Annotated in this window: 39 protein-coding genes; 9 read left to right on the forward strand and 30 right to left on the reverse strand. The window is 72.5% G+C overall.

The window, feature by feature from the left end; translation table 11 throughout:
- Window positions 1-447: isocitrate/isopropylmalate family dehydrogenase (locus AB0D66_RS28880; protein WP_362309676.1), on the forward strand; the 447-nt coding region annotated here is incomplete at its 5' end.
- Window positions 448-461: 14 nt separating this feature from the next.
- On the forward strand, window positions 462-1,004 hold the full coding sequence (locus AB0D66_RS28885) for a cupin domain-containing protein (protein WP_362309679.1): 543 nt from the start codon (window positions 462-464) through the stop codon (window positions 1,002-1,004).
- A gap of 89 nt (window positions 1,005-1,093) precedes the next feature.
- Here the strand turns inward: AB0D66_RS28885 and AB0D66_RS28890 are convergent, their stop codons facing one another.
- The 11 genes from AB0D66_RS28890 to AB0D66_RS28940 form a co-directional block, all read right to left on the reverse strand.
- Window positions 1,094-1,852 carry an alpha/beta fold hydrolase gene (locus AB0D66_RS28890; RefSeq protein ID WP_362309682.1) on the reverse strand — a complete coding sequence of 253 codons (759 nt, stop codon included), beginning with the start codon at window positions 1,850-1,852 and terminating at the stop codon, window positions 1,094-1,096.
- A 5-nt stretch (window positions 1,853-1,857) separates the two neighbouring features.
- Complete coding sequence (locus AB0D66_RS28895; protein ID WP_362309685.1) at window positions 1,858-3,138, reverse strand: aminotransferase class I/II-fold pyridoxal phosphate-dependent enzyme; 1,281 nt, start codon at window positions 3,136-3,138, stop codon at window positions 1,858-1,860.
- A 110-nt stretch (window positions 3,139-3,248) separates the two neighbouring features.
- Complete coding sequence (locus tag AB0D66_RS28900; protein WP_362309688.1) at window positions 3,249-3,479, reverse strand: phosphopantetheine-binding protein; 231 nt, start codon at window positions 3,477-3,479, stop codon at window positions 3,249-3,251.
- 67 nt (window positions 3,480-3,546) lie between these two features.
- Complete coding sequence (locus AB0D66_RS28905) at window positions 3,547-4,500, reverse strand: chlorinating enzyme (protein WP_362309691.1); 954 nt, start codon at window positions 4,498-4,500, stop codon at window positions 3,547-3,549.
- A gap of 117 nt (window positions 4,501-4,617) precedes the next feature.
- A complete protein-coding gene (locus tag AB0D66_RS28910) occupies window positions 4,618-6,189 on the reverse strand; it encodes an amino acid adenylation domain-containing protein (RefSeq protein ID WP_362309694.1) in 1,572 nt (523 codons plus the stop codon).
- Window positions 6,190-6,237: 48 nt separating this feature from the next.
- A complete protein-coding gene (locus AB0D66_RS28915; RefSeq protein ID WP_362309697.1) occupies window positions 6,238-6,894 on the reverse strand; it encodes a hypothetical protein in 657 nt (218 codons plus the stop codon).
- 54 nt (window positions 6,895-6,948) lie between these two features.
- Window positions 6,949-8,739: a 2-isopropylmalate synthase gene (locus AB0D66_RS28920; RefSeq protein WP_362309699.1), complete on the reverse strand. Its 1,791-nt coding sequence runs from the start codon at window positions 8,737-8,739 to the stop codon at window positions 6,949-6,951.
- A gap of 136 nt (window positions 8,740-8,875) precedes the next feature.
- Window positions 8,876-10,156, reverse strand: coding sequence for a cation:proton antiporter (locus AB0D66_RS28925; protein WP_362309702.1), 1,281 nt, complete (start codon window positions 10,154-10,156; stop codon window positions 8,876-8,878).
- A gap of 56 nt (window positions 10,157-10,212) precedes the next feature.
- A complete protein-coding gene (locus AB0D66_RS28930) occupies window positions 10,213-12,054 on the reverse strand; it encodes a BTAD domain-containing putative transcriptional regulator (protein ID WP_362309705.1) in 1,842 nt (613 codons plus the stop codon).
- Window positions 12,055-12,347: 293 nt separating this feature from the next.
- A complete protein-coding gene (locus AB0D66_RS28935) occupies window positions 12,348-13,391 on the reverse strand; it encodes a DMT family transporter (protein WP_362309708.1) in 1,044 nt (347 codons plus the stop codon).
- A 20-nt stretch (window positions 13,392-13,411) separates the two neighbouring features.
- Complete coding sequence (locus AB0D66_RS28940; protein ID WP_362309711.1) at window positions 13,412-13,843, reverse strand: DUF2000 domain-containing protein; 432 nt, start codon at window positions 13,841-13,843, stop codon at window positions 13,412-13,414.
- 49 nt (window positions 13,844-13,892) lie between these two features.
- On the opposite strand from AB0D66_RS28940, the gene AB0D66_RS28945 reads away from it, so the two are divergent.
- Together AB0D66_RS28945 and AB0D66_RS28950 are read left to right on the forward strand one after the other, a co-directional pair.
- Entirely contained in the window at window positions 13,893-14,717 is an 825-nt protein-coding gene (locus AB0D66_RS28945) for an AraC family transcriptional regulator (protein ID WP_362309714.1), read from the forward strand.
- 96 nt (window positions 14,718-14,813) lie between these two features.
- A complete protein-coding gene (locus AB0D66_RS28950) occupies window positions 14,814-15,059 on the forward strand; it encodes a hypothetical protein (RefSeq protein WP_362309716.1) in 246 nt (81 codons plus the stop codon).
- 27 nt (window positions 15,060-15,086) lie between these two features.
- Here AB0D66_RS28950 and AB0D66_RS28955 read toward each other — a convergent pair whose 3' ends face one another.
- The 7 genes from AB0D66_RS28955 to AB0D66_RS28985 form a co-directional block, all read right to left on the reverse strand.
- A complete protein-coding gene (locus tag AB0D66_RS28955; protein WP_362309719.1) occupies window positions 15,087-15,818 on the reverse strand; it encodes a hypothetical protein in 732 nt (243 codons plus the stop codon).
- Window positions 15,819-15,921: 103 nt separating this feature from the next.
- Window positions 15,922-16,245, reverse strand: a complete 324-nt coding sequence (locus tag AB0D66_RS28960; RefSeq protein WP_362309721.1) for a hypothetical protein — start codon at window positions 16,243-16,245, stop codon at window positions 15,922-15,924.
- Window positions 16,242-16,610, reverse strand: a complete 369-nt coding sequence (locus AB0D66_RS28965) for a DUF6247 family protein (protein WP_362309724.1) — start codon at window positions 16,608-16,610, stop codon at window positions 16,242-16,244. The genes AB0D66_RS28960 and AB0D66_RS28965 overlap by 4 nt, the downstream gene beginning before the upstream one ends.
- Window positions 16,611-16,644: 34 nt before the next feature.
- Window positions 16,645-16,842: a type II toxin-antitoxin system Phd/YefM family antitoxin gene (locus tag AB0D66_RS28970; RefSeq protein ID WP_069924381.1), complete on the reverse strand. Its 198-nt coding sequence runs from the start codon at window positions 16,840-16,842 to the stop codon at window positions 16,645-16,647.
- 65 nt (window positions 16,843-16,907) lie between these two features.
- Complete coding sequence (locus AB0D66_RS28975; protein WP_362309727.1) at window positions 16,908-17,288, reverse strand: hypothetical protein; 381 nt, start codon at window positions 17,286-17,288, stop codon at window positions 16,908-16,910.
- On the reverse strand, window positions 17,285-17,872 hold the full coding sequence (locus AB0D66_RS28980; RefSeq protein WP_362309730.1) for a TetR/AcrR family transcriptional regulator: 588 nt from the start codon (window positions 17,870-17,872) through the stop codon (window positions 17,285-17,287). Before AB0D66_RS28980 ends, AB0D66_RS28975 begins: the two co-directional genes overlap by 4 nt.
- A 91-nt stretch (window positions 17,873-17,963) precedes the next feature.
- Window positions 17,964-18,743 carry an SDR family oxidoreductase gene (locus AB0D66_RS28985; RefSeq protein WP_362309733.1) on the reverse strand — a complete coding sequence of 260 codons (780 nt, stop codon included), beginning with the start codon at window positions 18,741-18,743 and terminating at the stop codon, window positions 17,964-17,966.
- 168 nt (window positions 18,744-18,911) lie between these two features.
- On the opposite strand from AB0D66_RS28985, the gene AB0D66_RS28990 reads away from it, so the two are divergent.
- A complete protein-coding gene (locus AB0D66_RS28990; RefSeq protein WP_362309734.1) occupies window positions 18,912-19,118 on the forward strand; it encodes a hypothetical protein in 207 nt (68 codons plus the stop codon).
- Window positions 19,119-19,334: 216 nt separating this feature from the next.
- Here the strand turns inward: AB0D66_RS28990 and AB0D66_RS28995 are convergent, their stop codons facing one another.
- The 6 genes from AB0D66_RS28995 to AB0D66_RS29020 form a co-directional block, all read right to left on the reverse strand.
- Window positions 19,335-20,624, reverse strand: coding sequence for a hypothetical protein (locus AB0D66_RS28995; protein ID WP_362309737.1), 1,290 nt, complete (start codon window positions 20,622-20,624; stop codon window positions 19,335-19,337).
- Window positions 20,625-20,708: 84 nt separating this feature from the next.
- Entirely contained in the window at window positions 20,709-22,019 is a 1,311-nt protein-coding gene (gene fabV / locus AB0D66_RS29000) for an enoyl-[acyl-carrier-protein] reductase FabV (RefSeq protein ID WP_362309739.1), read from the reverse strand.
- A gap of 179 nt (window positions 22,020-22,198) precedes the next feature.
- Entirely contained in the window at window positions 22,199-23,074 is an 876-nt protein-coding gene (locus tag AB0D66_RS29005) for a M15 family metallopeptidase (protein WP_362309741.1), read from the reverse strand.
- A 55-nt stretch (window positions 23,075-23,129) separates the two neighbouring features.
- Window positions 23,130-23,870 (reverse strand): formyltransferase family protein, encoded by a 741-nt coding sequence (locus AB0D66_RS29010; protein ID WP_362309744.1) that lies wholly within the window; start codon window positions 23,868-23,870, stop codon window positions 23,130-23,132.
- A complete protein-coding gene (locus AB0D66_RS29015; protein WP_362309747.1) occupies window positions 23,867-24,187 on the reverse strand; it encodes a hypothetical protein in 321 nt (106 codons plus the stop codon). Before AB0D66_RS29015 ends, AB0D66_RS29010 begins: the two co-directional genes overlap by 4 nt.
- A 222-nt stretch (window positions 24,188-24,409) precedes the next feature.
- Window positions 24,410-25,294, reverse strand: coding sequence for a DMT family transporter (locus tag AB0D66_RS29020; RefSeq protein WP_362309750.1), 885 nt, complete (start codon window positions 25,292-25,294; stop codon window positions 24,410-24,412).
- 334 nt (window positions 25,295-25,628) lie between these two features.
- Here AB0D66_RS29020 and AB0D66_RS29025 point away from each other — a divergent pair, with 334 nt between their 5' ends.
- Entirely contained in the window at window positions 25,629-27,029 is a 1,401-nt protein-coding gene (locus AB0D66_RS29025; RefSeq protein WP_362309753.1) for an MFS transporter, read from the forward strand.
- An 83-nt stretch (window positions 27,030-27,112) separates the two neighbouring features.
- Here AB0D66_RS29025 and AB0D66_RS29030 read toward each other — a convergent pair whose 3' ends face one another.
- The 4 genes from AB0D66_RS29030 to AB0D66_RS29045 all read right to left on the reverse strand — a co-directional run bounded on the left by AB0D66_RS29030 (window position 27,113) and on the right by AB0D66_RS29045 (window position 31,284).
- Entirely contained in the window at window positions 27,113-29,389 is a 2,277-nt protein-coding gene (locus tag AB0D66_RS29030) for a DPP IV N-terminal domain-containing protein (RefSeq protein ID WP_362309755.1), read from the reverse strand.
- Window positions 29,390-29,422: 33 nt separating this feature from the next.
- The gene (locus AB0D66_RS29035; RefSeq protein WP_362309758.1) at window positions 29,423-30,088 is read right to left on the reverse strand and encodes a DUF4097 family beta strand repeat-containing protein; all 666 of its coding nucleotides are present in this window, start codon (window positions 30,086-30,088) and stop codon (window positions 29,423-29,425) included.
- 207 nt (window positions 30,089-30,295) lie between these two features.
- Complete coding sequence (locus AB0D66_RS29040) at window positions 30,296-30,790, reverse strand: acyl-CoA carboxylase epsilon subunit (protein ID WP_362309760.1); 495 nt, start codon at window positions 30,788-30,790, stop codon at window positions 30,296-30,298.
- Between the two features lie 311 nt (window positions 30,791-31,101).
- Window positions 31,102-31,284, reverse strand: a complete 183-nt coding sequence (locus AB0D66_RS29045) for a DUF5302 domain-containing protein (protein WP_362309762.1) — start codon at window positions 31,282-31,284, stop codon at window positions 31,102-31,104.
- A gap of 347 nt (window positions 31,285-31,631) precedes the next feature.
- Between AB0D66_RS29045 and AB0D66_RS29050 the strand changes: the two genes are divergently transcribed.
- The 3 genes from AB0D66_RS29050 (at window position 31,632) to AB0D66_RS29060 (ending at window position 35,506) form a co-directional block, all read left to right on the forward strand.
- A complete protein-coding gene (locus AB0D66_RS29050) occupies window positions 31,632-32,837 on the forward strand; it encodes a cytochrome P450 (protein ID WP_362309765.1) in 1,206 nt (401 codons plus the stop codon).
- A gap of 37 nt (window positions 32,838-32,874) precedes the next feature.
- The gene (locus AB0D66_RS29055) at window positions 32,875-33,894 is read left to right on the forward strand and encodes a 3-oxoacyl-[acyl-carrier-protein] synthase III C-terminal domain-containing protein (RefSeq protein ID WP_362309768.1); all 1,020 of its coding nucleotides are present in this window, start codon (window positions 32,875-32,877) and stop codon (window positions 33,892-33,894) included.
- Window positions 33,895-33,997: 103 nt separating this feature from the next.
- Window positions 33,998-35,506, forward strand: a complete 1,509-nt coding sequence (locus AB0D66_RS29060) for an MFS transporter (RefSeq protein WP_362309772.1) — start codon at window positions 33,998-34,000, stop codon at window positions 35,504-35,506.
- 302 nt (window positions 35,507-35,808) lie between these two features.
- Here the strand turns inward: AB0D66_RS29060 and AB0D66_RS29065 are convergent, their stop codons facing one another.
- Together AB0D66_RS29065 and AB0D66_RS29070 are read right to left on the reverse strand one after the other, a co-directional pair.
- Window positions 35,809-35,991, reverse strand: a complete 183-nt coding sequence (locus tag AB0D66_RS29065; RefSeq protein WP_107489046.1) for a DUF5302 domain-containing protein — start codon at window positions 35,989-35,991, stop codon at window positions 35,809-35,811.
- Between the two features lie 81 nt (window positions 35,992-36,072).
- The gene (locus AB0D66_RS29070; RefSeq protein ID WP_362309775.1) at window positions 36,073-43,776 is read right to left on the reverse strand and encodes an SDR family NAD(P)-dependent oxidoreductase; all 7,704 of its coding nucleotides are present in this window, start codon (window positions 43,774-43,776) and stop codon (window positions 36,073-36,075) included.

Consider the following 43,776-nt stretch of genomic DNA (forward strand, 5'->3'; position numbering starts at 1 on the left):
AACATCTTCGACCAGGTCGGCCGGGAATACCCCGAGGTCACCACCGACTACCTGCACGTCGACGCCGCGACGATCTTCTTCGTCACCCAGCCCGAACGCTTCGACGTCATCGTCACCGACAACCTCTTCGGCGACATCCTCACCGACCTGGCCGCCGCCGTCACCGGCGGAATCGGCCTGGCCGCCTCCGGCAACATCAACCCCACCGGCGCCTTCCCGTCCATGTTCGAGCCCGTCCACGGCTCCGCCCCGGACATCGCCGGCACCGGCAAGGCCGACCCGACCGCGACGATCCTCTCCGTCGCCCTCCTCCTGCGCCACCTCGGCCACCAGGCCCAGGCCCTGCGCATCGAAGACGCCGTCACCGCCGACCTCGCCGAACGCGACGGCACCTTCCGCTCCACCGACACGATCGGCGACACCCTCGCCGCACGGGTGGTCGGATAGTCGCGGGCCGCGCCGTGCGCGAGCGCGGCCGTGACACTCGTCGCCGCCCCGGCCGGTCTCCATCGGCCGGGGCGGCGCACGCCTGCCCAGAACCGCAGGCCGATTTTCCGATGAAGAAAGAACGGCCACTTGAGGAATCCCGCGAATTCGAGCACCATGAATGCATGATGCCCGAACCGGTAAACATCCAGAAGACTTTGGATTCCTTCAGCGAGCTGTGGAGTCCGCGCATTGTCGCCCAGTTCAACGACTATGACGTGCGGGTGGCGAAATTCCACGGCGAGTATCTCTGGCACTCCCACGAGAACACCGACGAACTGTTTCTCGTCGCGGCCGGACGGCTCGTCATCCACCTGCGGGAGGAGGGCGTGGAGCGCTTCGTGACCCTGCACCCGGGGGATGTGTACGTCGTCCCGCGCGGCACCGAGCACAAGCCGGTCTCCGAAGGGGAATCGCACATCATCATGATCGAGCCCACGGGCACGTTGACGGTCGGGGACACGCACGAGGAAATTCCCGACTACGTCGACGCGACCACCGGACATCGTGTGAACTGAGCGCGAGCGCACCGCCGGCCGGAGCCGCGCGGAAATGACAGCGGGCCCTCGGGGAATTCCCGAGGGCCCGCTGTCGCGTGGTATTCAGGTCATACGTCGAGAGGCTGTCGCCCCTGGTACGACAGGATTTCCGCGCTGACCTCCGCCAGCACCTCGTCCTCGCAGGCGCGCAGGTAGTGGTGGCCGCCGGGAAACGTCCGCACCCGCACGCCCGCGGTCGTGGCCGCGCTCCAGGCGGGCAGCTCGGAGACCGGGCAGGTGTCGTCGCTCTCGCCGCCGAACACGGTCAGCGGGGCCCGCAGCGGGGTCAGCCGCTCGGGCCGGTACCGGTCCAGCAGGGCCAGGTCCGCCCGCAGCGGCGGAAGGATCAGCGGCAGCAGCTCGGGATGGTTGTACACCTCGGCGTCCGGCCCGCCCAGCCGGCGCATCGCCGCGACCAGGTCCTCGTCGCTCAGCCGGTGCCGGTGCTCCCCGTCGATCCGGTGGGGCGCGGGCCGGGCGGAGACGAAGACGTGCTGCGCGACGAATCCCTCCTCGCGCTCGAGGAGGCCTGCGACCTCGTAGGCCAGGCCCGTGCCCATGCTGTGCCCGAAGAGGAACAGCGGCAGGTCCAGGAGCGGGCGCAGCGCGTCGGCGACCTGCTCGGCCATCGTGGCCATGTCCCCGATCGGCTCCTCGCCCAGCCGGTCCTGCCGGCCGGGGTACTGCACGGCGATCAGCTCCACACCGGCCGGCAGCCGGCCGCTCCAGCCGGCGAAGGAGGCGGCGGTGCCGCCCGCGTGCGGCAGGCAGACGAGCCGGCTGGCCGCTGGACTCTGCGCCTCACGGCGGCGCAGCCATGTGCCCATGGTCCTCACGCTCCGGTTCCCGCGCTCGCGCGCAGCTCTTCGAGTGCCTCGCCCAGCCGCACGATGCCGTCGGCGACGGCCCATTCGTCGGGGCTCAGGCTCAGCCGGATGCAGCGCTTGCCGTGCGTGCCGAGGAACGGGGTGTCCAGCGGCTCGACGAAGAAGTGCCGTCCGGGGACGATGAACATCCGCTTGCGCTTGAGGAACTCGTACAGCGTCAGGTCGTCGAACCAGTCGTGGTCGATCCACAGCCAGCAGAACATCCCGCCGTCGCTGGAGTGCAGCCGCCAGTTCAGGTCGTCCGGGAGGGATTCGGCGAGCAGGGCCTCGGCCATGGCGCGCTTGGCCCGGTAGTACGGCTTGATGTGCCGCTCGGAGATCACGTCGATCTCCCGGGTCCTCAGGGAGCGTTCGACGACGGCCTGGAGCAGCTGCGGTGCGTGCAGGGTCGTGTTGGCGATGAAGGACACCATGGGGTCGATCAGGTCGGCCGGGCCGATGGCGAAGGCGATCCGCTCGCCGGGCAGCCCGGCCTTCGACAGCGTGAAGAGGTTGATGACGTGCGAGTGCAGCACGGGGGCGAGCCTCGTCTGGACCACTTGGGGGAAGGGCTCTCCGTAGGCGTGGTCGAGCACCAGCGGGACGTCGCGTTCCTCTGCGGTGGTGATCAGCGTCTTCAGTTCGGACGCCTCGATGCTGCTGCCGGACGGGTTCGCCGGGTTGGACAGGAGCATCATGCCCATGCGGCCTTGGCGGGCCAGGGCCTCGGTGTTCAGGCTGTAGTGGAACGCGTGGGGCCCTTCGGGTATGACGAGCGGCTCGATGCCGACGATGCCGCCGGGGTCCGGGCTGAGTCCTTGGTATCCGGTGTAGTCGGGCAGGCGCGGCAGCACCAGCGGCTGGAGGTCGCCGTTGGCGTCCGGGCCCGTGTACAGGCTGGTCGCGATGAACGACAGCATCTGGCTGCCGGGCCCCACGACGACGTTCTGCGGTCCGATCGACCAGCCGTAGGTGAGGTTGAAGTAGTCGACGATGGCTTGGACCAGGGTGGCGGTGCCGCGGGAGGGCCCGTACCGGGTGCTGGCCTCGACGAACCGCTCGTTGAGGGCTTCCTTGCCGAGGCGGCGCCAAGCCGAGACGACCTCGGGGATGTGCGAGGGGTTGCCCGGGCTGAGGTTGAGCCATTCGTCGTCGGCCACGTCCTGATCGGCCGCGGCGATGTCCTCCATGATGCTGCGGATGCCCGACAGGCGGGACATCTGCCGGCCCCGACTCGATAGCTGCACTGGGGGGATCTTCCTGTAGTGGCGGGAGGTGAACCGGCTGCGACGCCGGGGACAGGGTGGAGCCCTGTTCCCGGCGTCGCGGCAAGGTCTGGCGGCAGCGGATCCGGCTGTCAGGCGGCGGCCGCGATGGCCGACTCGATGTGCTCGGAGATGGCCGCGACCGTGGACTTGCGGAAGAGCTGGTCCATCGGGATCTCGATGCCGAGCTCGGTGAGGATCTCGCGCTGGATCCGGGTCATGATGAGGGAGTGCCCGCCGAGGTCGAAGAAGTCGTCGGTGTCGGCGAACTCCTTGAGCTTGAGCTCGCGGCTCCAAATGGCGTGGATCTTCGTTGCGATCACGTTCAGCAGGTCCTTTTCGGTGAAGGGACGGGCAGGGGGGAGAGGGCGGAGGCCGAAGGCGCAGGGGTCAGCTCGCGGTCCAGCCGAACGGGGTGCCGTGGTTGTTCGCGGTGCGGATCCGGTTGTGGTCGTAGCGGTTCTCGCCGGCCACGACGACGCTGCCGTACTCGGACAGGTCGAACGTCGCGCCGTGGGCGCTGAAGGAGTCCTGCTCCGGGTAGACCCGCACGTGGGTGGGGACGTAGCGGCTGGCGATCGCGAAACGGGTCTCGCGCTCGGTGTTGTTCGGCGTGGAGCCGTGCACGCACGACGCGGTGAAGATGACGGCCTCGCCCGGCTGCATCTCCAGCTCGACGACGTCCTCGGAGCGCGGCTCCCAGTTCGGGTCGATCTTGAAGTCGGCGAAGTCGTAGCCGAAGAAACCGGTGTTCGAGTGGGCCACGTCGTAGTCCGCGCTGCGGCCGGCCTGCGTGGCCTTGTGCTCGTCGAAGATCCAGTCGCGCTGCGAGCCGCGGACGAACTTCATGCAGGCCCGGTCCTTGGTGGCCGGGGTGAAGGTCGTCCAGACGGTGATGTCGATGTACGCGTTCCAGTCCGACTCGGTCGGCAGGAGCTGCGGGTTGCCGTTGGCGTAGCTGTAGTCGCGCACCTGGTGCCACTCGGTCGCCTTGGCGCCGGGGAACTTCGGGAACCACTCGGTGCGCCAGTTCAGGACGTCCGGGCCGAGGATGGCCGTCAGGTACTTGACGATCGTCGGGTGGGTGATGTGCCGGCTGAGCTCCGGGATGTCGAAGTGCCGGTCGTAGTTGACGCTGTTCTTGTACAGGGCGCGGGAGGCGTCCTGGTTGTTGATCCGGATCTCGCGGATCAGCGCCGCGGCCTCCTCGGGCTCGTACAGCTTGATCGGGCCGGTGAAGCCGTCGAGGCTGAACTGCTCGATGTCCGCCTTGATGTCCTCGGGGACGATCGCGTTGTTCGAGATCTGAGCGGCCGGGGTCGGGCGCTGCTGGTCGATGGTCATGCGGATGCTGTTCCTTTGCTCGGAGGCGCGTGTGCGGAAAGGAAGGTTCTCGGGCGCGCCCGCCGGGGACCTGGCGGGCGGGCGGGTGGGGCCGGCGTCAGCCGGCGGCGGCCCGCGTCAGCCGGCGGCGGCCCGGGCGGCCAGGGCCCGCCGGTCGGTCTTGCCGTTCGGGTTCAGCGGGAAGGCGTCGAGGACGGTGAAGGCCTGCGGCACCATGTTCCGGGGCAGGGTGGCGAGCAGGTCGCGGTAGAGCGCCCGGACGTCCAGGCCGCCGGGGGCGTCGGCCGCGGGCAGTACGTAGCCGACCAGGCGCGGTTCGCCGGAGTCGTCCGGTACCGCGAGGACCACGGCGTCGTCGACGAGCGGGTGGGACCGGACGCCGTGCTCGACGTCGCCCAGGTCCATCCGCATGCCGCGGATCTTGACCTGGGCGTCCACGCGGCCGACCACCACCAGTTCCCCGTCGGGGGTGAGGTAGCCGCGGTCGCCGGTCCGGTAGGTCCGGGTGGGGCCGTCGGCCGTGCGCCGCTCGGTGAACCGCCGGGTGTCGGCCGGCGAGGCGTTGAGGTAGCCGGCGCTGACGCTCAGGCCCGAGATGCAGATCTCGCCGGTCTCGCCGTCCGGTACCTCGTTCGACTCCTCGTCGAGGAGGTGGATCTCGGTGTTGTACACCGGCTCCCCCACCGGCGTGGCGGCGCCCCGGTAGCGGGCGTAGTCCGCGAGGACGTGGGAGGTGGCCACGTCCGTGCACTCGGCGACCCCGTACTGGTGCAGGAGGACGCAGGAGTTGCCCTCCTGCGCGGCCCATTCCTCGACCCGTGCGACCGTGAGCGGCTCCCCGCCGATGAAGACGTGGCCCACCCGGGTCAGCGCGTCGGTTCCCAGCGCCCGTTCGTGTTCGATGAGCACGTAGAGGGTGCTGGGCGCGCAGTGCAGCTGCCGCACGCCGTGGGTCTCGATCAGGCGGTAGGCCATGCCCGGGTCGAAGACGCGGCTGGGCAGCAGGTGCAGGGCGGCGCCGCAGAACAGCGGTGCCATCAGTCCGCGCTGGCTGATGTCGAAGCCGAAGGAGCTGACGGTGAGTCCGCTGGAGCCGCCGTCCAGGCCGTACTCGACGCGCAGCCACTCGAGGAGGTTGTACCACCCCTCGTGGCGCACGGCGGTGGCCTTGGGGGTGCCGGTGGACCCGGAGGTGAACACGACGTAGCACAGGTCGTCGTTGGTGAGGTCGACGACCGGATCCGTGGCCGGCAGGGAGTCGAGCAGCCCGCCGAGCTCGTCGATGGCGACGAGGTCTCCCGGCGCCCCGGCGACCAGGCCCCTGGTGTCGGAGGAGACCACGTTGAGCTTGATCTCGGCGAGCTGGGAGACCATCAGCCGCAGGCGCTCGGCGGGGTAGGTCGGGTCCAGCGGCACGTAGGCGGCGCCGGCCTTCATGGTTCCCAGGATCGCGACCACCAGCTCGGGAGTACGGTCCAGGCACACGCCGATCACCGAGCCGCGTCCCGCGCCGAGGGCGATGAGGTGGTGGGCGAACCGGTTGGCCCTCGCATTCAGCTCGGCGAAGGTCAGCTCGTCGGCGCCGCACGTCAGGGCGGTCCGGTCTGGGTGCTGCCGGGCGTGGGCTTCGAAGACCCGGTGCACGAGAAGGTCGGGCGGAAGCGCCAGGCGCCTGCCTATGAGGGACATGCGGTCCGTTCCTCTCCAGTGTCCTGGAATACGTGGGTGGGTGGCGGCTCAGGCGGCGGCGAGGGCGGGCCTGCTGACCAGGACGCTCTCGTCGTACTCGAGCAGGTACCGGTAGAAGGGGTGGCTGGCGCGGAAGCCGCGGGCCACGAGCCTGCTGACGTTCAGCCGGTACACGTCCGGTTCGCGGCCGCCGGCCCCCGACCCCTCCGCCGGCACGAAGCCGAGCTGGGTGAGCTTGTCGGCCGCCCGCCGGTCGGCGACCTCCACGACGACATCGCTCACGTCGTGGGACACCGCCCACTGCAGGCAGCCCTTGACCAGGCCTCCGAGGGCGCCGAAGGGAAGCTCCGGCAGGACCGTGCCGGCGAACTCGGGGCGTACCACCGGAAGGCGGAACTGCACCAGCCGTCCGCTGTGCCGCAGGACGCCCGACAGCTGTGGCCATTGGCTCAGCGGCAGCCCCAGCGGCGAGTAGGCGACGAGCTCCGCGCCGGCGACCAGGGCGCCTTCGACCATCACCAGCATGTGGGTGGTGTGCGGGGCGAAGGGGTCTTTGGCCAGTGCGGGGGCCGGGAAGCCGAACAGGTCCCGGTCGCCGTGCCCGCGCAGTCTGCCGATGCCCAGCAGGTCGAGGTCGTGGTGCGCCGTGTACACGAAGCAGTCGCGGCCGGGGTCCTTCTTGCTCTCGACGAAGGCGAGGTCCATCTCTCAGCTCAGCTCACAGGGTGCGGGGCGGGCGGGGGTGGGGGCGCGGACCGGTCAGGCGTGGGCGCGGTTGACGGCCGAGGTGACGGCCCCGAGCTGGGCGCTCTCCTCCTCGCCCGCGATCGCGGCCCCGTACCGGGTCGTGCCGTCGAGGACGATCTCCGCGTACGCGGCGTACCTCGTGCCGAGGCTGTCGGTGAGGGCGTGGCCCGTGGTTTCGGCGATCTCGACGGCGAGTCCGGTGCCGGCGAGCGCGGCGGCGTAGGCGGCGGCCGCGCTTGCGCCCGAGCCGGTCAGCCGCCTTTCCTCGCCGTCGGTGCCGACGACGAGGGCCTCCACGGTGGAGGTGTCCGCGTCACCGGTCGACTGGAACTCCTTGAGCAGCAGGGCCGGGTTCTCGAACTCGAGGTACATGCCGGAGAAGATGGCCCGCAGTTCCCGGGAGGTGAGCTCGGTCCCGTCCCCGTCGGCCACCCTCTGCACCTGGCGGGCCAGCTCCACGCGCATGCCGCGCGGGAGGTCGAGCCCGTAGACGCTCTTGAGTACGTGGGCCACGCCGCCCTTGCCCGACTGGCTGTTGACGCGGACCACCGACTCGTAGGTGCGGCCCACGTCCTTCGGGTCGATGGGGAGGTAGGGGACGTCCCACGGCACCTCGGTGGTGGTCGTGCCCGCCTCGGCCGCCTGCCGTTCGATCGCGGCCAGGCCCTTGGCGATGGCGTCCTGGTGGGTTCCGGAGAAGGCCGTGTAGACGAGGTCGCCGCCGTACGGGTACCGGGGAGGTACCGGCAGCTGGTTGGCGAACTCGACGGTGCCGCGGATCTCGTCGATGTCGGAGAAGTCCAGCTGCGGGTCCACGCCCTGGCTGAAGAGGTTCAGCGCGAGCGTGGCGAGGCAGACGTTGCCGGTGCGCTCGCCGTTGCCGAACAGGGTGCCCTCGATGCGGTCGGCGCCGGCCATGACGGCCAGTTCGGCGGAGGCGACGGCCGTTCCGCGGTCGTTGTGCGGGTGTACCGAGAGGATGACGGCGTCGCGGCGGTCGAGGTTGCGGTGCATCCACTCGACCTGGTCGGCGAACACGTTCGGCGAGTCGGTCTCCACCGTGGTCGGCAGGTTCAGGGTCACCGGGCGGTCCGGGCCGGCGTCCCACAGCGAGGTGATGGCGTTGGACACCTGGAGCACGTAGTCGGGTTCCGTGACGTTGAACGTCTCCGGCGAATACTCGAACCGCAGCTGCGTCGACGTGACGGCGTCCGCCCGGCGGGCGATGTGCTCCGCCGACCGCAGGGCCATCTGCTGCACTTCGTCGGCGCTCATTCCGAATACGACCTCGCGCCACAGGCAGGCGGTCGCATTGCACAGGTGGACCATGGCCCGGTCCGCGCCCTCGATGGCCTCGAAGGTCCGGTCGATCAATTCCGGCCGGGCCGGAGTGAAGACCGATATCGTCACGTCATCCGGAATCCGGTCCTTCTCGATCAGGGTGCGCAGGAACAGGAAGTCCGCGTCACTGGCCGACGGGTATCCGACCTCGATGTCCTTGAACCCCATGCGGACGAGCAGGTCGAACATGCGGCTCTTGCGCTCGGTGTCCATCGGGCTGCTGAGCGCCTGGTTTCCGTCCCGCAGGTCCACCGAGGCCCACAGCGGCGCCTTGACCAGGGACTTCGAGGGCCAGGTGCGGTCCGCCAGGTCGTACGGGAGACGGGATCCGAGCCGCTCGTACCGCTGGAAAGGCATCGCCGATCCGCGCTGGGCGTTCCACCACAGCTGGTCGTCGCGACGCGGGCCGACGGGTGTCCTCAGCCGCGATGCGGCGAGGAGGTCCGGTGCCACCTCGGTCATAACATGCCTCCCTTGGAAACTGCAGAGCGGTGCAGTCTGCGGCGTGTTCGGATTTCTCAACCTGATGTCGGCAAACCTATGAGGCGGCGTCCTCGGTACATCCCCGAGCGATCCTCAAGCGCGCCTCGACTGCGCCTCAGCCCGCTTTCACGGTCTTCTCCGAAGGCGCGGCGGGACGGTCGGGAGCGGAATCGTCCGGCGGGAGAACAGGAGAAGGACTTCCGGGAAATACGCGGGTCAGTTTCAGCAGCGGCCCGGTCATGGCGGTCGTCACGACGGCCATCACCACCATCATGGAATAGAAGTCCTGGTTGATGAGGCCCATCTCCAAGGCCACTGCCACGATGACGATCTCCGTCAGTCCCCGGGTGTTCATGAGGACGGCGGCCGGCACGGCCGTCTCGTGCGGGAGCCCGGAGAGGCGGGCGCCGGCGTAGGCGCCGCCGGCCTTCGAGACGACGGCGACGGCGATGACGGCGGCCAGCGTGAGCAGGGCGGCCACGGTGAAGGCGGAGAGGTCGACCTTGGTCCCGGCCACGACGAAGTAGAGCGGGAGCAGGACGTGCCCCACCTGCTCCATGTGCCGCATGATCTCGGCCCGCATGTCGCCGAGGGTGGCGCGGGGCATGGCCGCGCCGAAGGCGAACGCGCCGAAGATGAAGTGGATCCCGAGCCATTCGGTGACCGCGCAGGACAGCATCAGGCCCACGACCAGCGTGGGCACGAGCCGTCCGGCGCCCAGGCCCCGTGCGCCGGCCCGCTCGACGAACCTGGCGAGCAGGGGCCGGACCACCGCGAACATCAGGCCCAGGTACACGGGCAGCAGCATCATCCGCCACTGCCCGGCGGCCCCGGCGTACGCGACGACTCCCGCCAGGCAGGCCCAGGCGATCAGGTCGCCCACGGCGGCGGCCGCCAGGGTGAGGCCGCCGAGGGGGTGTGTGTTGAGGCCCCGGTCCGCGAGGATCCTGGCCAGCACGGGGAACGCGGTGACCGACATGGCCACGCCGACGAACAGGACGAAGGCGGTGTGGCTGCCGGGTGCGTACGAACGGGCCAGGGGTACGGCCAGTGCGGCGCCCGCGACGAGGGGGACGGCCACGGATCCGGCGACCAGGCCCATCGTGGCCTTCCTCCGCCTGCGCAGGAAGGCGGCGTCGATCTCGTAGCCGATGATGAACATGAAGGTGGCCAGCCCGACGTTGGCCAGGGCCCCCAGCAGGGGTTTCACCTCGGCGGGAAAGACGGCGTCCGTACCCGCCTGGGTGATGATCATCGGACTGGCCAGCAGTCCGGCGCATATCTCGCCGACCACGGCGGGTTGCCCCAGGCGCCGGGCCAGCGCCGCGAAGACCTTGGCGGCTCCCAGGACGAGGGCGAACGTGAGGAAGAAGTCCGCGAGGATGTTTCCGGTCATGGCAGAGCTCCGGGTGAGGATGCGGTGAGCGGGAAGGGGTGGAGGGGCGCCGGGCTTCAGGCGGCCAGGCGCTCGGGGGTCGGGGTGCTGCCGTGTTCCGGCCGCGGCTCGCCCGTGTCGTCGCCGTCCTGGCCGGGCAGCTGGGCGCAGTAGGTCTTCAGCAGCGGGTGTACGCGGTACTGTCCCGGCTCCGGCTGGAACAGGAGGTGCTCGTCGACGAGGCTCTCGAGCATCTGCTCGGCGGCGAAGGGCGGCAGCCCTGCCCGTACGGACGTGGCCGCGACATCCGTGCGCTCTCCTTCCGCCGTGCCGAGGAGCCTCAGCAACCGCTGTTGTCCCAGGGTCAGGTGGCGGTACGAGGCGTCGAAGCAGGCGATGAGGCCGCCGTACTCGGTCTGCAGGTCGGCGAGGCGCAACGCGGGGTCCGCGAGCCGTTCGGCCAGGTACCACAACGGCCAGGAAGGCCGTCGGCGCAGGCGGGCCGCGGCCGCGGCGACGGCCAGCGGCAGATGGCCGCAGAGGTCCAGGATGCCGGTGACCTCGTCGGGCTCGGGCTCGGGGTGCCGCTTGCCGAGCAGCCGGCAGAACAGGGCGTACCCCTCCTCGCGGGGCATGGGGTCCAGGGAGACCACCCGGGTGGGGGACACCGCGGTCATGGTGAGGCGGCGCCGGCTGGTGATCAGGGTCAGGCAGTCGTCACCGGCCGGGAGCAGCGGCCCGATCTGCTCGGCGCCGGAGGCGTTGTCCAGGACGACCAGCATGCGCCGGTCGGCGGTGCGGCCGCGCCACATCTGGACCAGGGCCTCGACGGAGTCGGGCAGTTCGCCCTCCGGCAGGCCGGAGAGCAGCAGCAGCTGGGTGAGCGCCGCCCGGTGGCCGAGCGGGTCCTCGTCGCGGCTGTGTCCGTACAGGTCGAGGAAGATCCGGCCGTCCGGGTAGCGGTCCGCCACTCTGTGGGCGACGTACACCGCGAGGGTGGTCTTGCCCACGCCTCCCATGCCGTCAACGGACAGTACGCGGCGTGTGCCTGGGGCGGTGCCGCCCGCCAGGAGGGAGTCGAGCTCCGCGGTCCGGCCGACGAAGTGCCCGCTCTCGAAGGGCAGGCTGTCGGGCACGGGCAGGGGCATGCCGGTGTCGGCGTGGCGGCCCGCGGGTTCCGGGGCGGGGGCGGAGGCGGCGGGGCCGGGGGGCGTGAACCGGAGGGAGGGGGCGGGTGCGGGGGCCGCCGCGTCGGTGTCCTCGCGGAGCATCAGCTGGTGGACTTCGAGCAGTTCGGGGCCGGGGCTGAGGCCGAGGGAGTCCGCCAGGTTGCGCCTGGCCTGCTCGTACACGGTGAAGGCCCGCGCGCGGGCGCCGGAGCGGTGCAGGGCGAGTATGTACTGGGCGACCATCCGCTCGCGCAGCGGGTACTCGGCGACCCAGGCGGCGAGCTCGCTGACGAGGCTCTTGTGCCGGTCCTGGGCGAGTTCCAGGTCGATGCACTCCTCGGCGACCGAGAGCCGGCCCTCGTTCACCCCGGCGATCTGTGCCTGGAGGGTGGTGCTCTCGATGCCCGAGAGCATGGGTCCGGTCCATAAGGACAGTGCGGCACGGAACTCGACGATGGCGTCGGGCTTGCGCCCGTGGCCGAGATGGGTGCGCGCCCGCGCGAGGTGCCGGCGGAACTCGTGGAGGTCGAGCCTGGCCTCGCCGATGTCGAGGCGGTAGCCGTCGGCGACGGGCGTGATGACGGCTCCGCTGGGCGCCAGGATATTGCGCAGGTCAGAGACGGCGTTGCGGATCTGTTTGCCGGCGGTGTTCGGAGGCGCGATTCCCCAGACGGAGTCGACGAGACGTCCGATGGACGTGCGCTGGCTCTCTGCGGTCAGGAGCGAGCCGAGCACGATCTGATGTTTCATACCTCTCAGAGGAACCGGGCGCCCGCTCACGGTGAGCTGAAGCGGACCCAGTACCCGAAACTCGACTTCAGACATGAAGTTGAGACCCCGATCTTGCATTCCGAACGGATGAGCATGGTTTCCGTGCACGCGACGCTGGGCGCACGTGGGGGTGGGGAAAACGGACACCCACCCAGGGCCGGGGGTGAGGGCCCTGAGCGGGTGGTGGAGCGTGTACATCGCCTTCCCCCCGGAGGCGATGTGGTGGTTCTCCAGTAGTTCTCGAGTGTCCGAGTGTCCGAGTGTTCGGCGGGTCAGCCTCTGCCGACGGATTCGCGGCCGTCGGCTCGCAATGGGGAATCGGGTACGGCCGGTTCGGTTTCCCGTTCCGGTTCCCGTTCCCGTTCCGGTTCGGGTTCCCGTGCCGCACGCTGGCGGAAGCGGCCCTGCGTCACGGCCAGCAGGGCGCCGGCGAGCATGATGACGGCGCCTGCCAGCTGGAGTCCGCCGAACGACTCGCCGAGGAAGACGACGGCGCAGGTCACGCCGAACACCGGGACGGAGAACATGATGACGGTCGCGGTCGACGGGCTGACGACCCTCAGGCCCCGGTAGTAGAAGAGGTAGGCCATGGCGGTGGGCCCCACGGCGAGGTACACGACGTTGAGCCAGGTCGTCGAGGACAGTGCGCTCCACTCCACGTCCGGCAGCGTGGGAACGGCGAAGAGGAGCAGTGCGAAGGCGCCGGCGAGGGTGCCGAACGTCGTGGCCCGCAGCGGGTCCATGCCGACCAGGACCTTCTTCGAGGCGATGCTGTACACCGCCCAGGAAAGCGCGCCGAGAAGGTAGACGAGGTCTCCGGTCAGCCGGGATCCGCCCGCGTCCACACCGGTACCCCCCGCACCGATGAAGAACACGACGGCGCCCGAGACACCCAGCGCGAGTCCGCCGATCCGTGCTCCCGAAGCCTTTTCCCGGCCCATGGCCAGAAGAATTCCCGTCGTGATGACGGGGCTCAGAACGGGAACGATGATGCTTCCGTCGATCGACGGGGCCAGGGAAAGGCCCCAGAAGAAGAACAGGTTGTACGCGAAGACCCCGATGAGGCCCACGGCAGCCGCGCGGAGGATTTGCGAACGCGTAAGCGACGGGCCCCCCGCTTTCCGCCCGATGAAAACGAGCAGAATTACGAGAATGACCGCGCCGCCGCCGAATCTCAGAACGGCGGCGACTTGGTGGGGCATATGGCCGACCACCGATTTGGAGCTGGCGAAAGCACTGCCGAAGAGCGCCATGGTCGCGAGCAGGTACATATACGCCTGTGCGGATTCGTTCCGCAGTGACGTTTCCTTTTCCATGCCACGCCCCTAAGGAGACGTCACGGGTGCATGCGAGCGCCCTTGATGATCTTGTCCACCGCGTTGCGCGGCCCGTACACGGCCATGCCGACGAGGTCCAGCTGGTCCCGGTGGACGGCCGCGACGGCGGCCCGGTTGTCCCGGTCGTTGTTGGTGGTGAAGAGGTCGGTGGTGAAGACCGACAGGGGGAGGCCCCGGGTCACGGCGCGCTGGTGGGACGCGGTCAGGGCCTCCTTGCTCGCCTCGAAGACCAGGACCGGCTGGCGGAACATCGGCAGGTACTCGGTCTCGTCGGCGTCCGAATACGGTTCACCGATTACTTCCGGAACCTTCCGTCCGATTCCACTCACGAGAAAGGCGGTCATGTTGAGGCGCTGCCACACCTGAAGATCGTCACGCAAGACCACGGCGATCTTTGTCTCAAAACGAACGGGTTCGTTCACGTTGTCCATGGATGAATCAAACCGCGGCCACCCAGGCCAAGTCTTGTACGATCTTTGCATGCTTGATCATCCGCAGGTCCGTGCGTGGCGTCCCGCCCTGGCGGGAATCGAAGAGGTCTACCACGCCCGCATCACTGACCACGTCTATCCCATGCACACGCATGACTCCTGGACGCTGCTGATCGTCGACGACGGCATGGTCAGATACGATCTCGACCGGCACGAACACGGTGCCCTGGACCAAATGGTCACGCTGCTGCCCCCGCACGTCCCACATAATGGACGCTCGGTCACGCCCACCGGTTTCCGAAAGCGCGTTTTATATCTCGACTCCTCGCAGCTCGGCGACAGCCTCATCGGCCTGGCCGTGGACAGTCCCGTCATGGACGACCTGCTCCTGCGCCGGCGCATCCACCAGCTGCACCAGACGCTGGAGCACACGGGCGACGAACTCGAGGCGGAGAGCAGGCTGGCGCTGGTCTCCGAACGTCTGCGCGACCACCTGGAGCGGCGCTTCGAGGACCGCGCGCCGACCCGCGACGCCGGCATCGCACACCAGCTGCGCGACCTCCTCGACGGGAAGTTCGTCGAGGGCGTCAGCCTCCAGGACGCCTCGGCGGCGCTCCACGTCCACCCCGCGCACCTCGTCCGGGTGTTCAGCAGGGAGTTCGGCATGGGCCCGCACCAGTACCTGACCGCACGCCGCGTGGACCTGGCCCGCAAACTGCTCCTCGCGGGCATGGCCCCGCGCCTGGTGGCGGCTTCGGCCGGCTTCTACGACCAGTCCCATTTCAACCGGCACTTCAAGCGCATACTCGGCACCAGCCCGGGCCGCTACGCCCGCAGCGGCCCGGCCCGCCACCTGGCGGGGTCCCCGGCCTGAGACCCGGTGCGGCGGCGGCCCGCCGGCAGCCGGCAGGGCACGGCCAGGTGGGGCCCCGCGCGGGTGACCGGTGGTGCGGTGTCGCGTTGTTGCTGCATGGACTTGGACGAAGAAGACTTCCTCGGCGTACTCCTGGACGCCGCCACCGACACCCGCCTCAAGCTCCTCACCGGGGACGAGGCGAGAGCGGTCGTGATGCTTCTCGGGGCCCTCGAGGACGAGACCCGGTCCGCGGAGGTGCGCCAGGCCGCCGGGGAGATGCGCTGCCGTCTCGGAGCCCGCCTCGGAGCCCGCCCCGCGCTGCCCGCGCTGCCCGCGCTGCCCCGAGCGGCCCGCCGCTGATGCGGGACCCTGCCCGCGGAAGGATCCTCAGGCCGCTGCGTCCCAGGCGGCCATCAGGCCGTCCAGCCAGGCGGGCGGTAGTTCGGCGGCGTCCCATTCCTCGCGGAGCGCGGTGCCCGTCGTGGCGAGGCGTTCCAGGACGGCGACGCTGGTCGGGGAGTGCAGGAGGGAGTAGCGGCCGTGGATGGCGGTGGCGCTGCCGGGGCCGTACCGCGTGTAGAGCCGTTCCAGGCGGGGCTGGTGCGCTGCCGTGAACTGCGTGAGGCGCCCTGCGTAGCCGGCTCGCTGACGGGGGGTCATCGTGGAGAGGACGGCGACCAGTACCTGTTCGGTGACCTCGGGGTCGAGCTCGGAGTCGGCGGTGAAGGTGAGGTGGAGGGGGGTGACGGCCACCTTCGCCCGTTCCACCTCCATGCGCCCGACCGGCGACCGGGCGTCCGGGGCACCGGCCGGGCCTTCCGGGTCGACGGCCTGGCGCAGGGCCCGTTCGGCGCTCTCGCCGAGCTGATCGGTGACGGCGCGGGCGCCGTCCAGCCAGCCGGACTCGTACGGCTCGCCCTTGTCCCCCGGTACGCAGTCGGCGAGCGCGCCGGCCTCCTCGTACGCGCCGGCGAGGGCGCCCGCCTGGACCAGGGCGATCAGGCCCTCCGCGTCGTCGGCGGGGACCCCGGCCCGGGCGAGCAGCTGGAGCAGCGTCCTCTTCGCGTTCAGGATGCTGACCGCGTCCAGCTCCTGGCGGTGCTCCTCGGCGGCGTTCATCGGATCCTCCTCGTTCCATGGGCGGCGGTGTGCTTGCGCGGAGCGCACCGTTGTGGTGTTCAACGTGGGACGGGCACGCTGTGATCCCCGAGAGCCCGGCCCCTCAGGCCCAGAAGGTGTCGGTGACGGTGATCTGAGGTTCCGCGTGGCGGCGGACGAAGGTGAAGACGAGCCAGCCGCGGCCGCCGGCGAGGTCCGCGATGTGCGCCCCGCCCGGGCTGGTGGAGGCGAGGGGCCGGACGGTGATCCAGTGGGGCAGGGCGGCGTCCGCGTCTATGCCCCGGTAGTACGGGTCGGGGGCCGTGACCAGCTCGGCGCGCGCCGCCAGGACCAGCTGCCTTCCGTCCGGGGGCATGCGCTCGAACTCCTGGCGGGCTTCGCCCGTCCAGTCCATCTGCCAGGGCGGCCGGGGGAGCTCATCGCTCACCGGCCGGGCTCCGCGGAGGCCGCCTGGTGGCGCAGCCGGCTGTACTCGGCCAGGAGCGTCGCGGACTCCTGCGGGTCCTCGCACTTCGCCGCGCGCTGTTCGAGGTCGAGCAGGTGGGCTTCCAGGCCGGGGTCGCGGGCGATGGCGTACTGCGTCCACCACAGCCGCATGAAGGCCGGGACCGGGGTGAGGTTGAAGGTGTCGCCGATGGCGCGCCGCCAGTGGGCCTCGAAGTCGGGCAGGAGGTGCGGGGCGTGCTCCTGGATGGCCAGCCGCAGGGCCTGGGGGGTGCGTTCGGGCATCGGCGGTACCCGGCGGGGCCGGTCGCCGCCGGGGCCGTCGTAGTGGATGGGCTGCGCTGTCATGGCGAAGGGGCTCCTGGTGTGGGGGCGGGCCCGTTCAGGCCGCGTCCCGGCCGGCTGCGGAGGCGTCGGGGTGCTGGGCCATGTACTGCTCGAACCATTCGGCCGGTACGAGGTAGGCGAGGGTCTTGCCCTTGCGGGTGATCGCCGCCGGCTCGCCGGCGATCCTCGTGCGGTCGAGGATCTCCCCCATCTGCTTGCGCAGATCGATCGTCGTGTACGTCTTCGGCTCCATCCCGCCAACCTACCCCGACTATGATAGTTGCGATAGTTGGGGCGGTTGGGCGGGGTGGAGCTCGGCTAGGCGGCGCCGGCCGCCGTCAGGGCCGCGACCGGTAGCAGCAGGATCCACTGCGGCAGGCGGAGCAGTGGTTTCGGCCAGCCTGCCGAGAGGGTGACGGTCAGGAAGGCGGCCGTGTAGGCGAGGAAGTGCGCGGCGACGAACCAGGCCATCGGGGCGGTGGCCGGCGTGTCCTGCGCCAGGGCGAGGTAGACCAGGGCGGCCGCGGAGAGCACCAGGTCGGCGCTCACCATGTGCCAGACGGCGTGCAGGACGCGCCTGGGTTCGTCCGCGAGGCCGCAGGACAGCAGCGGGCGCACCACGTCGCGGTGGCCTGCGGCGATGTGCGTGGCGGCCACACCGGCCGCGGTGATGCCTGCGGCGAGGAGCCAGCCGTTCATCGGATCTCGATTCCTTGGGCGATGACAGCGGCCAGCCGGTCGGCCAGCCGGCGGTCGGGCTGTTCCCCGACCAGGCCCACGTGGAAGAACACGGCTCCCGCGAGGGTGTCCAGGACCAGGTCCACGGGTGTGTCGGCCGCGATCTCCCCGCGTGCGGCGGCGCGCTCGAAGACGATCAGCAGCCGCTGCTTGGAGGGGGCCAGGAAGTCGGTGCGGATGCGCGCCTTCAGCTCCGGGTCGGCGGCGAAGTCGGCGAGCAGGCCCGGGAGCGCCGCCGCGGCGGCGGGCGCGTGGAACTCGGCGATCAGGTCCCGCAGCAGGGCGGTCAGGTCCCCGGCCAGGGTTCCGGTGTCCGGGGTCGGGGTGTGGTCGGTGGTGGTGAACACGGCCTCGAAGACCAGCTCCGGCTTGCCGCGCCACCGCCGGTAGACCGTGTCCTTGCCGACACCGGCGCGGGCGGCCACCGCCCCGATGGAGGTCGCGGCGTAGCCGACCTCGGTGACCAGCTCGGTGGCCGCGCTGACGATCGCCTCGTGCGAGCGGGGATCCCTGGGACGCCCTCTGGGGGGCGGGGAGGAACTCATGGCTGTTAGCTTACGGGTCGACCCGTTTGGTTAATACCCCCGGGGCCGCAGAGGGCCGGCGCCGGCCCTGGGGCTCGCGCGTCCGCGCTGGTCAGCCGGGCGGGATCGGGCCGAGGTAGGTGCCGCCGGAGACGTCGATGGTCTGGCCGGTGACCCAGCGGCCCTGTGGGCCCGCCAGGAAGCCCACCACGTCGGCCACGTCCTCCGGTTCGCCGATCCGCCCGAGCGCGGTGATCGACGCGAGGGCGGCCACCGCCTCGGGGACCGCGGCGTAGTCGGCGATCATGTCGGTCAGAACCACTCCGGGTTCGACCGTGTTCACGGTGATCCCGCGCCGGCCCAGCTGGTTGGCGAGGGACGGGCCGAGAGCCGCCAGTGCCGCCTTGGTGACGGTGTAGCCGATCTGGGCGGGTTCCGCGATCCGGGTGGACGCCGAGCCCATGTTGATGATCCGTCCGCCGTCGCGCAGCAGGGGCAGCGCGCGCTGGACGACGAAGACCGGCGTGCTCACGTTGACCGCCAGCAGCCGCTCGAACTCCTCCTCGGTGAGCTGCCCGATCGGACTGACCGAGTGGATGCCCGCGTTGTTGACCAGGATGTCCAGGCCGTCCGCGCCATGGTCCGCCAGTGCGGCGACGAGCTCCTTGAACAGGCGGTCCACCGCGCCGCTCTGGCCGAAACGGGCCTGTACGGCGAACGCCTCGCCGCCGGCCTCGGCGATCGTCGCCACGGTCTGCGCGGCGGCCGCTGCGTTGGCGCCGTAGTGGACCGCGACCAGCGCGCCCTCGGCGGCGAGCCGCAGGGCGACCGCGCGGCCGATCCCGCGCGAGCCGCCCGTCACCAGTGCGGTCCTGCCGTCCAGTTCCCCCATGAGCGCCTCTCCCCTGCTCGTTTACTCGTTCGGCGTGCCGTGTTCCGTCCCGCTGGTCACTTCCTCGACACGCCTCCCACCCTGCCGGAGTGGGGCGCCGGCCGACAGGGCACGATCGGCCGACCCCGCGCACCCTCCGGTGCGAAAGCCCGGTGGTGCCTGGGGTGCGTGGCAGGTCCAGTGGTCGGGGTCGGGGACGCGGGGGGGCGGGCGCATGCGTGGGGGGCCGAGGGCGAGGCGATCCGCGCCGACTGGCTCGGCACCCCCGCCGGCGCCGGTGTCCCGATCGACGACGGGCCCCGGTCCCAGCCGCTGCTGTTCGCCGTCGCCCACGGGCAGGGCCGGCTGCTGCTGAGCTGGGCGTCGCCCCGGTGAGGTCGCCGTGGCGGCCGAGCGGGCCTCGACCTCGCGCTCGACGGCGGGTCGGGGGCGGGGACTTGAGCGTCACCCCGCGCACCGGGCCGTGCGGGGGCGCCGCGGCCCGGCCCGTCTCGGCGTGTCCGCCCGGGCGGCAAGGCGTGCTCGGTGAGGAGGTCTCGTAGTCGTGGTACTGGAAGCCGTGAGGCACGCCTGATCCGGTCGGCCCGGGGTTCAGGACGCCGTGGCGCCGGAGTGGTGGCTCAGGGCTTCGCGGAAGTCGGCGAGGGCGGGGCCGAAGGCCTGGGCGGCGGTGTGGAACGTCGATCGGTCGGTCAGGGCCCGGGCCAGTGCGGGGGCGCCGGCGGCCGGATCGTGCCGGGCCAGCCGGCGGGCCAGGTCCACGGCGGCGTCGAACAGGGGCCGGGCCCGCTCCGCGAACAGGTGGGTGCGTTGCTGCCAGTGGACGGCGGAGCGGACGGTGAGGCCCCGGTGCAGCCGGACCAGTTCTGCCAGGTGTCGGTCCGGATCCTCGGCGGCTCGCGGGGTGAGGGCTGCCACCTCCTCCCGCAGGGCCGTGCGGTCGGCGGTGTAGCGCCTTCTGCCGTCGCGTGACCACGGCAGGGGCGCCGCCCCCGTGGGCGTGCGCGGTCCCTCGGGCGCGGGCCGGTCGGCTTCAGCGCCGGCGAAGGAGAGCAGCACCGCCCAGTACTGCGCCTGGTATCCGCTCCACGACGTGCGCTCACCGGTGGCGGCCAGCTCCGTGAGCAGGGCGAGTGCCTCCTGTCGTACGGCGTCCGCCTGCCGGCCGCGGCCGCGGGCGTCGAGCATCTGGGCGTACCGGATGAGGGAGTAGAGGTGACAGGCCATCGGGCTGCGGTCGTCCGCGGCCTCGGCCGCTTGCATGCCGACGAGCTCCTCGAACGCGGCGAGTGCTTCTTCGGACCGGCCGGCGTCGTCGAGGGCGGCCGCCCACTCCAGCAGGGACCAGGCGAGCTCGCCGGATCGGGGCCCGCGGGGCAGGACCGCCGCGACCCACTCGGTCAGGGCGTCGGCCGCCTCCGCGTACCGGCCCGCTTCGGACAGGCCCGCGGCCCACTCGCGCAGTCCCGGGACCGCGGGGTTTCCGGACACGGCGGCCTGCGCGCGGCCGATGGCGAGCATCTCGGCGCGCAGGGCGAGCCCTTCGGCGTGGCGGCCGTGCTCGTACAGCTCTCCCTGGCAGGTGTCGAGTGCGTCGTACAGCACCTCCGCACGGGAGGGTTCGGCCGGGTCGATGGCCCGCGCCGCGGCCACCGCCTCCTCGGACAGGGCGACGCAGTCCGCGTGCTTCCTGCCGGTGGTGACGTCGTAGCACAGGCCTCGCAGCGCCCTGGCCAGGAGCGGCAGGTACGCGGCGGGGCTGACCCGGGCGAGCACCCGGTACGCGTCGACCTGGTCGCGCGGCGTGGGGTGGGTGCCTGCGAGGAGCAGGGTCCGCGCCCGCAGGATGTCGTCCTGATCGATCTTCTCCGAGTGGCTCATGGCGGAGATTCTGGGCGCCGGGGAGAAGGCCGAACAAGGCCGTCGGGCTGTGCCGTTGGTCCTACGAAAACGGCCTCTGACCTGTCATGATGAGTGTGTCGTCACCTCCAGGCCGGCACGGGCGGGCCACGGGACGGTGGTTTCGGCGGGGGTCTCGTAGTCGACGCCGGGGACGTGCCAGCCGTAGAGGCGGCCGACCTGCTCGCGGAACCAGTCGGTGTCCGCGGCGGCGGCGATGGTGTCGGTGTCGGCCCGGTCCCACGCGGTGCGCACTGCCGCCTGCACCTCGGGGTTCATCTCCCAGTCGTCCAGGCGGATGCGGCCCTGGTCGTCCACGTCGGGTGCGGTGTCACCGGTGAGCTGGTTCCACAGGGTCGCCGCCTGGTCGACGGGGGTCTGCCAGCTGTCTCCGGTGACGCGGTGGAGGATGCTGGTGTAGAGGGCGATGCTCGGGATGGCGGTGGAGGCCTGGGTGACGGCCGCGCCGGCGACGACGGTGTGGGCGTGGCCCGTGTCCCCCAGCCGGGTGTCGAGGGCGCGGGCGGTGTCTTCCAGGTGCTGCTTGGCGGCGCCGATGGTTCCGGCCCGGTAGACGGGGGCGGTGATCTCGGATCCGACGTACGAGAGGGCCACGGTCCGGAAGCCGTCGGCGAGCAGGTCCCTGGACTGCAGGGCGTCGATCCACAGCTGCCAGTCGGCGCCGCCCATGACCTGCACGGTCGCCTCGCGCTCGGCCTCGTCCGCGGCCGGCAGGTGCAACTCGCCGATCTGCGGGGCGTTGTCGTCGAAGACGAGGGTTTTGGCGCGGTAGTCGGTGCCGAGCGGCTTGATGACGGAGTGGTGGACCGCGCCGGTCAGCGGGTCGGTGCGGCGCGGGGCCGCGATGCTGTAGACGAGCAGGTCGATCGTGCCGAAGCGGGCGGCGAGCAGGTCGGCGGCCTCGTCCTTGATGCCGTCGGAGAAGGCGTCGCCGTTGAGGAAGGCGAAGTCGGCGCCGGCCTCGGCGGCGAGTTCGGCGGTCCGCGCGGTGCGGTACCAGCCTGCGCCGGCGGTGCGGCGCTCGGTCTCGGGTGCCTCGAAGGCGATGCCGAGCCCGCGCATCCGGTGGGTGCGCAGGCCGACCAGGGTGGCTGCCAGTCCGTAGCCGGCGCTGGATCCGATGACGAGGGCGACGGGCCCGGGCCCCTCCCCGGCCCGGGCCGGATCCGGTGTCTGCTGCCACATCTGGTCGACCACTGCCGTGCAGCCGGCCGGATGGCTGTTGACGTACAGGTAGCCGCGGTTGCCGGGCTTGATCTGGCGGAGGCTCACTCGTGGGTCCTTCGGGTGGGGGATCGTGGTCGTCGCGGCGGTGAGCGGGTCCACGCAGCGCCGGATCTCATCGGGGCTGCTCACATCCTCGGGGAGCGCGGCTCGGCCCGGTGATGGTGATCTTCGCCAGAAGTGGCCGCGGATTCTTGTCGGAGTACGGGCCCCCGGACCCGCGGACGGTCGGGGCGGCACGGCGGCTCTTCCTGGCGGCCTGAACCCCTTCAGGCGCGCGGGTTCAACCGCGCGGGTTCAGGCGCGCGGGTTCAACCGCGCGGGCGGGGGTTGGGTTTCGACACCGGGAAGTCGAAGTAGGTGGCCGGGAAGGGTTCGTCGCGCAGGGTGTAGTGCCACCACTCCTCCGGCAGGTTCTTGAAGCCCGCGGATTCGAGGGTGCTCTTCAGGAGCAGGCGGTTGGCCTTCTGTTCGCCCTGGATACGGGGGTCGAGGGTGTGGGAGAGGGTGTCGAAGCAGTCGTAGCCGGTGCCCATGTCCACGGAGTCGTCCGGGGCGCGGTCCGCCTGCGGGGCGTAGCAGGGGGTGAGCGGGCGGTCCGGGTCGTGGGGCGGGGCGGGGCGGGCGGGGAGCTTCACCAGGGTCAGGTCGACGGTGCTGCCCCGGCTGTGGCCGGAGCGCTCGGCGATGTAGCCGTCTTCGAACAGCCGGTTCTTGTCGACCCGCGGGTAGAACTCGCCCTTCATGGCCTGGTCGTCGAGGTCCTTGGCCCAGGTGACGAAGTGGTCGACGGCGCGCTGCGGCCGGTAGCAGTCGTAGACCTTGAGGGTGTAGCCCTGGCGCAGCAGGGTGCGCTGGGCGCGGTGCAGGGCGCGGGCCGCCGGTCGGGTGAGGACGCAGGTCGGCTGGAGGTAGCCGTTGATCGGCTCGCCGACGAAGTTGTTCGGGGTGTGGTAGCGGATCTCCTGGCGGATGGTGGGGTCGACGTCGCCGAGTGCGACGAACTCCTTGGGCGGCTTGGGCGGCCCGGATGGCCCGGATGGCTTGGGCGGCTCGGATGGCCCGGATGGCTTGGGTGCTGTTGCGGGGGTGGTGGCGGGGGCGGGCTGGGGTGCGGCGGCGGACACGGCTGCGACGAGGGCAGCGGACAGGGCTGCCGCGCGTGCGGTGCGCGAGAGGACGGACATCCCCCCATTGAGCCCGCCGCCGAAGGGCCTTGGCCAGTCGACTTTCGGTGGGGCTTCAGGGCCGGGGGCTGTTGGGGGTGGGTGGGGACAGTCGGAGCACCGCGCGGTTGACCTCGGGGGCGTGGGGGGCGAAGGGGCCGAGGTCGGTGGCGCGTGCGTAGGCCGGGTGGTCGCGGTAGGCGGGGAGGCAGTCCAGGGCGCGCAGGCCGTAGTACCCGGAGGGCTCCGGGGGGTGGGTGGGGTGGGTGGGGTGGGTGGGGTGGGCCGGGTGGGCCGGGTGGGCGGTACCGGCGGCCACGGACGGGAGGATCTGCTCGAACAGGGTGCGGCAGGCGCGGATGCCCCGGAGCATCACCTGGTGGTAGCGGTCATCGGGCCCTATGGGGAAGCGGAGTTCGGCCAGGACCGGGCCGGTGTCGATGCCGGCGTCCACCTCGTGGGCGGTTGCCCCGTACTCCGGGTCGCCGTGCAGCAGGGCGAACAGGACGGCCACGGAGGGCAGGCCGCGGTGCCGGGGCAGCAGGCCGTTGTGGATGTTGACGATGCGCAGTCCCTCGGCCCGGAGCAGGGGCTCGCGGAAGATCTGCCGGTTGTTGAGGGACCAGACGATGCCGTCGGTGCAGGCCCGGGCCAGCGTGGCGGCGTGGGCGTTGACGTCCGCCGCCGCGAGGTGGGGCGCGCGGGCGGCCGCGGCGTCCAGTGCGTCGGCGGAGCAGACCATGTCGACCGGGTGGCCGTGGGTGGCCGCGTGGGTGACGGCGCGGCGGAGCAGGGCTCCCTCTCCTACGAAGATCATGCGGCGGCCTCCTCGCGGGCGGCGTCGGTCAGGTGGGCGCAGAGCTGGGCGAGCGTCAGGTTCCGTACGACGCGTTCGAGACGGGCGGTGAAGCGTGGCGGCGGCCAGGGCCAGCCCCAACGAGTCTTGCCGGCCGCCGGTTCGGGGTCGTACACGCGTCGCTCGGCGATGCCGGTGATCCTCTCGATGTCCACCTCCCCCAACCCCGGCACCTGGGCGGCGAGTCGGGAGGTGGTCTGGACCGCTGCCGGCAGGCAGACGCCCAGCGCCTCTATTCGGCTGTACGCGGTCGGGGCGGTCGCTGCGGTGGTGCTCATGCGTGTCGCTCTCCGTGGCGGGCCGCCCGGGGCATGGGAGTGCCGGGGCGGTGGTTGACAGAGGGATGCAAGGGGTGTCCGGGTAGTAACGGACAGCGAAGTTACCGTAGCGTACGGAGATACCGCCGGGCCGTCAGAGAGCCGCAAACCTGGAACATCCGGTCGAATACCGGCCACCCGCCGCCCCTGCGACACCAGGGGGAACCGGGGCCCCCGCCCCTCTCAGCGGCGCCCGCCCGGATCGAAAACCTGTCCGGAACCACCCGGTCCGGCGGCGGGGCGCCGCGGAGCGGGGCGTCTGCGGGAGATGGCCACTCCGGCGAGGCAGACCGCGCCGCCGAGGAGGGTCAGCGGGGCCGGTACCTCGTCCAGGGCCGGCCAGGCGATGAGGATGACGAGGGCGGGGACCGCGTAGGTGGTCGCGCCCATCTTTCCCGCGGTGGTCCTGGAGAGGGCGTACGTCCAGGTGGTGAAGGCCAGCGCGGTCGGGAAGAGGCCCAGGTAGACCATGTTGAGGGTGGCGGTCAGCGGCGCCCGGGGAAGCTCGGTCAGCAGCTGCCAGGCGAAGGGGAGGGTGACGGCCGTGCCGACGAAGCAGCCGTACGTGGTCACCTGGAGCGGAGTCGCGTACGTCAGGGCCGGCTTCTGCGCGACGACCCCGGCGCCGTAGGCGAGCGCGGCGAGCAGGCAGAGCAGGACCCCGCCGAGGGAGGCGGAGGTGCCGTCGGAGGTGGACAGGCCCACCACGACGGCTCCGGCGAAGGAGACGGCCATGCCGGCGAGCAGCATCGGCGGGAAGCCCTCCTTCAGCAGCCATCCGCTGAGCAGCGCGATCACGAGGGGGCCGATGTTCACGACCATGGCCGCGGTGCCGGCGTCCACGCCCTGCTCGCCCCAGTTCAGCGCCACCATGTAGAGCCCGAACCAGAGCACTCCGGAGGTGAGGATGCCGGGCCAGGCCTGCCGCGGCGGGAGCGGGACCCGCTTGACGGCCAGGACGGCCGCGAGGGCGAGGGAGGCCGTGAGCAGGCGTCCCAGCGCGAGCGCTCCGGGGGCGTAGTGCGGGGCGGCCGCGCGGATGGAGACGAACGCGGAGGCCCAGAGCACGACCGTGACGGCCGCGGCGGCGAGGGCCCGGCGGTCGAGCCCGTGCGGGTCGGTGCGCGGATGGCCGGTGCGCGGGGGGCCGGGGGCTGGGGGGTCGGGGGCTGGGGGGGTCGGTGGGTGTGGGGTCGGTGGGTGTGGGGTCGGTGGGTGTGGGGTCGGTGGGTGGGGGGCCGTCCTTGTGATCCATACGCGCAACGTACTCACGGCCCCTCCGGCTGCCCACGCGTTTTCGGGGCGCGCGGCGGACGGGAGGCCTCCGGCCCCGCTCAGCGGGATCTCCAGGGAGCGGCGGGAGAGTGTCGGGAATCTGTTTGCCGTGCTCAGGAGGCTGGCCATGTCCGCGCCCGTGCTCGAACCGCGCGTGGCGGCACCGCCCGCGCCCAAGACCCGCCGGCCGCGGCCGGCGCTCGCCCTCGTCGTCATCGCCTCGTGCAACGCGATGATCCAGCTCGACGACGCCATCGTGAACATCGCCCTGCCCGGCATGCGCGCCGATCTCGGGCTGTCGGACGTCGGTTCATCGTGGGTGCTGAACGCCTACCTGCTCGCCTTCGGCGGTCTGCTGCTGCTCGGCGGCAGGGCCGGCGACATCCTCGGGCGGCGGCGGGTGTTCCTCACCGGCGTGGCCCTGTTCACGGCGGCGGCCGCCGTGCGCGGGCTCGCGTCGAGTGTCGAACTGCTCACCGTGATCCGGGTGGTGCAGGGCATCGGGGCGGCGCTGGCCGCGCCGAGCGGACTCGCCCTGGTGCTGAGCATGTTCGAGGAGGGGGCGCCGCGCAAGCGCGCGATCGCCGTGTGCACCGCGGCCGGGGCGGTCAGTACGGCCGGCGGCCTGCTGCTGGCCGGGACGCTGTCCAGCCTGAGTTCCTGGCGCTGGGAACTGCTGCTGAACGTGCCGCTCGGCGTGCTGATCCTGGTGCTCGGGCCGGTGGCGATCACGGAGACGCGCCGCAACCCGGGCCGGTTCGACGTGGCGGGCGCGCTGCTGTCGGCGGTGGGCGCGGCCGCGCTGGTCTACGGGCTGGCGCGGGCGGCCGAGCAGGGCCTGGGCGATGTGCGGGCGCTGGTGTGCGTGGCGGGCGCCGCGGTGCTCTTCTCGGTGTTCGCGGGGGTCGAGCGGCGGGCGGCGCATCCGATCGTCTCGCTTCACCTGTTCCGGTCCCGCAACCGGGTCCTCGCGTACGTGGGGACGCTGGCCGTGCCGGGTTCGATCATGGGTGCGTACTTCTTCCTGAACCGGTACTTCCAGCAGGAGGCGGGCTACGGCCCGCTGGGCGCCGCGGTCGCGCTCACGCCGCTCGCGGCGACGATGGCGGTGATGGCGTGGGCGGCCGTACGGCTGGAGCGGCAGCTCGGGCCGCGCTATCTGATGGCGGGCGGCGCCGCCCTGCTGCTCACCGGCAACCTGTGGCTGTCGCAGCTCGGGCCGGGCTCCTCGTACGCGGGCGGGATCCTGCCGCCGCTGCTCCTGCTGGGTGCGGGCATGGCGTGCTGTGTGATCCCGCCGACGGTGCTGGCGACGTCCGGGCTGCGGCGCGGGGACGCCGGCGCGGCCTCCAGCATGCTCAACGCCGTGCAGACGCTGGGCGGTTCGCTGGGCCTGGCGATGCTGGTGGCGGTGGCCTCGCGGTCGGGGATGTCCCTGGGCTTCACGGCGGGCGCGGTGTGCGCGGGTGTCGCGCTGCTGGCCGCGCTGCTGATCCGGCCGGGTGCGGACTCCGGGGCGGGGGCCTGACGGCTCCCCGCCCCATGCGCCGCGGGGCCCGGCCGGGAGGCCGGGCCCCGCGGCGTGCGCGTTCGCGGGTGCGGGGCGCGTGCTCAGGCGAACATCTCGGCGAGCAGTTCGGGGCCGATGGCGATGGGGGCGGGGCGGTGGCCGGGGGGCGGGGTGCCCGTCAGCTCGCGCACCAGGAAGTCCCAGCAGCGCCCGCGGACGTAGGCCAGGCAGTCGATGAAGGTGTGCTCGGCGCCGGGCACGATGAGCAGTTCGACGTCCTTGCCCGCGGCGATGAGCCGGTCGGCCAGCCGCAGCGTGTGCTGCGGGTGCACCTGGTCGTCCATCTCGCCGTGGACGAGCAGCAGTCTGCCCGCCAGCCGGTCCGCGAGGTCCGCGTTGGAGGTGCGGGCCCAGGCCTCCGGGTTGTCCGCGCCGTCGTAGGCCTCCACGAAGCCGAGGTTGAAGAAGCGGGCGTCGTGCGAGCCGGAGAGGGCGACCCCCGCCTTGTACACGTCGGGGAAGTCCAGCATGGCCCGGGCGGCGGCGAACCCGCCGCCGGAGTGGCCGAACGCGCCCACCCGGTCCAGGTCCATCCACGGCCGGGTGCCGGCCAGCTGCCGCAGCGCCGCGACGTGGTCGGCCAGGCAGCCCGCGTCGGCCAGGCGCCCGTAGGAGGCGTCGTGGAAGGACTTGCTCCGCCCGGGGGTGCCCCGCCCGTCCAGCGCCACCACCACGAAGCCCAGGGCTGCGAGGGGTTCGGCGTCGAGGCCCATGCCGCCGGGGTCGAAGCCGGGGGCGACGCGGTTGACCTGGGGGCCGGGGTAGAGGCTGTCGACGACCGGGTAGTGCTGGGCGGGGTCGAATCCGCGCGGCCGGTACAGCACTCCGTAGAGGTCCGTCACGCCGTCGGCGGCCTTGACGCGGAAGCGTTCCGGCGGGGTCCAGCCGATGGCGGTGAGCCTGCCGATGTCGGCGCGTTCCAGTTCGACGAGCACCCGCCCGTCCCAGTCGCGGACGCGGGTCACGGGCGGGGTGTCGACGGTGGACGCGGAGTCGATGAAGTAGTCGCCGCCGGGCGGCAGGGTGACGACGTGGTCCAGCTCGTCGTCCGTGAGCCGGGTGAAGCCGGAGCCGTCCAGGGCGGTCCGGCACACCGTGCGCCGGTAGGGGTCCTCGTCGACCAGCCCGGAGGCGGTGAAGTACACCACCCGCCGCGCCTCGTCGACGCGCAGGATCCGGTGCACCGCCCACGGCCCGGAGGTGACCTGCCCGAGCAGCGCGCCGGTGTGCAGGTCGTACCGGTACAGGTGGCCCCAGCCGTCGCGCTGCGAGTACCACAGCACTTCGTCGGCCAGCACCCGTACGAGCGGCTCCTCGTACATCGACTGGTGGGGCTCGACGCGGGTGGCCGCGGTCTCGCCGAGCACCGCGGTGACCTCGCCGGTGGCCGGGTCGAGCCGGTACAGGGTGAGCGTGCGCAGGTCCCGGGGCCGGCCGAGGTAGTAGACCGCCGAGCCGTCCGGGGCCCACCACGCCCACTTGGCCGTGATCGGCGACAGTTGGGGCATGAGCAGCGGCTCGGCCTGGGCGCGGACCACCGTGCCGGCGGCCACGTCCAGTACGACCAGCTCGGCCAGCGGCATGTGCGCGTCCCCGGCGTAGGCGTAGCGCTGGGTGTGCAGGCGGGGGGCGCCGCCGTCGGCGGGCCGGGCCTCCACGAGGTGGGTCAGGCGGACGTCGCGCTCGTCGGTCCGGTGCGCCAGCACCTTCGTCGAGTCGGGCGACCAGGCGACCGCGGGCGGCAGGTGGGGCAGGCCGATCTTGCGGAGCAGGGTGGCGTTGGCCGTGCAGTCCGGGCCGGTGCCGTACTGGTGGCCGGGGGCGCCGTCGGTGGTCAGCGCCCACGCGCGGCCGTCGGCCGGCGAGCGCGCCCACAGGTCGTGCCCCCGGCGGGAGACGGCGGTCTTCCCGTCGGGTGAGGGCACCTCCAGGGGGTTGCCCGGCGGGGTGAACTCGGCCGGCTCGCAGGCGTAGCCGTCCAGGCGGCAGCGCCAGTACCCGCCGAACGCCGCGAACTCGACGGCGTCGCCGACCAGTTCGACGGCGGTGAACGGCAGGGCGCCGGGGTCGACCCGCTGTCCGGAGGCGGCGGCCAGCGCGGCGGCGAGCCGGGTGTGGTCGAAGGCGGGCTCGCGGGTGCCCGCCGCCGGGTCGACCCGTACGAACCGGCTGCCGGAGCCGTTGCCCACCGCGTACCGGAAACGGGCGCCTCCGTCGGTCCACTGCGGCCTGACCTTGTCGCCCGTGACGAGCTCGCCGGGGCGGGCGGACCGGCGCAGGAGCTGCTCGGCGGCCTGGTAGTCCTCGGTGGTGGTCATTCCCGTTCCCCTTCCTCGGTGTCGGCCGGGCCCTCAGAGGCTGCGGGCGGTGATGTCGCCGTGGGCGGTGGTGGCGTGGATGGCCAGGTCGGCGGCGCCGTCGGTGTTCTTGAGCGCGTTGCTGATGCGGCCGAGGGAGGTGCCGGCGTCGAGGGAGGCGCTGACTCCGCGGGCGGCGCCGACCGACACGTCGCCGGCCTGGGTGCGCAGGACGACCGTGCCGCGCACGGCCTCGTCGATCCGGATGTCGCCGTGTGCGGTGCTGATCTCGGCGGGGCCGCCCAGGCGGCCGACCGAGACGTCGCCGGCGAGGAGGGTGAGGCGGGCGCTCGCGGTCTCGTCGAGCTTGACCGCGCCCTCGGCGCTCTCGAAGGTGACGTCGCCGAGCCGTCCGACGCCCCGGAGTTCGGCGCCGGCGGCCTTCGCCTCGACGCGGGAGCCGGCGGGCAGCCGGACGGTCACCTCGACGGCTCCGGAGGCGCCCAGGAGCTGGTTCTTCGCCGGGGTGGTGATCCGCAGGACGCCGTCGGCGTAGGCGACCTCGGTCTGCTCCGCGGCCTTCACGTCGCGGCCCTTGGAGGCGTCCGCCGGCAGGATCTCGACGGTGGTGTCGGCCCGGTCGGCCGCGATGAGGCGGATGCGGCCCGCGGGGATGTCGAGGACGGCGGAGACGGGGGCGGGGGTGTCGAACTTCTGCATGATGCTCTCCTGACTGCGTGTTTGTTTCTTACGAGAGAAACGCTACGTAGCCTTTCTGAACGTGGCAACATATTCGTTGCGTTTGGAGAGCATTAGTGCAGGTCAACAGCCTCTTATCGTTGCAATCATCTATGCTTTCAACGCAACGTCAGATGCCTGTTCGTTGCATTGGCCTGCCAGTGAACGCTACGTCGACAGCCGGGGCCGCTACGAGGCCCAGGCGCCCGGGGCGCGGAACGGCGGGCAGGGCGGGGACGGGAGGGTGCGGGTCCGCGCGGCGGAGGGTGCGGACTGCCGGGCGTCGCGGCGCCCCCGCAGGCGGGCCGCGAGGAGCACGGCGAGGGCCGCGATCTCCTCGGCGGTGGGGTTGCCGCGGGCGATGCGGATCGAGGCCATGGCGAGGGCCAGCGAGTCGTCCTCCCCGGCGGCCGCCACGGAAGGAGCGGCGCCCGCGGGGGCGTTCGCGCGGTCCGTCCGGTCCGCGGCCTCGGTGCGGTCCGCGGCCTCGACTCGGGCCGCGGCCTCGACTCGGGCCGCGGGCTCGACTCGGGCCGCGGCCGCGCTGCGGTCCGCGCCGCCCGGACGAGCCGCGCCGTCCGTACGGCGTGCGTCCGCCGCGCCCGCGGCCGCGGGGCGCTGCCCGGCAGGGGTGCCGCGCACCGCCGGGGCGGTCAGCAGCGGACGTTCCTCGACGATGCTCATGGGGAGCCCCTTTCGACACGGTGGCACCAAAGCGCCTGGTGCCGGACACTCCAGGATCGTTGCGGGCGCTACAGCCGGGCTCGGGTTCCGCACGGGAATGCGTACGGAATGACTCACAGACGACTTCGATCATGGCCGGAACTGGTCGTTCCGGCCACCATTCACCAGCGAAATCCAAGCGAAATGCGAGCCATACTCAAGCAGAATTCCAGTGGATATTGCGGACGCATCTACAGGCGCACCAAAAAGGCCGCCGCGGTCCATTCCAGTGGAATGGACCGCGGCGGCCCCTGGGGGTGAGCCCGGCGGAGTCAGCCGGTCTTCCTGCGGAAATACCGCTTCTGACCGGATGAACCGCTCATGTTCTTCACCTTCATACGGCCCTCTTCATGAGCCGTGCGGGCGCGCGATGCGTTGGACTTGCGCTCCAGTGCAGCGCGGAACTTGTCCTTGGCATCTTCTGCAACGCCAGCGTCGAACGACTTGTCAGTCATACGTACCTCCTGCAATCAATCGACAGAAAAAGTCTGGCACAGAACCACTGGAATGACGACCCCGCATTACCAATCCCAGGCAATGGAATTCGCCATTTGCCGGCCAGGCGGAGTCAAGGAGCAGACGGTCCTTCGCGGCGGGCGGCTCGGCCTGCCCGGCGGGCTCGGCGGACGGCGCCTCCGGCGCGGCCTGAGGGGTCTTCGAGGCGGGCAGGAGCGGGCCGGGGAGGGCGACGGGGGCGAAGACGCCGACCCGGCGGCGCCGCTCAAGGCCGGCTCGAGCGCGTGTCCAGGGCTCGCCGCGAAGCTGGAGGGGCCTCCGAGATGCCAGAGAGATGGAGTAGCACGTGCGCAACACCCTGTGCCAGCCCGTCAAGCTGCCCACGGAGCGGCCCTCACCTCTCGACCCGCCCCTCGCACTGGGGGTGTTCCGGGAGCGGGACCCCGTCACCCCGATGCTGTTCCCGGACGGGCACAGGGGCTGGCTGGTCACCAGCCACTCCCTGGTGCGGTCCGTCCTCGCCGACCAGAGGTTCAGCGCACGGCAGGAACTGCACCACCACGCCGCCTTCGACCACCCGTTCGGCACGGAGCGGATCACACCCGCGGAGCCCGGCCAGTTCATCGGTATGGACCCACCGGAGCACACCCGCTACCGCAAGCTCCTCACCAAGCACTTCACGGCGCGACGGATCAGGGAACTGGCGCCCCGGATCGAGGAGATCGTCGAGCAGCGGCTGGACGCGCTGGAGGCGGCGGGGCGCGGAGCCGACCTCGTCGCCGAGTTCGCCGTCCCGATCCCGACGCTGCTGATCTGCGAGATCCTCGGCGTGCCGTACGCCGAGCAGGACATGTTCCGTCACGACGTGGCCACCTTCTTCCGGCTGGACTCCACGCAGGAGGAGACCCACGGCGCGTACGCCGGCATGCTCGCCTACCTCGGCGGGCTCGTGCCGCGCAGACGCGCGGCGCCAGGGGCGGACCTGATCAGCGGCCTGATCGAAGGGAACGAGCTCTCCGACCAGGAGATCGCGACCGTGGCGCTGGTGGTGCTGATCGCCGGCCACGAGACCACGGCGAGCATGCTCGGACTCGGCGTCTACACCCTGCTGAGCCATCCGGACCAGTGGGACCGGCTGAGGGCCGACCCGGACCTCCTCGACGGCGCCGTCGAGGAACTGCTGCGGTACCTCCCGCTCTTCCGGGCGGGGCTGATGCGGACCGCGCTGACCGACGTCGACCTGGGCGGCGTCCGGATCTCGGCCGGTGAGTGCCTCGTGCTCTCCCTGTCGGCCGCGAACCGCGATCCGCGGCGCTTCGACGGCGACCCGGAGCAGTTCGACCCCGGGCGGAAGCCGGGCGGCCAGCTGTCGTTCGGGCACGGCGTGCACCAGTGCCTCGGACACCATCTCGCACGGGTCGAGCTGCGGATCGCGTACGCCGGCCTGCTGCGCCGGTTCCCGCGCCTGCGGATGGCTGTTCCGGCCGAGGAGATACCCCTGTGCACCGACATGGCCATCTACGGCGTGCACCGGCTGCCGGTCACCTGGTAGCGGCACGGCCCGGAGGGGCCCCAGACAAGGAGAACACATGAGCTTCGGCCTGATGGCGCTCGGCTACGAACTCGGCGACGAGGTACCGGTGCTGGACGTCGCCGCCGAGTACACCGAGGACATCGAGCGGGTCCGCACCTACGCGAGCCGCTACATGCACCGGTGTCCCGAAGGGGTGGGTCTGACGGACCTGTCGTACCGGGCCGTACGGAAGGCGCTGGACGCCGCCGGCACGGACGCCGGCGACATCGACCTGCTGGTCCTCGCGGTCACCGACATCACCGAGTACCTGTACTGGGACGCGGCGGCGAGCCTCCTGCACCGGCTCGGCGCCGACGGCGCGGAGGCGGTCCTGCTGACCCAGGCGTGCTCGTCGGGCGTCGCCGCGTTCGACCTGGTCGCCGGGAAGTTCGCCACCCATCCCGAGTACCGGACGGCCGTGGTGGTCGCGGCCAGCCGCGTCGCCGAGCCCTACTGGAACCGGCTGGAGACGGGGGCGGGCTGCTTCTCGGACGGTGCGGTCGCGGCGGTCGCCCGCCGCGGTCACGACCGGCTGCGCTGGCGCGCGAGCGACATCACCACGGACGGCACCTACGCCGACTTCTTCCGCCTCGACGCGGGAGGCGCGGCGGCCCCCTTCGGGACGCCCGGCGCGGCGGGCGGCGCACCGAGAGTACGGGGCATCGCAGAGGTGAAGGAGTACTTCGGCGACGACCACGAGAAGATCTCCGCCTTCGGCACCCACTCCCGCAACCAGTACCGGCTCGTCGTGGAACGCGCCTGCAAGCGGGCCGATGTCGATTTCACCGACCTGGCCCGGCTCAACCTGCCCTTCGACAACCAGCCGGCGATGGCAGGGCTCGTCGCGGCCCTGGACTTCCCCGCGGAGCGCACCAACCTGCCGCTCGCCGAGGACTACGGGCACCTCGGTGCCGCCGACCCGCTGTTCGCCCTGGCCCGGGACGTCGAGGACAACGCCCTCCGGCAGGGCGACCACGTCGCCCTGGCCGCCGTCGGACGCGGCATGAGCTGGGCGAGCGCCGTCTTCGAGGTGTGAACCCGACTTGCCGCCGCCCTCGGGCGGCGGCACGGCGGCAGCTCCGCGCGGCAGGTCCGGCGGGACGGCCCCACCCCCCACCCTTCTCCCAGGAGCTGATCACGTGACAGACACAGCACAGTCCGGACGCGCGCGATGGGTCGCCCTGGGCGTACTCGGCACCGCCTCATTCCTCGACGGCCTCGACGCCAACATCGTCACCGTCGCCCTGCCCAGCATCCAGCGGGACATGGAGATCGGCTTCGCCTCCGCTCAGTGGACCATGGCCGGCTATGCCCTCGCCTTCGCCATGTTCCTGATCACCGGAGGGCGCCTCGGTGACATCTTCGGGGCCAAACGGGTCTTCATGACCGGTGTCGCCCTGTTCACCGTGGCGTCCGCCCTGTGCGGTCTGGCCGTCTCCCCGGGCATGCTGGTCGCCGGCCGCTTCATGCAGGGGTTCATGGCCGCCCTCATGCTTCCCCAGGTCATGGCCGTCATCGTCAGGACGTTCGACCGCAAGGAGTGGGCCCTGGCCGCCGGTCTGGTGGGCGGTCTGCTCAGCCTCGGCAGCATCGGGGGACCGCTGCTGGGCGGTCTGCTCACCGACCTCGACCTGATGGGCCTCGGCTGGCGGACGGTGTTCTTCGTCAACGTCCCGATCGGGATTCTCGCGCTGATCCTCGGAGCCCGGTCGCTGCCCTCCTTCCGCGCCGACGAGCGCCCGCAGCTCGACATGCCCGGCGTGGTCCTGCTGACCGCGGCCTCCCTGGGCCTGATGTTCCCGCTCGTCCAGGGCCGCGAACAGGGCTGGCCCGCCTGGATGTTCGTGCTGTTGGCCGCCTCGGTGCCGCTGTTCCTCGCGTTCGTGGTCCACGAGCGCAGGAGGCAGGCGAAGAACGGCTCCGCTCTGGTGTCCCCCGCCCTGTTCCGCCACCGCTCCTTCTCCGCCGGCCTGGTCGTGACCCTGCTCGCGTTCACCGGCATCAGCTCGTTCTCCTTCGTGCTCACCTACCACCTCCAGTTCGGTCTGGGCTGGTCGGTGGGCGACACGGCACTCGCCATCGCGGCGTGGCCGCTGGGCATCGTCGCCACGTTCCAGCTCGGCTGGCGCTTCGGGGCCACCCGGGGACGCCTGTTCGTGGCGGCGGGCGCCCTCATCATGGCGCTGAGCTCCCTGGCCGCGATCGGCGTCGTGCACACCCAGGGCGCCGGACTGACGTGGCAGTACGTGGCCGGCACGGCCTTCCTCATGGGACTGGGCATGGGGTTGAGCACGCCCATCCTCGCCACGGCCGTGCTCGGTGACCTGCCCCCCAAGGACGCGGGCGCCGGGTCCGGCGTGGTCAACGCCGCCACCCAGTTCGGTGCCGCGATCGGCATCGCGGTCGTCGGGGCCGTCCTCTTCGGGCTCGTGGACCCGGACCTCGCGGGGACGGCCGCGGCGCGAGCCGCCGACTTCAGCTCCGCCGTCTCCGTCACCCTCTGGTACAACGTCGCCGCGTTCCTGCTGACCGCGGCCCTCGCCCCGCTGCTGCCCCGCAGCAAGCCGGCGGACGCGGAGGCCGGGCCCGCCGGGAAGACCGAGCGGACGGACCTCACCGCCGACGGTCTCGTGCCCGACCCGGCATGACCGGCCCGGCCGGGCAGAAGCGGTACTTCCGGCGCAAGACCGGGTGACACCCTGCTTTCCCGCCGCGCTGCCGAGGCTGCCGCGGACCTCCCCCCAGGAGGCCCGCGGCAGCCTTTTCCCTTTGCGCCCGGCGCCGTCGCACGGCGTACGGCGCACGGACCACGGCGCACCGGGATTCCGGCTCCAGTAGAGGCGCACCAAGCAGAATTCCAGTGGATATCGCGGGCAAACCACAAGGGCCGCCGCGGTCCATCCAGTGGAATGGACCGCGGCGGCCCCTGGGGGGGGTGAGCAGGACCGGATCAGCCGGTCTTCCTGCGGAAGTACCGCTTCTGGCCGGACGAACCGCTCATGTTCTTCACCTTCATCCGGCCCTCTTCGTGAGCCGTGCGGGCGCGCGATGCGTTGGACTTGCGCTCCAGAGCAGCGCGGAACTTCTCCTTGGCATCTTCTGCAACGCCACCGTCGAACGACTTGTCAGTCATACATACCTCCTGCAATCAATCCCGGCGAGCGGGGGTGGGGGGACCCGGGGGCCGGCCCGGGGGGAGGCCGGCCCTCGGGGGTCAGATGCCGCCGAGGACGGCGTCCAGGGCCGCGTCCATCTCGTCGTCGGTCAGTTCCTGGGCGGTCTGCAAGGCGTCGGCCGGGGCCTCGGCCGTGGCGGTGGCGGGTGCGGCCAGTTCCAGCAGCCGGTCCAGCAGGCCGCTCTGGCGCAGCCGTTCGGCGCCGATCCGGGCCACCGCCCACTGGGCGGCCTGGGCCGGGTCCTGCGGCGGGGTGTCGGAGGCGGCCGCGGTCTGCGGTGCGCCGCCGGCGCCGTCGAAGGAGAGCTTGCCGTGCAGGTATCCGGCGATGGCGCGCGGCGTGGGGTAGTCGAAGGCGAGCGTGTTGGGCACGGCCACCTGCGTGTGGCGGGCGAGGCGGTTCTTGAGCTCGACGGCCATCAGGGAGTCCCAGCCGAACTCCCGCATGGGCTTGTCGAGCGGGACGCTGCCGGACAGGCCGAGGACCGCGGTCACCTCCTGCTGGACGAACTTGCGCAGTTCCGCCTCGCGTTCCTCGCCGGGCAGCGCGGCCAGCCGGTCCCGGAAGGCCGAACCGCGCTCGGCGGCCTCCTTGGCCTTCCTGGGCTGCGTACGGACCAGGGCCCGCAGCAGGGCCGGCGGGCGCGCCCCGGAGTCGTCGGAGGCGAGGCGGGCCGTGTCGAGCTTGAGCGGCACCAGGTGCGGTTCGGGGCGGGCCAGGGCCGCGTCGAAGAGGGCGAGGCCCTCGGCGGCGGTGAGGGCCTGGGCGCCCTGGCGGCGCATCCGGGCGAGTTCCGCCTCGCCGAGCTGCGCGGTCATTCCGGCGCCGCCCTGCGCCCACAGGCCCCAGGCGAGGCTGGTGGCGGGCAGGCCGAGCTTGTGCCGGTGGGCGGCGAGGGCGTCCAGGAAGGCGTTCGCGGCGCCGTAGTTGGACTGGCCCGGCGAGCCGAGGGTGCCGGCGACCGAGGAGAACAGGACGAAGGCGGCCAGGTCGAGCTCGCGGGTGAGCTCGTGCAGGTGCCGGGCTCCCGCCAGCTTGGGGGCGAGGACGCGGGCGAACCGCTCGGGCGTCTGGTTGTGCACGACGCCGTCGTCGATCACGGCCGCGAGGTGCACCACGCCCGTCAGCGGGCGCTCGCCGCCGGCCTCGGCGAGCAGGCCGGCCACCGCGTCGCGGTCCGAGACGTCGCAGGCCAGGATGCGCACGCCGGCCGCGCCGGCGGCTTCGAGTTCGGCCACCAGGTCCTGCGCGCCGGGGGCGGCCATGCCCTGGCGGGAGGTCAGGACGAGGTGGCGGACTCCGTGTTCGGCGACCAGGTGCGCGGCCAGGTCGCGGCCGAGCTCGCCGGTGCCGCCGGTGAGCAGGACCACGCCTTCCGGGTCGAGGGTCCGGCCGGTGGTCAGGACCAGCTTGCCGGTGTGGCGGCCCTGCGCCATGTGGCGGAAGGCCGCGGGGGCCTCCCGTACGTCGTAGGCGAGGTAGGGCAGCGGAATGATCACCCGGTCGGCGAGCAGGGCGGACAGCTCGGTGAGCATGCGGTGCAGGTGCTCGGGCTCCAGCGACATCAGGTCGAAGGCGCTGTAGGCGACGCCCGGGTGGGCGGCGGCGACGGCGGCGGCTTCGCGGATGTCGGTCTTGCCCATCTCCAGGAAGCGGCCGCCGTGCGGCAGCAGCCGCAGCGAGGCGTCGGTGAACTCCCCGGCGAGGGAGTTCAGCACGGCGTCGAAGCCGGCGCCGCCGGTGGCGGTCAGCCACCGCTGCTCGAAGGCGGTGTCGCGGGAGGAGGCGATGCGCTCGTCGGGCAGTCCGAGGGCGCGCAGCGCGTCCCACTTGGGGTGGCTGGCCGTTCCGTAGACCTCGGCGCCCAGGTGGTGGGCGAGCTGCACGGCGGCCATGCCGACGCCGCCGGCGGCGGCGTGGACGAGGAGCTTCTCGCCGGGGCGCAGCGCTCCGAGGTCGGTGAGGGCGTAGTACGCGGTGAGGAAGGCGAGCGGGATCGTCGCGCCCTCCTCGAAGGTGAGGGTGTCGGGCAGCTCGGCCATCAGGCGGCCGTCGCCGCGGACCTCGGTGCCGAAGGCGCCGAGCGCGAGGCCCATGGCCCGGTCGCCCGGCCGCAGGTGGGTGACGGCGGATCCGGTCTCGAGGACGGTGCCGGCGAACTCCAGGCCCAGCTTGGGCGTGGCGACCATGCCGAGCGCGTTGAGGACGTCGCGGAAGTTCATGCCCGCGGCGCGGACGGCGACGCGTACCTCGTGGGGGCCGAGCGGGCCGGCCGGCGGGACGGCGACGAGTTCGAGGCTGTCGATGCTGCCCTTCTCGCGGATGTCCAGGTGCCAGGGTCCGTCGCCGGCGGGCGGGGTGAGGGCCTCGCCGCCGTGGGCGGCCGCGGCGCGGGTGGTGCGCACGAGCCGCGGGGCGAACAGGGCGCCGCCGCGCAGGGCCAGTTCGGGCTCGTCGCCGGTCGCGAGGGCGGCGGCGAGGACCTCCCGGTCGGGGGTGGCGGTATCGAGGTCGACCAGGCGCAGGGTGCGGTCGGGGACCTCGCCGCGGACGGCCCGCACCAGGCCCCACAGCGGGGCGTGGGCGAGGTCGGACACGGTGTCCTCGGGGCGGGCCGCGACGGCGTCGCGGGTGATCCACACCAGCTCGGATTCCGCGGTCTTCTCGGTGAGCAGGTGCTGTACGAGGTCCAGCGCGGCCAGGGTGGCCGGCTCGGCGGCGTCGGCCGGACCGGTGGTGGTCGCGTCGATGACGATGCGCTCGGGGGCGGGCCCGTCGGCGAGCAGCGGCTCGGGGCCCGCCGACCAGGTGGCGCCGAGGGTCTCGGCGAGGGCTCCGGTGCCGCCGATCACCAGGGTGGTCGCGGGCTGCGGGGCGGCCTGGGCGGGCTCGGCCACCGGCTGGAAGTCGACGCGGTAGAGGTGGTCGCCCTCGGAGCGGGTGACCTTCAGCTGCTCGGCGGAGGCCTGCCGGATCTGGAGCGCGCCCGACAGGACGGGCTCGCCGGTGGCGTCGGTGACCAGGACGCTCGCGCCGATGCCGGCGGCCGCGGACCGCGCGTCGCCCGCGGGCTCCCGCGGGTCCAGGGCGATGCGGACGCGCAGTTCGGTGCTGTCCGTGGCGTACAGGGTGACGTCGGTCCAGGCGAAGGGGAGCAGCACGGTGCCCTCGGGCTGCTCGGATCCGGGGGTGACGCCGGCCAGGACGTGCAGGGCCGCGTCCAGGAGCGCGGGGTGCACTCCGTGGCCGTCGACGCCCTGGCGCAGCGGCTCGGGCAGGGTGACGTGGCCGTAGGCGACGTCGCCCTGGCGGGCGAGGGCGGTCAGGCCGCGGAAGGCGGGGCCGTAGGCGAGGCCCTCGCCGCCGAGCTGCTCGTAGAAGCCGTCGAGTGCGATCGGCTCGGCTCCCGGGACGGGCCAGTGGGCCAGTTCGGCGAGCCCCTCGGGGGTTTCGGCGGCGGGGTCGTCGGCGAGTTCGCCGGAGGCGTGCAGGGTCCAGGCGGCCGGGTCGGCGGAGGCCTCCGGCTGGCTGTGGACGGCGATCTTCCGCCGTCCTTCGGGATCCGGGGCGCCGACCTTGACCTGGAGCCGCAACGGTTCGCCGGTGGCGAGGACGAGCGGCTGGGCGAGGGTGAGTTCGGCGACCCGCTCGGAGCCGACGGCCCGGGCGGCGGCCAGTGCGAGGTCGAGCAGGCCGGTGCCGGGCACGAGGACGCTGCCGAAGACGGCGTGGTCGGCCAGCCAGGGGTGGTCGGCGAGCGAGAGCCGGCCGGAGAGCAGCTGGCCCTCGCCGTCGGCGAGCGTCAGGACGGCGGCGAGCCAGGGGTGCCCGGCCGGTACGAGACCGGTGTCGCGGGCGCCGCGGGCGCTGCCGCGGGCCGGCTCGAGCCAGAAGCGCTCGCGCTGGAAGGCGTACGTGGGCAGGCCGGCGGCCAGTTCGGCCGCGCGGGCCGGGGCGGGCCGGTCGGTGAACACCTGCTCCCAGTCGGGTTCCTGGCCGCTGACGTGCAGCGCGCCGAGGGCCTCGATGAGGGCGCGGACCTCGTCCGGGGCCTGGTCGGGGTCCTTGGGGGCGCGCTGGGAGGCGGTGAACACGGCGGGTTCGGCGACGCAGTTGGCGCCCATGGCGGCCAGGACGGCGGCGGGGCCGCATTCGAGGTGGCGGCCGATGCCGTCGGCCTCGAGGGTCCCTACGGCGTCGAGGAAGCGCACGGCGTCGCGGACCTGCCGTACCCAGTAGGCGGCGGAGCGCAGGCCTTCGCCCGGCGCCAGGTCCGGGCCCATCCGGGTGCCGGTGACCGTGGAGACGACCGGGATCCGCGGGGCCGCGAAGACGATGCCCTCGGCCACCTCCCGGTAGGCGTCGAGCATGGCGTCCATGTGCGGGGAGTGGAAGGCGTGCGAGACCGTCAGGCGGCGGGTGCGGCGGCCGTGTTCGGTGAACCAGCCGGTGACGTCGGCCACGGCGGCCTCGTCGCCGCTGACGACGGTCTGCGCGGGCCCGTTGATGCCGGCGATCGAGATGCGCTGGGCGGCGCCCGCCCGCACTTCGAGGGTGTCGAGGGCCTCGATGACCTCGGCCTCCGAGGCCTCCACTGAGGCCATGGCTCCGCCGCGCTCGCAGGCCTGCATCAGGCGGCCGCGGGCGGCGACCAGGCGGGCCGCGTCGTCCAGGGTGAGGACTCCGGCGACGTGGGCGGCGGCGAGTTCGCCGATGGAGTGGCCGGCGACCGCGGCGGGGCGCACGCCCCAGGCCTCCCACTGGCGGAAGAGCGCGGTCTCGACGGCGAACAGGGCGGGCTGGGCGTACTCGGTCTCGTGGACGAGTGCGGAGCCGCCGAGGACGAGCGCGGCCAGCGGCTGGTCCAGGTGCGGGTCGAGCGCGGCGCAGACCGCGTCGAAGGCCTGCCGGAACACCGGCAGGGCGGCGTGCAGGGCACGGCCCATGCCGGGGCGCTGGCTGCCCTGGCCGGTGAACAGTACGGCGAGGGGGCCGTCGGCGGCGGTGCCTTCGGCGGCGCCCGCGGGGGTGCGGCCGTCGGCGAGGGCGCGCAGCGCGGTGACCGCTTCGCCGGTGCCGGTCACGGTGAGGGCGGCGCGGTGCTCGAAGTGCGTGCGGTGGCGGGCCGCCGTGTACGCGAGCTCGGCCACCGGGACCTCGGGCCGGCCCTCGAGCCAGTCGGCCCAGCGGGCGGCCTGGCTGCGCAGGGCGGCCTCGTCGCGGCCGGAGAGGACCAGGGGAAGGGGCGGCTGGGGCGAGGGGAGCGCCTGGGCCGGCTCGGGCGACTGGGCGGCCTGGGCCGCCTCGGGCGACTGGGGCGACTGGGGTGTCTGGGTCGGCTCGGGCGACTGGGTCGGCTCGGGCGACTGAGGCGACTGGCGCGTCTGGGTCGGCTCGGTCGCTTGGGTCGCTTGGGTCGCTATGGACGGTTCCGTCGCTTCGGTCGCTTCGGTCGCTCCGGTCGCTGTGGTCGCTCCGATTGCTCCGATCGCTGTGGTCGCTGTGGTCGCTGTGGCCGGGCCGGTCGCGCCGGGCGCCGCGGCGGACGGGGCCGGGGCCGGGGCCGGAGCGGCGGCCGGGGGCTCTTCGAGGACGACGTGGGCGTTCGTACCGCTCAGGCCGAAGGAGGAGACGCCCGCGCGGCGGGTGCGCGCGGCTTCCCGGGCCCAGGGGCGGGCGTCCCGGAGGAGTTCCAGGCCGCTGCCGTCCCAGGCGATGTGCGGGCTGGGCTCGTCGACGTAGAGGGTCTTGGGCAGGGTCTCGTGCTGGAGGGCGAGGATCATCTTCATGACGCCCGCGACACCGGCGGCGGCCTGCGCGTGCCCGATGTTGGACTTGGAGGAGCCCAGGTAGACGGGCCGGTCCTCGTCCCGGTCCGGGCCGAAGACCTCGGCCAGCGCACCGGCTTCGATCGGGTCGCCGAGCGGGGTGCCGGTGCCGTGCGCCTCGACGGCGTCGATGTCGGCGGGGGTCAGCCGGGCCGCTTCCAGGGCGTCGAGGATGACGCGCTGCTGAGCCGGGCCGTTCGGGGCGGTGAGGCCCTGGCTGCGGCCGTCCTGGTTGACGGCGGAGCCGCGGATCACGGCCAGGACGCGGTCGCCGTCGCGCTCGGCGGCCGACAGCCGCTTGAGGACGAGGATGCCGACGCCGTCGGACCAGCCCGCGCCGTCCGCCAGGGCGGAGAAGGACTTGCAGCGGCCGTCGGGGGCCATGCCCTTGAGGCGGGAGAACTCCACGAACAGCCGGGGCGTGCTCATGACGGTGACGCCGCCCACGAGGGCGAGTTCGCACTCGCCCTGGCGCAGGGCGCTCGCGGCGAGGTGGAGGGAGACGAGGGAGGAGGAGCAGGCCGTGTCGACGGTGACGGCCGGGCCCTGGAGGCCCAGCGCGTACGAGACGCGGCCGGAGACCACGCTGGAGGCGTTGCCCGTGCTCACGTACCCGTCGAAGGCGTCGAGCTCGCGGCCCTGCTCGCCGTAGTCGGAGCTCATGGCGCCGAGGTAGACGCCGGTGCGGCTCTCGCTGAGCGAGCCGGGACGGATGCCGGCCCGCTCCAGGGCCTCCCAGGCGGTCTCCAGGACGAGGCGCTGCTGCGGGTCCATGGACAGGGCCTCGCGCTGCGAGATGCCGAAGAAGGCGGCGTCGAAGTCGGCGGCGGCCTCGATGAAGCCGCCCTCGTGGGCGTAGCTCTTGCCGACGGCCTCCGGGTCGGGGTCGTAGACGCCGAGGCTGTCCCAGCGCGAGGGCAGTTCGCCGATCGCGTCGCCGCCCGAGACGAGCAGGTTCCAGTAGGCCTCGGGGGTGTCGATGCCGCCGGGGAGGCGGCAGGCCATCGACACGACCGCGATCGGGTCGTCGGCCGCCGGGGCGGTCGCGGTGTGGCGGAGCGCGTTGGCCTTCGCCTTGGGCTTGCCGGTGGTCAGGTCCAGCTTGTCGAGGAGCAGGCCGGCGATGGCGGTGGGCGTCGGGTAGTCGAAGGCGAGGGTGGAGGGCAGCGTGACCCCGGTCTCGGACGACAGGCGGCGGCGCAGCTCGACCGCCATCAGGGAGTCGATGCCGAGCTCCTTGAGGACCTGCTGCGCACCGATACCGTCGGCGGTCGCGATGCCGAGGACCACGGCGGCCTCGCGCTGCACCAGCCGGATCAGCGAGGTGAGCCGCTCGGCCTCGGGCTGCGCGGCCAGCTGGTCGCGCAGGCCCGAGGGGGCGCTCGCCGCGCTGCCGACGCGCTTCTTCGGCGCGCGGACGAGGGCCCGCAGCAGGGCGGGCAGTTCGTCGGGGCGTCGTTGCAGGGTGACCAGGTCGAGCTTGACCGGGACGAGGTGCGGGTGCGCGGAGCCGAGGGCGGTGTCGAGGGCCGCGAGGCCCTGCTGCTCGGTGAGCGCCCCGATGCCCATGCGGCGCATGCGGCCGAGTTCGGCCTGGCCGAGGGTGGCGGTGAGGCCCTGTCCGGCCTGCTGCCACAGGCCCCAGGACAGGCTCGTCGCGGGGAGTCCGTTGGCCCGGCGGTGGGCGGCGAGGGCGTCCAGGAAGGTGTTCGCGGCCGCGTAGTTGCTCTGACCCGCGCCGCCGAGCACGCCGGCGGCGGAGGAGAACAGCACGAACGCCGCCAGGTCCAGACCCTGCGTCAGCTCGTGCAGGTGAACGGCGGCTTCGGCCTTGGGCTGCCAGACCCGGGCCAGACGCTCCGCGTCCTGCGAGACCAGCAGACCGTCGTCGAGCACGGCAGCCAGGTGGAACAC

It is taken from the genome of Streptomyces sp. NPDC048270 (assembly GCF_040652335.1).
In the GTDB taxonomy this organism is placed as follows: domain Bacteria; phylum Actinomycetota; class Actinomycetes; order Streptomycetales; family Streptomycetaceae; genus Streptomyces.

Coding starts and splice junctions, on each gene's coding strand:
- AB0D66_RS28890 (WP_362309682.1), bottom strand. CDS start 1,852: ATGGGCACATGGCTGCGCCGCCGTGAGGCGCAGAGTCCAGCGGCCAGC.
- AB0D66_RS28905 (WP_362309691.1), bottom strand. CDS start 4,500: ATGACCATCGACCAGCAGCGCCCGACCCCGGCCGCTCAGATCTCGAAC.
- AB0D66_RS28910 (WP_362309694.1), bottom strand. CDS start 6,189: ATGTCCCTCATAGGCAGGCGCCTGGCGCTTCCGCCCGACCTTCTCGTG.
- AB0D66_RS28915 (WP_362309697.1), bottom strand. CDS start 6,894: ATGGACCTCGCCTTCGTCGAGAGCAAGAAGGACCCCGGCCGCGACTGC.
- AB0D66_RS28920 (WP_362309699.1), bottom strand. CDS start 8,739: ATGACCGAGGTGGCACCGGACCTCCTCGCCGCATCGCGGCTGAGGACA.
- AB0D66_RS28925 (WP_362309702.1), bottom strand. CDS start 10,156: ATGACCGGAAACATCCTCGCGGACTTCTTCCTCACGTTCGCCCTCGTC.
- AB0D66_RS28930 (WP_362309705.1), bottom strand. CDS start 12,054: ATGAAACATCAGATCGTGCTCGGCTCGCTCCTGACCGCAGAGAGCCAG.
- AB0D66_RS28935 (WP_362309708.1), bottom strand. CDS start 13,391: ATGGAAAAGGAAACGTCACTGCGGAACGAATCCGCACAGGCGTATATG.
- AB0D66_RS28940 (WP_362309711.1), bottom strand. CDS start 13,843: ATGGACAACGTGAACGAACCCGTTCGTTTTGAGACAAAGATCGCCGTG.
- AB0D66_RS28945 (WP_362309714.1), top strand. CDS start 13,893: ATGCTTGATCATCCGCAGGTCCGTGCGTGGCGTCCCGCCCTGGCGGGA.
- AB0D66_RS28950 (WP_362309716.1), top strand. CDS start 14,814: ATGGACTTGGACGAAGAAGACTTCCTCGGCGTACTCCTGGACGCCGCC.
- AB0D66_RS28955 (WP_362309719.1), bottom strand. CDS start 15,818: ATGAACGCCGCCGAGGAGCACCGCCAGGAGCTGGACGCGGTCAGCATC.
- AB0D66_RS28965 (WP_362309724.1), bottom strand. CDS start 16,610: ATGACAGCGCAGCCCATCCACTACGACGGCCCCGGCGGCGACCGGCCC.
- AB0D66_RS28970 (WP_069924381.1), bottom strand. CDS start 16,842: ATGGAGCCGAAGACGTACACGACGATCGATCTGCGCAAGCAGATGGGG.
- AB0D66_RS28975 (WP_362309727.1), bottom strand. CDS start 17,288: ATGAACGGCTGGCTCCTCGCCGCAGGCATCACCGCGGCCGGTGTGGCC.
- AB0D66_RS28980 (WP_362309730.1), bottom strand. CDS start 17,872: ATGAGTTCCTCCCCGCCCCCCAGAGGGCGTCCCAGGGATCCCCGCTCG.
- AB0D66_RS28985 (WP_362309733.1), bottom strand. CDS start 18,743: ATGGGGGAACTGGACGGCAGGACCGCACTGGTGACGGGCGGCTCGCGC.
- AB0D66_RS28995 (WP_362309737.1), bottom strand. CDS start 20,624: ATGAGCCACTCGGAGAAGATCGATCAGGACGACATCCTGCGGGCGCGG.
- AB0D66_RS29005 (WP_362309741.1), bottom strand. CDS start 23,074: ATGTCCGTCCTCTCGCGCACCGCACGCGCGGCAGCCCTGTCCGCTGCC.
- AB0D66_RS29010 (WP_362309744.1), bottom strand. CDS start 23,870: ATGATCTTCGTAGGAGAGGGAGCCCTGCTCCGCCGCGCCGTCACCCAC.
- AB0D66_RS29015 (WP_362309747.1), bottom strand. CDS start 24,187: ATGAGCACCACCGCAGCGACCGCCCCGACCGCGTACAGCCGAATAGAG.
- AB0D66_RS29025 (WP_362309753.1), top strand. CDS start 25,629: ATGTCCGCGCCCGTGCTCGAACCGCGCGTGGCGGCACCGCCCGCGCCC.
- AB0D66_RS29030 (WP_362309755.1), bottom strand. CDS start 29,389: ATGACCACCACCGAGGACTACCAGGCCGCCGAGCAGCTCCTGCGCCGG.
- AB0D66_RS29035 (WP_362309758.1), bottom strand. CDS start 30,088: ATGCAGAAGTTCGACACCCCCGCCCCCGTCTCCGCCGTCCTCGACATC.
- AB0D66_RS29040 (WP_362309760.1), bottom strand. CDS start 30,790: ATGAGCATCGTCGAGGAACGTCCGCTGCTGACCGCCCCGGCGGTGCGC.
- AB0D66_RS29045 (WP_362309762.1), bottom strand. CDS start 31,284: ATGACTGACAAGTCGTTCGACGCTGGCGTTGCAGAAGATGCCAAGGAC.
- AB0D66_RS29055 (WP_362309768.1), top strand. CDS start 32,875: ATGAGCTTCGGCCTGATGGCGCTCGGCTACGAACTCGGCGACGAGGTA.
- AB0D66_RS29065 (WP_107489046.1), bottom strand. CDS start 35,991: ATGACTGACAAGTCGTTCGACGGTGGCGTTGCAGAAGATGCCAAGGAG.